Origin of the sequence: Palleronia sediminis, from assembly GCF_004358695.1 — a bacterium.
Taxonomy (GTDB): Bacteria; Pseudomonadota; Alphaproteobacteria; order Rhodobacterales; family Rhodobacteraceae; genus Palleronia; species Palleronia sediminis.
The window spans coordinates 1-54,117 of record NZ_SNAA01000011.1; the positions used below are offsets into that span (position 1 = coordinate 1).

Sequence of the window (54,117 nt, forward strand, 5' to 3'; positions counted from 1 at the left end):
GGTAGGTTGAAAGACTGGCGTCGCATCGCCACCCGCTACGACAGATGCCCGAAGGTCTTCCTCTCCGCCATCGCCCTCGCCGCAACCGTCATGTTCTGGTTATGAATCCTGACCCTAGCGGCGCCGGATTTCCACGGAGTTCAGATTTTCCGCGCCATTCGAGTCGAAAAGCCCGCAATCCGGGGGCTTTTCATCGCCGCCGCGATGCCGTATCCGCCATCGGTCCGCGACACGCGCGGACGGACGCCCGTGCTGGACGACATCCCGGCCGGAGCGGATTTTCGTCAACCGACAGCAAGGAGACCCACGATGTCGATCACTGCCGAAGCCAAACAGCAGATCATCAGCGATTTCTCGCGCGGGACCGGCGACACCGGTTCGCCCGAGGTGCAGGTCGCGATCCTGACGCACCGGATCAGCAACTTGACCGAGCATTTCAAGACCCACGCCAAGGACAACCATTCGCGCCGCGGCCTTCTCAAGCTGGTGGCCCAGCGCCGCAAGCTGCTCGATTACGTCAAGGCCCGCGACGATGCGCGCTATCGCGACCTGATCCAGCGTCTCGGCATCCGTCGCTGAACCGCGACGACATCGCGACGGCAAGGCCGCCCGGCACCGGGCGGCTTTTTGCGTTTCGCGGGCGCGATGATCCGCCGCCGCGCGATTCGCTTCTCTTGGGATGTGTTTTGCTGTAGGCGCGGCGCATCTGAGACGTGGCGCGCCGGTCCCCTCGCGCCGTGAGAGTATGATGAATGGGGTCGGCGGCAATGCGGCCGCCCTGAAACAGGGCCGGCGGAGAGGGCTCCGCGCGGTCCAGATAGGATACGACGATGTTCAACGTTACGACGAAATCAATCGAATGGGGCGAGGAGACGCTCACCCTCGAGACGGGCAAGGTCGCCCGCCAGGCCGACGGATCGGTGATCGCCACGCTCGGCGATACGCGCGTCATGGCCAACGTGACCTATGCGCGCGAACAGAAGCCCGGCCAGGACTTCTTTCCGCTGACGGTCCACTACCAGGAAAAATACTACGCCGCGGGCAAGATTCCGGGCGGTTTCTTCAAGCGCGAGGCGCGCCCGACCGAGAAGGAGACGCTGACCGCGCGCCTGATCGACCGGCCGATCCGTCCGCTTTTCGTGCCGGGCTTCAAGAACGAAGTGCTGGTGATGTGCACCGTGCTGAGCCACGACCTCGTCAACGACCCCGACATGGTGGCGATGATCGCCGCCTCGGCCGCGCTGACGATCTCGGGCGTGCCCTTCATGGGGCCGATCGCGGGTTGCCGCGTGGGCTACGAGGGCGGCGAATACGTGCTGAACCCGACCATCGACGACATGGCCAAGCTGCGGAACAACCCCGACCAGCGGCTCGATCTCGTGGTCGCGGGCACCAAGGACGCCGTGATGATGGTCGAGTCCGAGGCCTACGAGCTGACCGAGGACGAGATGCTGGGCGCCGTGACCTTTGCCCACAAGCACATCCAGCCGGTGATCGACCTGATCGTGGACCTCGCCGAGGAAGCCGCGAAGGAGCCCTTCGATTTCACGCCGCCGGATTACTCGGCGCTGTATGACGCGGTGAAATCGGCCGGCGAGCAGAAGATGCGCGCCGCCTTCGCGATCACCGACAAGCAGGAGCGGACGGCCGCCATCGCCAAGGCGCGCGCCGATATACGCGACGCGCTGAGCGAGGAGCAACTGGCCGACAGCAACCTCGGCTCGGCCTTCAAGAAGCTCGAGTCGTCGATCCTGCGCGGCGACGTGGTCAAGGGCGGCAAGCGGATCGACGGTCGCGCGACCGACGAGGTCCGCGCGATCAGTGCCGAGACCGGGTTCCTGCCCCGCACGCATGGCTCGGCGCTGTTCACGCGCGGCGAAACGCAGAGCCTAGTCGTCACCACGCTGGGCACCGGCGATGACGAGCAGATGATCGACGCGCTCGAGGGCACCTACAAGTCGAACTTCCTGCTCCACTACAACTTCCCGCCCTATTCGGTCGGCGAAGCGGGGCGCGTCGGCCCTCCGGGTCGGCGCGAGATCGGCCACGGCAAGCTGGCGTGGCGCGCGCTTCAGGCGGTTCTGCCGGCGGCGACGGATTTCCCCTATACCATCCGCGTCGTGTCCGAGATCACCGAGTCGAACGGATCGAGCTCGATGGCGTCGGTCTGCGGCGGTTCGCTGTCGATGATGGATGCCGGCGTGCCGCTGAAATCGCCGGTGGCGGGCGTCGCGATGGGCCTCATCCTCGAGGATGACGGCGATTATGCTATCCTGACCGACATTCTCGGCGACGAGGATCACCTCGGCGACATGGATTTCAAGGTCGCTGGCACCGAGAACGGCATCACGTCGCTGCAGATGGATATCAAGGTCGCGGGGATCACCCCCGAGATCATGGAAAAGGCTCTGGCGCAGGCCAAGGCCGGCCGCCTGCACATCCTGGGTGAGATGAACAAGGCCCTGTCCGAGACGTCGGAGTTCAGCGCCTACGCCCCGCGGATCGAGACGATGCAGATCCCCACCGACAAGATCCGCGAAGTGATCGGCACCGGTGGCAAGGTGATCCGCGAGATCGTCGAGGTGTCGGGCGCCAAGGTCGACGTGAACGATGACGGCGTCATCAAGATCGCCTCGGCCAATGGCGACGCCATCAAGAAGGCCTGGGACATGATCCATTCGATCGTGGCCGAGCCCGAGGAAGGCAAGATCTACAAGGGCACCGTCGTCAAGATCGTCGATTTCGGCGCCTTCGTGAACTTCTTCGGCAAGCGCGACGGGCTGGTGCATGTCAGCCAGATCGAGAACCGCCGCCTGAACCATCCTTCTGACGCCCTGAAGGAAGGCCAGGAGGTCTGGGTCAAGCTGCTGGGCTTCGACGATCGCGGCAAGGTCCGCCTGTCGATGAAGATGATCGACCAGCAAACCGGCGAGCTTGCGGCCGAGGAAACCGCCGAAAGCTGATCGTCTTTCCGGGGTCCGCGACATGCGGGCCCCGGCACGGCCCGCAGCGATGCAAGGCTGCCGCCATGTTTCACATATTCGTCAAAAATCGATTCTCGTTGAACAATTCTATGGCGAATCGCGCTAATGCCCTGAGTAACGGATATGATTCGATGTGGGGAGATGCCTAGACAATGAACCGACGTGACTTCATCGCGGCTGGGGCCGCTGCCTTCGGGGCCTCCCTCCTGGGTGGACCGGCTTTCGCGCAATCGCTCCCGCCGCGTCTTCAACCGGCCTTCGTGAGCCTGCGCGCACCGCTGCCCGCAGGTGAGATTCACGTTTTTCCCGACCATTTCCAGCTCTTCTGGACGATGCCCGACAACAAGGCATGGCGCTACGGTATCCGCGTCGGCCGGGCCGGGCTCTACGAGCCGGGCGACTACTACATCGGCGCCAAGAAGGAATGGCCGTCCTGGACGCCGACGCCCGACATGATCCGGCGCGAGCCCGAGAAATACGCCCGTCACAAGAACGGGATGCCGGGTGGCCCGAACAACCCGCTGGGCGCCCGCGCGCTCTACCTCTTCGAAGAAGGGCGCGGCGACACGTTCCTGCGGATTCACGGAACGCCGGACGTGAACACCATCGGTCGCGCCGTGTCGAACGGCTGCGCCGGCCTGACGAACGAGCATATCAAGATGCTCTACGAGCAGGTTCCCATGAACGCGCGCACGGTGCTCTACCCCAAGATGGTCTGACCGGACCTCTCTGCGACGAGACGTGACAACCCGCCAAGGTGGAAACCCTGGCGGGTCGTTATACTTAAGCGGTAGCCCGCTGAACGAGGTTGCCCATGGATACGTTTCTCGGTCTCGATGCGCTGATGCTGGCCCGGATACAGTTCGGGTTCACCATTGCCTTCCACTTCCTGTTTCCCGCCTTCACCATCGGGCTCGCCAGCTACCTGGCCGTCCTGAACGGGATGTTCCTGTGGACCAAGGACGAAGCCTATCTGCGCCTGTTCAAGTACTGGGTTAAGATCTTTGCGATCACCTTTGCCATGGGGGTCGTGTCGGGGCTGGTCATGTCCTACCAGTTCGGCACCAACTGGTCGGTTCTGTCCGACCGCGCGGGGCCGATCATCGGGCCGCTCATGGCCTACGAGGTGCTCACCGCCTTTTTCCTCGAGGCCGGGTTCCTCGGGATCATGCTGTTCGGGCGTGAAAAGGTCGGCCCGACGCTGCACATGACGGCCACGCTCCTCGTCGCGGCGGGCACCGCGATCTCGGCGACGTGGATCATCAGCGTCAACAGCTGGATGCACACCCCCACGGGCTTTGTCATGGGCGAGAACGGGCAGTTCCTGCCGGACGACTGGTGGGCGATCGTGTTCAACCCGTCCTTTCCCTATCGCCTCGCCCATACGCTGACGGCGGCCTACCTGACGACGGCCTTCATCGTCGGCGGCGTCGGGGCCTGGCACCTGCTGCGGCGGCGCGGCGACAATGCCGGCGTGCGCACGATGTTCTCGATGGCGATGTGGATGGCCACCGTGGTGGCCCCGTTGCAGGTCGTGCTGGGACATGAGCAGGGGCTGAACACCTACGAATACCAGCCGACCAAGGTTCTCGCGATGGAGGGCCATTTCGAAAGCTACGACGACGGCATCCCGCTGATCCTGTTCGGCATCCCCGACCAGGAAGCGCAGGAGCTGCGTTATGGCATCTCGATCCCCAGAGTCGGGGGGCCGATCCTCGGCAAGGGGTGGAACGGGTCGATGGACGGGCTCGAGACCGTGCCGCGGGCCGAACAGCCGCCCGTCGCCATGGTGTTCTGGTCCTTCCGCATCATGGTGGGGATCGGCGTGCTGATGGTCGCCGTGGGCGCATGGTCGCTGATCTCGCGTTTCCGCCGAAACCTTTACACGAGCCGCTGGTTACATCGGGCCGTGTTCGTGATGGCGCCGTCGGGGTTGGTCGCGGTCATCGCGGGTTGGATCACGACCGAGGTCGGGCGCCAGCCCTATGTCGTCTACGGAGAGTTGCTGACCGCCGACGCGGTCTCGCCCATCGGGGCCAGCGCGGTGGGCTCGTCGTTGATCGCCTTCATCGTGATCTATTTCGCGGTGTTCGGCGCGGGCATCCTTTACCTGCTCAAGCTGATGGCCAAGCCGCCAGAAAAGGGTCAGCGCGGCGTCGGCGAAGAGCCGGGGCCGATCCGCTCGGCGGGCATCATGCCGGCGCAAAAGCTGCCGCGCAGCGATCCGAACAAGCCGCATCCGGCCGAATGAGGGGGGCGACCCATGGACATCAGCTTTGACTTGACCGTGGCCTGGGCGATCCTGCTGGCCGTCGCCGTCTATATCTATGTCGTGCTCGACGGGTTCGACCTCGGCATCGGGATCCTCTACCCGGTCTTTCCCCACAAACGCGACCGCGACCTGATGATGAACACGGTCGCGCCGGTCTGGGACGGCAACGAGACATGGCTGATCCTCGGCGGCGGTGGGCTCTTCGCGGCGTTTCCCATGGCCTACGCCATCATCATGCCCGCGCTCTATCCGCCGATCATCGCGATGCTGTTGGCGCTGGTCTTTCGCGGCGTCGCGTTCGAGTTCCGCTGGCGGGCCGAAGGTCCGCGCACGCGCCTGTTCTGGGACTGGGCCTTTATCGGAGGCTCGACCGTCGCCGCCTTTTCCCAAGGCATCGTCCTCGGCGCCCTATTGCAGGGGATCGAGGTCGACGGCCGCGCCTATGGCGGCGGGTGGTGGGACTGGTTGACCTCCTTCTCGGTGGTCTGCGGTCTGGCCGTGGTCTGCGGCTACGGGCTGCTCGGGGCCTGCTGGCTCAACTGGCGGCTCGAGGGCGACATACAGGACAAGGCGCGCCGCATCGCGCGCATCCTGGGGTTCGGCACGGTCGCGTTCATCGGGATCGTCTCGATCTGGACCCCCTTTCTGGAGGCAGCCTATTTCGACCGCTGGTTCGGCTGGCCCCAGATCCTGCAGGTCTCGCCCATCCCGCTGCTGGTGCTGGGCTTCATCGCCCTGCTCGGGCGCGAGCTTTATAACGAGCGGAACGACTACATGCCGTTTGTCCTGACGCTCGGGCTGTTCGGGCTGTGCTTTCTCGGGCTCGGGGTCTGCATGTGGCCCTATGTCATCCCCACCAGCGTCACGCTCTGGGATGCGGCAAGCCCCTTCAAGAGTCAGCTCTTCATGTTCGTGGGCGCCATCGTGCTGCTGCCCATGATCCTGGGCTATACCGCCTATGCCTACTGGGTGTTCCGCGGCAAGATCGACCACAGTTCGGGCTATCATTGATGCTGCGAAAGCTGGCGTGGTTCGTCGCGATCTGGGTGCTCAGCGTGGCGGCGCTGGGGGTGGTGGGCTGGATTCTGCGATCGGTGCTTCTCTGACGCGGCGGCGGTGGCGCAGGTAGACGGCCAGCGCCGCCACCACGATGCCGCCCCCCACCAGTTCGGGGCCGGTCATCGCCTCGCCCAGAAACCCCCACACCAGAATCGGCCCCAGCGCCGTCTCGAGCAGCAGCAAGAGGCTTACATTCGCCGAGGGCGTATGCCGCGACGCGACCGACAGCAGCACGAAGGACGCGGGCAGGATCAGCACCCCGCAGACCCATATCGCCGGAAGCACCCCGCCCGTCTGCGTCATCGGCCCGGCGACGGCCCATCCGACCGCGCCAAAGACCGCGGCCCCCGCGCCGACCGTCAGCGGCACCGGCAAGGCGGGCCGCGCGCGGTAGATGGTAAAGCTGCCCGCCATGGCCACGGCGACGGCCAGCCCGCAAAGCGCGCCGATAAGCGGCTGGCTGCCGCCCGCCCCGTGGCCGCCCTCGGCGGAAAAGACGGAAAGGCCGATCCCCGCCAGCACGACCGCCGAGGTGATCGCCGTCGCCCGCCCCACCCTGTCGCCCAGCACCAGCGCGCCCAGGGCCGCCGACCAGATCGGCACAGTGGCCAGCGCGAAAAGCACCACCGACACGGGCGCCACGGCGATGCCATAGGCAAAGGCCATGCCGTTGAAGCCCTGGCAGGCGGCGGCACCCAACCCTGCCGGAGTAATGAGGCACCGTAGATCGCCGCCCCGGTCGCGTGTCGTCGCGGCCCAGAACAGGATCAGCGTCGCGGCCATGAGCGATCCGCGCCAGCCCATCATCTGGGCGGCGTCGAGCCCCGAGAGGCGCATGAACAGGGTGTCGGGCGACAGCACCAGCGCCCCGGTCAGGGCAAGGGCGATGCCGCGAAAGCTATCGGGCCGCATGGATCAGCCCATAGACGAACGCCGCCCCTCGGGTAAGGGGCGGCGCAAGCGGCTGGGCGGTTTCGCGAGGGATCAGCGAGGCTGCCGCGTCGTCCGCAGATAAGGCAGCTTTTTCTCGAAATCGCCGAATTTCTCGCGCGCCTCGTCGTCGCTGACCGACGCGGTGATGATGACGTCGTCGCCATCCTGCCAGTCGGCCGGGGTGGCCACCTTGTGCCTGGCGGTCATCTGGATCGAATCGAGCGCGCGCAGGATCTCGGCAAAGTTGCGGCCCGTGGTCATCGGATAGGTCAGGCTGAGCTTCACCTTCTTGTCCGGCCCGATGATGAAGACCGTCCGCACGGTCGCGTTATCCGCCGGGGTCCGGCCCGAGGCGTCGCCATCGGCCTCGGCCGGCAGCATGTCATAAAGCTTGGCGACCTTCATGTCGGGGTCGCCGATCATGGGATAGCGGACCTCGTTGCCGGTATAGCTGGCGATGTCGGATTTCCACCTGTGGTGATCCTCGACCGGATCGACCGAGATCCCGAGGATCTTGGCGTTCCGCTTGGCGAACTCTTCCTCCATGCCGGCCATGCGGCCGAGCTCGGTCGTGCAGACCGGGGTGAAATCCTTGGGATGCGAGAACAGGATCGCGTAGCCATCCCCGATCCACTCGTGAAACGAGATCGGCCCGTCGGTCGAATCGGCGGTGAAATCGGGGGCGGTATCGTTGATGCGCAGGGCCATCGGGATCTCCTTGGACTGGTCGGTTGCGCTAGATATGGCGCGCGCCGCGCGGAACGCAAAGCGGGATCGGGGCGGAAAGGGCCGCGCGTCCCGTTGAACGCCACGGCGCGCGACACCTGTTCCGCATCATCCATCGGGGGCGGGACCGATATCGCCGGGATCTTGCCGCCCGAGGATCAGGCGTCGCGCGGCTCCTCGACCGCGGGCACGAAACCCGAGGGCGCCCGGAACGCGATCCACGCCCCGCCCAGCGGATGACGCAGCGCGAGCGCCGCGGCATGCAGCATGAGCCGCGGACGCCGGCCGAGCGTTTCGGGCGCATAGATCGGATCGCCGAGGATCGGATGGCCCAGCCATTGCAAATGCACCCGCAACTGGTGGGATCGCCCCGTGCGGGGCGACAGGCGCAGAAAGGCGCTGCTTGTCTTGCGCGCAATGACGGCCCACCCGGTCTGCGCCGCGCGGCCCGCGACCGGATCGACCATCTGTCGCGGCCGGTTCGGCCAATCGGCCCGCAGCGGCTGGTCGATCCAGCCCGATGCATCGCGCGGCACGCCCGCCACTTCGGCGATGTAGGTCTTGCGCGGGATGCGTTTCTCGAATTGCAGCCCCAGATGGCGCTGCGCGGCCGCCGTCATGGCAAATACCGCCACGCCCGAGGTGTCGCGATCCAGCCGATGGACGAGCCGCGCCTGGGGAAAAATCGCCTGCACCTGCGACATGAGACATTCGCCCAAGGCCGCATCCCGGCCCGGCACGCTCAGCAATCCCGGCGGCTTGGACACCGCCAAAAGCGCATCGTCGCAATGCAGAATCTGCAGCGGCCCCGCCGGCGGGGCGTAGTCAGCGGGCGGCGAAAGCGGCATCGAGAATCGGCTGCAGACCCCGCACGTCGGCATCGTCGAACGCGTCGGGGCGGTCGCTGTCGATATCGAGAACGGCGATCACCGCGCCCGACGCGTCGCGCACCGGCATCACCAGTTCGGACCGGGTCGAGCTGGCGCAGGCGATATGGCCGGGAAACGCGTCGACATCGGGCACGATCTGCACCTCGCCGCTGCGGGCCGCCTTGCCGCAGACCCCGCGCGAGAACGGGATCGTCAGGCAACCGTGCCCGCCCTGATAGGGTCCGATCTTGAGCAGTTCGGGCGCGACCACGCGGTAGAACCCCGTCCAGTCGAAACGCGGATCGGAATGGTGGATCTCGCAGGCGAGCGTCGCCATGACGGCAACGGCGTCGTCCTCGCCCTCGACAAGGCTCGCGCAGCGCCGCGCGAGATCGGCATAATCGGGCATTTCCGGAAGCTCCCGTTCACGATTGCTTAGGTTGCGGCGGTATAGGGTGATCCCGCTCGATAAGGGAGGTGCGTTTCATGGAAATGACGGCATGGACCGATGCGGGGCGGCTCGTGCTGCGGCCCGAGGTCTCGCGGATCGACGCGGTCGCGGCCGTCGCCTTCAAGGATGCCGTGCGCGACCGCGCGGCCGGTGCGGCCGGGGCGGTCGTGCTCGATCTCGGGGGGGTCGGGTTCATCGACAGCTCGGGGCTCGGGGCGATCGTCAGGGCGATGAAACAACTGGCGCCGGACCGGCAGCTCGAACTCGCCAATCTTCAGCCGCCGGTCGCCAAGGTGTTCGCGCTGACGCGGCTGGACCGTGTGCTGACCATCCATTCAAGACTCGACCGGGTTCGCGACGGCCCCGATCATGCGGCCTGATCCCCGGCGCATCCTCGTCCACTGTCCGCAGCTTGAAACGGCGCGGGTGCGCGATCTGTTGGCCTGCGCCATGACCGGGGTGCGCGGCGCAGGGGCGGAATGTCGCGCCTCGGTCGAACTGGCGCTGGCCGAGGTGGTGAACAACGTGGTCGAACACGGCTATGCCACCACCCGTTGCGGGCCGGTCTGGCTGGGGGCGCGGCAGATGGGCGGCGATCTGCGCGTCGTGATCGCGGACCGGGGCCGGGCCTTTGCGCCCCCCGATGGCGGCCTGCCGCGGCAGATGCTGCGCGACGCCCCGCTGGCCGAACTGCCCGAGGGCGGGTTCGGCTGGTTCCTGATCCGCACCCTCGCGCGCGAGGTCCGCGTCGCCCGGCGCGGCGGGCTGAACGTGACGTCGCTGCGTTTCGTGCTGCGTGCCGACGGCCCAAAGGGCCGGATCGTGCCGCGCCGGGTCTTGCCTTCGCGGCGGTTACGCCCAACCCTGCGCGAAAGCCGAAAGGAGGCCGTCATGCCCATCACCCCGGTCAGCACGCTCGTCGCCCGCGCCAAGGCCCGGATCGACACCCTGCCGCCCGAACGGGTCCGCGACATGCTCGACCGGGACGAGGCGATGCTGGTCGATATCCGCGACGTGCGCGAGCTGTCGCGCGAGGGGCGCATCGACGGCGCGGTTCACGCGCCCCGCGGGATGCTTGAGTTCTGGATCGACCCCGAAAGCCCCTATCACAAGCCGGTTTTCGCGACCGACAAGACGCTGGTCCTGTTTTGCGCGGCCGCCATGCGCTCGGCTTTGGCGGTGGCGACGCTCAGGGATATGGGCCTGTCGAACGTGGCCGAGATGGAGGGGGGATTCGCCGGCTGGAAAGACGCCGGTTTCCCGGTCGTTCAGGATCAGTTGAGCTGAAACTGCGGCGTGTAGGCGCCATCCTCGAGCTCGCCGAAGAAGTCTTCGAGGTCGGGATGCGCGACAGGCTCGCCCGAATAATCCGCCTCGAGATTCTGTTCGGACACATAGGCCACGTAGTAGCTTTGCGAGTTCTCGGCGAGCAGGTGGTAATAGGGCTGGTCGCGGGCCGGGCGCGCCTCTTCGGGGATCGATTCGTACCATTCCTCGGTGTTGGAAAAGGTTGCGTCCACGTCGAAGATGACGCCGCGAAAGGGATGCTTGCGGTGCCGGACAACCTGGCCGAGATGATACCGGGCGCGTGTTTTCAGCATGAAAGGTCCTCTCGCCAACCCTTTCAGCAATAAGGCCGTCGCGTGGCGTTGTCCATGGATCCGCCCGAAATCGAAGGAAACACTCTGTGAATCTCGTCACGACGGTGCTGAACGTGACCGCGCCCGTCTTTCTGCTCGCATCCATCGGATTCGTCTGGGTGCGCCGCGGCCTGCCCTACGATGTCGGCTTCGTGACGCGTCTGGCGATGACGCTCGGGGTGCCCTGCCTGATCTTCACCGCGCTCATGCGGACCGAGATCGCGCCCGCGGCGCTGACGGCCGTGTCGCTCGCCGCGCTCGCGGCCTATGGCGCGGTCACGCTGCTGATGGCCGGGCTGGTCTGGGCCGCCGGGCTCGAGCTGCGCACCTATCTCGCGCCGCTGATCTTCGGCAATACCGGGAATCTGGGACTGCCGCTCGCGCTTTTCGCCTTCGGCGACGAAGGCTTGGGCTATGCCGTCGTCATCTTTGCGATCATGGCGATCTACAGCTTTACCGCGGGCATCTGGCTGGTCGCGGGCGGCGGGTCCGTGCTGCGCGTGCTGCGCGAGCCGGTGGTCGCCGCCACGCTGCTGGGGGCGCTGTTCCTGTGGCGGGGCTGGCGGACGCCGGATTTCGTGACGAACACGCTCGACCTGATCGGGCAGCTCGCCATTCCGCTGATGCTCGTCACGCTCGGGGTGGCCATCGCGCGGCTGCAGCCCGAAAGCCTCGGGCGGCCCGCGCTGTTCTCGGCGCTCAAGCTGGCGGGATGCACCGCCGCCGCCGTCGCGACGGGGCGGCTTTTCGCGCTCGAGCCGGTCGCCTTCGCGGTCCTCGTGCTGCAGATTTCGACGCCGGTTGCGGTCACGAGCTACCTGATCGCCGCGAAATACGGCGCGGATGCCGACGCCGTGGCGGGGCTCGTCGTCCTGTCAACCTTGATGAGCGTTGTAACCCTGCCGCTCACACTCGCCTTCCTCATCTGATTTGTTTCGCGAATCTGCCCCGGTCTGCTAACCTGTCCGCAAAAGACGTCAAAAAAGACCGAGGCAGACATGAGCAGAATGATTCGCGCACTGGTCCTTTGCGTGTTCGCCGCCAGTTGTGGCGGAACGGACCGGACGCCCCCCCGCGACCTCGACAATGCCTGTTCCATCGTGGACGAACGGCCGCACCTGCTGCGCGCGATGCGCAAGACCGAGAAACGCTGGGGCGTTCCGGTCGCGGTGCAGATGGCGACGCTGTACCAGGAATCCAAGTTCATCGGGAACGCGCGCACGCCGATGAAATTCGCCCTCGGGGTCATCCCGATGGGACGCCAGTCGTCGGCCTATGGCTACAGCCAGGCGCTGGACGGGACATGGGACGAGTACCGCCAGAAGACCGGCAATTGGCGGGCCAAGCGCGACCGCATCCGCGACGCGTCCGATTTCATGGGCTGGTACATGGACGGCACGTCGCGGTCGCTGGGCATCTCGCGACAGGACGCGCGCAACCAGTACCTTGCCTACCACGAGGGGCGCACGGGCTACCGGCGCGGCAGCTATCGCGAAAAGGACTGGCTGGTGCGGGTCTCGGGCAATGTCGCGACCCGCGCCCAGAAATACCACGCGCAGCTTCTGGCCTGTCGCAAGCTCTAGGCGTCAGCTCCGCGACGAGATCTCGTTCGGAATCGAGAAATACCGCGCCGGGAAACTTCCCCCGGCGCGCAGATCGCCGAGGATGACGGTGGTCTGGCTGCCGCCGTTATCGGTGATGACCCATTGGCGCAGCTGAACGGGATTGTCGGTGAACACCATCTCGATCCGGCCGTATTGGGGGTTCGCCGGGTCCTGCGCGGTGACGATGGTCTTGACGCCGTCCTGCCGGTGCCCCGTGACCATGCCGGCCTGCCCGAGATTCACGTTCGCCTCGAGGATGATCTTGAGCGGAGTGCGCGCCAGCGGATACTGCTCGGGCCGCTTGCTGTTCGATCCGCCGTCAAAGATCGCGACCTGCCCGCCACCGGCCATGACCAGCGTTTCGTCCGGCGCGTTGTAGTCGAAGCGGACCCGGCCGGGCCGCTGGATATAGATCTGCCCGGTCGAGATCGTCCCGTCGGCATTGACCTGCGTGAACTCGGCCTGCGCCGTTTTCATCGCGTTGAGGTATTGCGACAGGCGCGACAGGTCGATGGGCGCGGCGATGGCGGGTGCGGCGGCCACCATGGCGGCGGCGCTGATACCTGCAAGGAAAGTCCTGCGGCTGGGCATGTGATGGCCTCGTTCGTTTGCATCGGGGTCGGTCGATCATCCCGTGATGTAGTCACGATGCGCCGGCCCGCCATCGTCAGGCAATAACACGCCCGCGATATCGCCATGGAACCGGTCGCGCCGGCCTGCATTGGCCTGACAAGCACCCCACCGGGGTCGCGACCTGTTTTCACGTCGAAGGAGCTTACCATGCCCGAAGCATTTGTCGCCGGACTGAACGACAACACCCGTCACAAGATCGTCGATCTGCTGAACGCCCGGCTCGCCGATGTCATTTCGCTGACCCTCGCGGTCAAGCAGGCGCACTGGAACCTCAAGGGCCCCGGCTTCATCGGCGTTCACGAGCTGCTGGACGAGGTCGCCGACCGGCTGCGCGAAAGTTCGGACCTGATGGCCGAACGCGCCGTGATCCTGGGCGGTTTCGCCGATGGCACCGCCGAGGTCGTCGCCGAAAAGACCAAGATGAAGCCTTATCCGCTGAACGAATCCGAGCTTCAGTTCCATGTCGAGGCGCTGCGCGAGCGATTCGTCGATGTGGGCAAGCGCGTGCGCGAGGCGCTCGAGGAAGCCGGCGAGATCGGCGACGACGATACCGAGGACCTGTTCACCGAGGTGTCGCGCCAGATCGACAAGGACGCCTGGTTCATCGGCGCGAACATGCCGCCGAAAGGCTGAACCACCCTTTTGCAACGACAAAGGCCCGGACATCGCGTCCGGGCCTTTTCATTTCGCCAATGGCCGGGGCCTACTGGACTTCCGGCACGAGCACCTCGCGCTTGCCGACATGGTTGGCCGGCGACACCACGCCCTGATCCTCCATCTGCTCGACCAGCCGCGCGGCCTTGTTGTAGCCGATGCCGAGCTTGCGCTGGATATACGAGGTCGAGCATTTGCGGTCGCGCGCGACGATGGCCACCGCCTCGTCGTATTGCGCATCCTCGCCCGAGGTGTTGCCCCCCGATCCGCCGAGCCCCAGCACCGCGTCGATATCGCTTTCGCGGTCCTCGTCGGGGCCTTCGACGACGCCCGACTTGTAATCCGGCGGCCCGAAGGACTTGAGGTGGTTCACCACGTCCTCCACCTCTTCGTCCGAGCAGAACGGGCCGTGCACGCGCACGATGCGGCTGCCGCCCGCCATGTAGAGCATGTCGCCCATGCCCAGAAGCTGCTCGGCCCCCTGCTCGCCCAGGATGGTGCGGCTGTCGATCTTGGACGTGACCTGGAAACTGATCCGGGTGGGGAAGTTCGCCTTGATCGTGCCGGTGATGACGTCGACCGACGGGCGCTGCGTCGCCATGATGAGGTGGATGCCCGAGGCCCGCGCCATCTGCGCGAGGCGCTGGATGCAGGCCTCGATTTCCTTGCCGGCCACCATCATCAGATCGGCCATCTCGTCGACGACCACCACGATGAAGGGCAGGATCTCGGGCACCGTCTCTTCGGTCTCGAAGATCGGCTCTCCGGTATCCTCGTCGAACCCGGTCTGGACGGTGCGCTCGAACAGCTCGCCCTTGGACAGGGCGTCGCGCACCCGCGAATTGAACCCCTCGATGTTGCGCACGCCCATGCGCGACATCTTGCGGTAACGCTCCTCCATCTCGCCCACGACCCATTTCAGCGCGACGACGGCTTTTTTCGGGTCCGTCACGACCGGGGACAGCAGATGCGGGATGCCGTCATAGACGCTGAGTTCCAGCATCTTGGGGTCGATCATGATGAGGCGGCATTCCTCGGGGGTCAGCTTGTAGAGCAGCGACAGGATCATCGTGTTGATGGCGACCGACTTGCCCGAACCGGTGGTGCCCGCGATCAACAGATGCGGCATCTTGGCGAGGTTCGCGACGATGGGATCGCCGCCGATATCCTTGCCCAGCGCCAGCGGCAGGTGGTGGTTGCCGTCACCGAACTCGCGGCTCGCCAGGATCTCGCGCAGGACGCACATCTCGCGCTTGTCGTTGGGCAACTCGATCCCGATGACCGAGCGGCCCGGCACGGTCGAGACCCGCGCCGACAGCGCCGACATCGAGCGCGCGATATCGTCGGCAAGCCCGATCACGCGGCTGGCCTTGAGACCCGGCGCGGGCTCGAGCTCGTACATGGTGACAACCGGGCCGGGGCGGACGCTGACGATCTCGCCCTTGACGCCGTAATCGTCGAGCACGGTTTCCAGCATCCGCGCATTTTCCTCGAGTGCCTCTTCGCCCAGCACATGGCGGGTGATCGTGTTGGGATGCGTCAAAAGGCTCAGCGGCGGCATCTCGTAGTCGTTATCCTCGTCGGCAAAGGACAGCGACGGCTGCGCTTCGGCCTTGGCGCGCGACGAGGGCAGGATGCGCTTGCGCGGGGCCGACTGGACCACGGCGCGCGGGGGCTCGGCCACCGGGGCGCGCGGGGCGAATGCGGGCGCCGCCTCGGGCGCGTCGTCGAACATGGCGCCGTCATCCTCGGCCTCGACCACCGCGAAATCCGCAACGTCGTGTTCTGCGGCGGCCTGCATCGCGGGCGGAGCGGTCCGGGCAGAGACCGGCGGCTCCTTGGGCAGGATCATGGGCTTGGGGCCGCGCGGGTGTTTCTTGCGCCGGATCGACGGCACGTCGCGATGCCCCGCGGTCAGGACGGGCTGGCTGCGGGCGCGTTGCTGCACCGCGTCGGCGATACGCGCGCGGATGCGGTCGTCGGGGCCGTCGAACCGCTCTTCGGGGCCGTCGTCATGGGCGTGACGGTTGTCGGGCATCTCGTCTTCGAACACGTCGTCCTCGCGCCGCAACATCCCCCCGATCCGGCCCAGCAGGCCGGGCGTGCGGCGCTGTTCGCCATCGTCCTCGCCGTCGAAGCCGCCGCCCTCGTCATGATCGGTCCAGACCGGCTCGCGCGTGGCCCTCAGAACGGCGCGGGGAAGGCGCGCGGGCTCGGGCTCGGGCGCGTCGTGATACGCCCCCTCCTCGTCCTCGTCCCAGCCATCCGCACGGGCGGCGCGGGCATCGGCGATCCGCGTGGCCGCAGCGCGCGCCCCGCGGCCGAGACTGCGCTGCCCCAGCCCCAGCCCGGCGATCAGCCCGGCATAGGTCAGCACGCTGCCGCGCAGCAGCCAGTTGACGATGCGCTTGGTCTCGATCGTGGTCATCCCCAGCACAAAACCCGAGATCACCACTAGCGACGCCATCACCGCCAGCGCCATGAGCTTGAGCCCGACGACACCCGAGACCCCCACGAGGCCCAGCAGCGTGCCCAGCGCCATGTCACCGAAAAGCCCGCCCAGCCCGAAACTGTGCGGCCAGGCCGCGCCGGGCGCATGGGTCGAGGCGTAGATCGAGAACAGGGCGACCCCGATCGGCACGAAGACGGCGCGCGACCAGACCCGGTCCGCGCCGATATGCAGGATGAACCGCCCGCCCCAGACGACACCGGCCAGCACCAGCCCCCAGCCGCCGATGCCCGTCACCATGACCAGCGCGGCCGCGATCGAGGCGCCGAAGCGGCCAAAGACGTTGGCCGCCGGATCGCTCGTCACGCTCATCCAGCTCGGATCGTCGGGGGTGTAGCTCGTGAGCATCAGGGCCAGCGCGACCCCGGCGGCGATGAGCAGGACACCGACCAGTTCGCGCCCGCGTTTCTCCAGCAGGGCCTGGGTCTCGCTGTCGAACAAGGGATCGCGTCCACGCGTCTGATATGCCATCTGCTTCCGCCCTAACTGTAGAGACAGTCGCGCAAGGCCGTCAGCCCCGCCCGCGTCTCGTCTTCGTCGGCCACGAGGGCCACCCTGATGTATTGCCCGCCCGGAGAGCGTCCGTCGACCTCGCGCGACAGATAGGCCCCCGGAAGAACCCGCACCCCGGTCTCGCGCCACAGCCTGACCGCCGCCGCCTCGCCATCCTCGACCGGCAGCCACAGAAAGAACCCCGCCTCGGGCGCGCCGCAGCCCTCGACCCCGGAAAATACCGCGTCGGCGATGTCGAACTTGGCGGCATAGCGGGCGCGCGACGCTTCGACATGGGCCTCGTCCTGCCAGCACCGGGCCGATACCGCCTGGATGGGCAGGGGCAACGGCGCCCCGGCATAGGCGCGAAGCTGGCGCATCCGCGCCATGCTCTGCGGTCCGGCCACGGCCATGCCCGACCGCAGGCCCGGCAGGTTCGACCGCTTGGACAGCGAATGAAAGGCCACGATCCGCTCGGGGTCGGCGCCGGCCTTTTCGGCAGCGGCTAGGATGCCCGGCGGGGGCGTGTCGCGGTAGATCTCGGAATAGCATTCATCCGCGAAGATGCGGAAATCGTGCCGCTCGGCCAAGGCGAGCAGGTCGCGCCAATACGCCTCGGAGGCGACGGCGCCCTGCGGGTTCGCGGGCGAGCAGACATAGGCGATGGCCGTGCGGTCGAGGATCTCGGGGGCAAGCGCGCCGTAATCGGGCAGGAACCCCGTATCGGCCGTTGCGGGCACGTAGACCGGTTCGGCCGCCATGGCGAGCGCGGCCACGGCATAGACCTGGTAGAACGGGTTGGGCACCAGCACGACCGGCCCGCCCTCGGGGCAGAGCGCGACGGCCGCGTTGAACAGCCCCTCGCGCGTGCCGTTCAGCGCCATGACCCGCGTCTCGGGGTCGAGCGTCACCGCGTAGCGCCGCGCGACCCAGTCGCAAAAGGCCGAGCGCAGTTCGGGCGTGCCCTCGTTCACGGGATAGCGGCGGAAATCGTCGAGATGCTCGGACAGCACGTCGCCGACGAAGGCCGGCGGCGCGTGCCGCGGCTCTCCGATCGTCATGTGCACGACATCGCCACCCGGCTCGTATCGGTCGAGCAGGGCACGCAAACGCGGAAAGGCGTAGTCGGGCAGCGCTGTGAACCGCCGTGGAAACTGCATCATGTGCCTCGAAACACGGGATCTTTGCCCCGCTTGTCCGGCCAGACTAGCCCGAGCGTCGCAATCCGGTCCAGCCGGGGCCGCAATCGGCACCTGCGCGGAAACTTGCCTGTGACTTTTAGGCCAGAACCGATTCGATGGCGGCGCCCAGCCGCAGCAGCTCAGGCTCGGTCCCCGGAGGCGTCTGGATCAACAGCCCGACCGACGGCACGCCCGTCGGAACGCTCAGCCCCGGCAGCCCCATGAGGTTCCCGATGCGCGTGTTGCGCAGCGTCAGCAGGTTGCGGTCGACGTAATAGGCGCCGTCCGTCTCGAGCCGCGCGCGTTCGGGCGGCAGGATCGGACAGGTCGGCAACAGCACGGCGTCGACATGCGCGGTCGCGGCAAGATAATCGCGGCGCAGCGCGTCGAGCTGCCGCCACGCGGCGACGTAGTCGGGGGCGCTCACGTCGCGCCCGCCCCGGAACCGTTCGAGCACGGGGGCGAACATGGCGTCTGGATCGGCCTCGATCGTGTCGCGCCAGACGCCATAGGCCTCGGCCGCGAAAAGCGTGCCCGAAAGCGGCATCGCCTCGGCCACCGCGGCGACGGTGCCGCGCTCGATCCGGGCGCCGGCGCGTTCGAGACGCCGCAGCGCCGCGTCGAACCCCTGCGCCACGGGGGCCTCGAGCCCTTCCATCGCCGAGGTCTCGAGCACCATGAACCGCACCCCCCCGAGCGTGGCCTCGGACAGATCGACCGGAGCCGCGCCGCGCAGGACCGACCAGAGCAGCGCGGCATCCTCGACGTTGCGCGCAAGCGGCCCCAGCGTGTCGAAGGACGGACACAGCGGCACGACGCCCGCCATGGACAGGCTGCCATGCGTGGTCTTCAGCCCGACGAGATCGTTCCACGCCGACGGCACCCGCACCGATCCGCCGGTATCGGACCCCATGGCGGCCGGCACCAGCCCGAAGGCCACCGAGGCCGCCGCCCCCGAGGACGACCCCCCCGACACCGCCGCCGGATCGTTCACGCATGGCGGCGTGCCGGTATTGGGGTTCAGCCCCAGCCCGGAAAACGCCAGCTCGCTCATATGGGTCTTGCCGATGCAGACCGCCCCGGCCGCCGTTGCCGTGCCGAGAACGGCGGCATCCTGCGCCGGCACCCGGCCGCGCAGCAGCGCGCTGCCGGCCTCGGTCGCGGTGCCCGCGCTGTCGAACAGGTCCTTCCAGCTCAGCGGCACGCCATCCAGCGGCGACAGGCGCCGGCCGTCGCGCGCGCGGGTCGCAGCGGCCTCGGCCTCGGCCATCGCCCGCTCGGGGGTGAGGCGTGCGAATATGTCGTCGCGATGGGGATGCGCCCCGATCCGGTCGAGCGTTTCGCCCACGATCTCGCGCGGATCGGCCCGGCCCGCGCCGATCTCGCGCCCCAGCGCCGCGGCGCCCATGTTCATGTGATCTGTCATGGCCCATGGGTAGCGGCAGGCGAGCGCATGGACAACGCCCCGCGGCATCCCATACTCCCCTGACATGGATACCGATGTCATCATCTCGGGCGGCGGTCTCAACGGCCTGACGCTCGCTCTCGCGCTGTCCCACGGTGGATTGCGCGTGTCGCTGGCCGACCCCTCGCCGCTGACCGCGGAGACGGCCGATTTCGACGGGCGCAGCTATGCGCTGGCCGCCGCGTCGTGCAACCTCCTGCGCGCCATCGGCGTCTGGGGCGCATTGGCCGAGCGGGCCCAGCCGATCCTCGGGATCAAGGTCAGCGACGGGCGCGCGGGCGAAGGCCCCTCGCCGCTGCATTTGGCCTTCGACCATGCCGAGCTTGAAGAAGGCCCCATGGGCCATATGGTCGAGGATCGGCATCTGCGCCCGGTTCTGGTCGCGGCCGCGCGGGCGGCGGAGCGGGTCACGCTCCTGCCCGGCCGTTCGGTCGAGGATCACACCCCCGATGCGACGGGCGTCACCGTGCGGCTCGACGACGGCACGACGCTGCGTGCCTCGGTTCTCGTCGCCTGCGACGGGCGCAACTCGCCCACGGGCGCGCGGGCCGGCATCCGCCGCACGGGGTGGAGCTATGGGCAGCACGGCATGGTTGCCGCGATCTCGCATGAACGCGACCATGGCGGCATCGCGCATCAGCTCTTCATGCCCGAAGGGCCGCTCGCCATCCTGCCACTGCGCGGCAACCGGTCCTCCATCGTATGGTCCGAACGGTCCGAGCGCGCCGCCGTCGTCAACGCCCTGCCCGAGGACGCGTACCTCGCCCTCTTGCGGCCGCGGTTCGGTGATTTTCTGGGCGAGATCGCGCTCGAGGGGGCGCGTTATACCTATCCGCTGATGCTGAGCCTGGCCAATTCCATGATCGGGCCGCGGCTGGCGCTGGTCGGCGATGCGGCCCACAGGCTGCACCCCATCGCCGGGCAAGGGCTGAATGCCGGGGTCAAGGACGTGGCCACCCTGACCGAGGTGCTGGTCGAGGCGCATCGCCGGGGCGAGAATATCGGCAATGCCGACGTGCTGGCGCGCTACGAACGCTGGCGGCGGTTCGACGTGGCCGCGCTGGCCGTGGCGACGGACGGGTTCAACCGGCTGTTCTCGAACGACAACCCGCTGCTGCGCCTCGCCCGCGACGTGGGGCTCGCGGCGGTGAACGCCGTGCCGGGGCTGCGCCGCGGTTTCATGCGCGAGGCGGCCGGGCTGACGGGCGACCGCCCGCGCCTGCTGGCGGGACGGCCGCTGTAACGCGAAACGGCCCCCGCGGGGGCCGTTTGCCGGACCGGATCGAAAGCGTGTTCAGGCGGTTTGGAACAGCCGCTGCGTGAAAAGACCCGAGGGTAGGCCCTTGCGGCCTGCCTTGGCGGCGGCCAGCACGGCCAGGTCGACCAGCGGCTCGAGCACGATGACCAGTATGTAGGCCGCGCCGAACGCGCCCACGGCGGCCATGTTCTCGGCGCCGAAACCCTGCCCGTAGAACGCCCAGAAGCCGACCCACAGCACGATACCGCCCTGATAGGTCGTCGACAGCGCAAGCGCCTGCGCATAGGTCAGATCGACATAAGGCGTGCCGGGCGCGATCAAACGCTTCGCCAGCGCGTTCACCGCCAGAAGCGGGACGATCAGGGTCGTCACGTTCATGCCGTATTGCGGCAGGTCGAACGGCGCGAAAAGCAGCCCCTGCGCGAGCAGGCCCAGCGCGAGACCCAGCGCCGCTGGCGCCGCGCCGAACAGCAGGAACAGGGTCGAGCCGAGAATCAGGTGTACCTCGGACACGCCCACGGCGTAATGCGGGAAGACCTGGAAAAAGCAGAATACCGCGGCGGTCGACATAACCGTGCGCACCGCGATCGACGGCAGGCCGCGCTCTTTCAGACCCTCCCACGCGAATTTCAACGCGATGCCGCCCGCACCCGCGGCGGTGGCATAGCTGAGGACGATTTTCGCGCCGTTCACGACGCCCGGTTCGATATGCATGTGTTCCGTCTCCTTTCGCGTCACACCCGACGCTCCGATCCTGGTTTCACTGGCACGGCAGGTCTCCTGGCTGGCGGGTCGACGTGGTCGCCCCCCTTCCCGGCATGGCCAGTGGATCGGGCGATACTCACCGCTTACAGTCGCGGGGGCGGCCGCGGTTTGCCGGAAATCCGGTTCCGCGTTCCCATTTCATCCCCCCCGGCCCCTGCGGACCAAGGGGGAAACCGTCCCATCACAGGGAGCGGAAGCACATTGGAGTGTCAACTTGAAACGACAGATCCCGCGTCAGTCGTCGAGGGGCCGTGCCTCGTCGATCAGCATCACCGGGATGCCGTCACGGATGGGAAAGGCCAGGTGCGCCGCCTTTGAAATCAGCTCTTGCCGGGCGGCGTCGTAGCTCAGCACGGCATGGGTCTGCGGGCAGACCAGCGCCTCGAGCATGCGGCGGTCGAAGCCGGGGCTTTCGGGATCGTCGGTCATTGCAACCTCTCGTCGCTGCCGCCGTGCAGGGCGAATTCGACCAGCGTCACCAAGGTTTCGCGACGCGTCTTGAGGGTCGGCGCCTCGAGCAGCGCCTGCTTGTCCTCAGGCTCGAACGGGCACAGCATCGACAGCGCGTTGATCAGCAGTTCGTCCTCGGCCTCGGTCAGCGAATCCCAGTCGGTCTTGAGTTCCTCGGATTCGAAATAGCGCGCGAGCATCTTGAGGAATCTCGGGCGGTCGAAATCGGGATCCTTCTCGGCCGCGCCGCGGTCCCGCTCGAACCCGTCCCATGACACGTCGCAGGTGATATAGGGGGCGAAGCCTTCGTTTTTCTCGCGGATACGGAACCGGGAGATGCCTTTGAGCGTCACCATGTAGCGACCGTCCTCGGTTTCGGAAAACCCGGTCAGCCGGCCGGCGCAACCGATGGCGTGGAGCCTCGGCTCGGCCCCCGATGGAACCTCGCGGGGTTGTGCCATGCCGATCAGACGCTCGGGCGTCTTCATCGCGTCCTCGATCATGGCGAGGTAGCGCGGCTCGAAGATGTGCAGCGGCAACCGGCCGCGCGGCAGCAGAAGCGCGCCGGGCAGCGGGAAAACCGGGATCGTCTCGGGGAGGTCGGCCTGTGTCACCATGATCAGCTAGCTAGACCGCGTTTCGGTTCAGGCAAATATCATCGACGACAACCGGCGGCGCCCCTTGAGAACGATCGGGTCCTGCGGCGGAAGCGCGTCGAAAATGGTGAAAAGCTGTGTCCGCGCGGCACCCTCGTTCCACTCCCTGTCGCGGCGGAACAGCTCGAGCAATTCGTCGACGGCGGCCTCGGTCTTTCCGTGCGCATAAAGCGCCTGGGCAAGGTCGAACCGGGCCTGATGGTCGGCACCGTCCGCCTCGACCCGCGCACGAAGCTCGTCGACCGGCCCGGCATTCTGCGCCTGGCGGGCAAGCTCGAGCTGGGCGCGCACGGCCTCGATCTCGGGCGAGGTGGCGATGGCGACATCTGCGCCATTGAGCACCGCCTCGGCCTGGTCGAGATCGCCCACGGCGATGCGCACCTTGACGAGCCCGGCATAGGCTGCGGCGTGGTTGGGCTCCTCGCCCAGGACGCCGGCGTAGATCTCGGCTGCATCGGCGGCGGCGCCCTGTGCCAGCATCTCGTCGGCGGCGGCCACGGCCTCGTCGAGCCCCCCGCCCGGCGCCTCGCCCCCGGCCTGCGCGACGAGCCGGTCGACAAAGGCGCGGATCTCGGATTGGGGAACGGCCCCCTGGAACCCGTCGATCGGCTGGCCCTGCCAGAAAGCATAGACCGTCGGGATCGACTGGATGCGCAACTGCTGCGCGATGCCCTGCGCCCGGTCCACGTCGAGCTTGACCATGCGGACCGCGCCCTTGGCCGCGCGCACGGCATCCTCGAGCATCGGCCCGAGCGTCTTGCAGGGACCGCACCACGGCGCCCAGAAATCGACGATCACCGGCACCTCGCGGCTGGCCTCGATCACGTCGGCCATGAAACTCGCCTCGGTGGTGTCCTTGATGAGGTCCTGCGCGGCAGGTTGGGGGGTCGCTCCGCCAAGCTCGATCATCGTCGCTCTCCTTCGATCCATCGCGCGTTAGATGTAGGCGTGGCGCCCGCAACGCAAGGCCACCGCGCTAGAGGTCGAAGGTTGCGAAGACCGGAACGTGGTCGCTGGGCTTTTCCCAGCCGCGGGCGTCGCGCAGGATCCGGCTGGAATGGGCGGCGTTCGCGATGTCGGGCGTGGCCCAGAGGTGATCGAGCCTGCGCCCCTTGTCGGCCGCATCCCAGTCGCGCGCGCGATAGGACCACCACGAATAGAGCTGCCCCTCGGGGATATCCTGGCGGGTGATATCGACCCAGCCGCCCGCATCCTGCGCCTGCGCCAGATGCTCGACCTCGATGGGCGTATGGCTGACGACCTTGAGAAGCTGCTTGTGGCTCCAGACATCGTCCTCGCGGGGCGCGATGTTCAGATCGCCGACGAGGATCGACCGCTCGGGCCGCCCGGCATGGAAATCGTCGCGCATCGCGGTCAGGTAGTCGAGCTTTTGACCGAACTTCTCGTTCACCTCGCGGTCGGCCACGTCGCCGCCGGCGGGAACGTAATAGTTGTGGATCGTCACGCCGTTGGGGAGGCGCGCGGCGACATGGCGAGCATGGCCCAGCGCGGCGTGATCGTGGGCGGCCACTTCCTGCAGCGGCAGGCGCGACAGGATGGCCACACCGTTATACCCCTTCTGGCCGCGCGCGACGACATGCGGATATCCCAGCGCCTCGAAGGACGGGATCTTGTCGACCGGCGATTTGCATTCCTGCAGGCAGAGCACGTCGGGCGCTTCGGTCGACATGAGATGCCCAACCAGCCCCTCGCGCAGCCTGACCGAGTTGATGTTCCATGTGGCGACGGTGAACGGCATGAGACCCCCTTGGGCGATTGTCGCGCCCTCTTAGACGGCACGCGGCACGGTGTCACCGGAACGCGGGGCGGCCGGCCGATGTTGCCCCCCTGACGATCCACGCAACAGGAGACCCCCATGCGCCGTAGCGCCCCCCTTTTCGCCGCCCTGATCCTTGCCGGACCCGCCCTCGCGCAGGAAACCGTCGGATCGCTCAGCGGCACCATAGACGGCGTTCAGACCGCCTTTACCGTGCTGGATGGCGACGGCTACGAGACCGGCTGGAACCGGGTCGAGGACGGGATCGAGGTCACGCTCGAAGCCTACCCCTCGGACACGCCCGCCGCCGAAGAAAACCGCCTGCTGATCCGGTTCACCGGCGATACCGCCAGCCGGACCCCCGAGATGATCCGCGGCGATGTGACGCTGAACTGGAACGACCGGACCCTGACGGGGACGGGCGATGCCATCCGGCTCGAACTCGACAGTTTCGAGATTCAGGACCGCAGCCTCTTCATGGTCGGCAACATGGCCGTGAACCTCGGCGAAGGCGAGGAAAACGTGGGCCTGTTCACCGAGGACGCCGTCACCTTGTCGATCGACGTGCAGGCCACGGTGATCTCGGAAGATGCGCCGCAATCCCAATGATCCGCGGCGCGGGGCCGCGACCGGCGCGGCCCCGTCCCCTCAGACGGCGAGTCGGTAGCCGCCGCTTTCCGTGACGAGGATGCGCGCGTTCGACGGATCGGGCTCGATCTTCTGGCGCAGCCGGTAGATATGCGTCTCGAGCGTATGGGTCGTGACGCCCGCATTATATCCCCAGACCTCGTGCAGCAGCACGTCGCGCGCCACCACCTTGTCGGAGGCGCGGTAAAGGAACTTGAGGATGTTCGTCTCTTTCTCGGTCAGGCGGATCTTTTTCTCGTTCTCGTCCACCAGCACCTTTTGCGCGGGGCGGAACGAATACGGCCCAAAGCTGAACACCGCGTCCTCGGACTGCTCGTGCTGGCGCAACTGCCCGCGGATGCGGGCCAGCAGAACCGGGAACTTGAATGGCTTGGTGACATAATCGTTGGCGCCCGAATCGAGCCCATAGATCATGTCGGCATCCGAATCCTGACCCGTCAGCATGATGATGGGGCATTTGACGCCCTGCTTGCGCATGAGCTTGCACAGCTCGCGCCCATCGCTGTCGGGCAGGCCCACATCGAGGATCACGAGGTCGAAAAGCCCGGCCTTGACCCGTTCCATCGCATGCGCGGCCGATTCGGCCTCGAACACGTCGAAATCCTCGGTGGTCACGAGCTGTTCGCTCAGCGCCTCGCGCAGATCGTCGTCATCGTCGACCAGAAGTATTTTCTTCAATCCGTTCATGGCTCAATCTCCTCGCGTCCCAAACGCGCAGATGTGAACACGGTTCAATCCGATCAATGGCGGTGAAACAGGGATCACCCGTAAGTGTCCCGGCGCCATGTTTTGTTTCACATCGCTACCGCCGCCGCCTATCTGGGGGCATGATCTTTCCCGATGCCCTGCTGCCCTCCGACGCCGAGCTTTCCGTTCGCGCGCAATCCGATCTCAAGGCCGGCCTGCCTGTCGTGCTGCACGGGGCCGACGGCCCCGTCCTCGCCCTCGCGGCCGAGACCGCCCCGGCCGAGAGGTTGGCCGCGTTGACCGCGCCGGGCCGCGCCGTGCTGGCCATCAGCGCGTGGCGGGCCGGGACGCTCAAGATCCGGGTCTATGACGGGGATCTGGCCCGCATCGCCCTGTCCGCAGACACGACGCGTGCCGAGATTCGTGCGCTGAGCGATCCCTCGAACGACCTGTCCACCCCGCTCAAGGGGCCGTTCGCCGCGATCCGCGACGGGGCCGCGGATATCGCCCGCACCGCATTGGCGCTGGCGCGCGCGGCGCGGCTGATGCCCGCGATGGTGCTGGCGCCCGTCGATACGGTCCCGCCCGCCCTGACCCGGATCGCGCCCGGCGCGGGGTTGCCTCGGGCGGCCCCGCTGGACCGCGTCGCCTCGGCGCGGCTGCCGATCCGCGAGGATACGCAGACACGGCTGCACCTGTACCGCAGCGCCACGGGTGAGGTCGAACATTACGCCGTGCAGATCGGCCCGGTGCGCGCCGACAGTGCGGGCCCGGTGCTGACCCGCGTCCACTCCGCCTGTTTCACGGGCGACGTGCTGGGATCGCTGAAATGCGATTGCGGCCCGCAGCTTCATGCCGCGCTGGCGCGCATGGCCGAGGCCGGGGGCGGGCTGCTGCTCTACCTCAACCAGGAAGGGCGCGGGATCGGGCTGGCCAACAAGCTGCGCGCCTATGCGCTTCAGGATCAGGGGTTCGACACGGTCGAGGCGAACCACCGGCTCGGATTCGACGACGACCTGCGCGATTTCGCCGCGGCAGCCGCTATCCTGCGCGATCGGGGCGTCGCGCGCGTGCGGCTGATGACGAACAACCCGCGCAAGGTCGATATCCTGACCCGCCACGGCATCGAGGTGGTCGAGCGTGTGCCGCTCTGGGTCGGGCGCACCGAGTTCAACGCCGACTATCTGAGGGTCAAGGCCGAACGCTCGGGGCATATCCCCGAATGAGGCTGACGACGCGCGGGCTGTTCGCCCATGGCCGCAACCTGCCCTGCACCATCGGGCGCGGCGGGATCACCGCCGACAAGCGCGAGGGCGATGGCGCGACACCGGCCGGGCATCATCGCATCGCGGGGATGTTTCACCGCGCCGACCGCCTGCGCGCCCCTGCCCCGTGGTCCCGCCCGATCGGGCCGCGCGACCTCTGGTCCGACGATCCCCGCGCCACCGATTACAACAGCGCGGTGCGCGCGCCCTATGGCTTTTCGGCCGAAAGGCTATGGCGGGCCGATCCGGTCTATGACGTGGTGATCGTGCTCGATTGGAACCTCGCCGCCCCGGTGGCGGGGCGTGGATCGGCGATCTTTCTGCACGCATGGCGGCGGCGCGGAGCGGCCACCGAGGGCTGCATCGCCCTGTCGCGTGGCGATCTGCTGTGGCTCGCCACGCGCGTGCAGCCCGGCGACGTTCTGCGTGTCGATCAGTTGGCCGGGCGCTCTCCGAAAATGGCCGAGCCGACCCGGACATGAGTCGCGCCAAAGGCGATGGCCGTCTCGAAATCGGCGCTCATCCCCATGGACAGGCCGGATAGCCCGTTGCGTTCGGCCAGCTTGGCCAGCAGCGCGAAATGCAGCGATGGCGTTTCGTCGACGGGCGGGATGCACATCAGCCCTGCAACCGGCAGGTCAGCCGCGCGGCAGCGCACGATGAAACCGTCCGTATCGGCCGGGGCGATCCCGGCTTTCTGCGGCTCTTCGCCGGTGTTGATCTGGACGAAAAGCTGCGGACACCGCCCCATATCCTGCGCAAGTCGGGCAAAGGTGTCGATCAGCTTGGGTCGATCGAGCGAATGGATCGCGTCGAACAGCTCCATCGCCTGACGGGCCTTGTTGGATTGCAACTGCCCGACGAGGTGAAGCTCCACCCCCGGATGATCGGCGCGGAAATCGGGCCATTTGCCGGCCGCCTCCTGCACCCGGTTCTCGCCGAACACGCGGTGGCCGGCTTGCAACACAGCCTCGACCCGGTCGAGCGGCTGCTGCTTGCTGACCGCGATCAGGGCGATATCGGCGGGGTCGCGACCGGCGGTTTCGGCGGCGACGGCAAGGCGGGTCTGGATCTCGGACAGGGACATTGGGGGCGCCTCGGCTGGTGATTTCGGCCTATGGGCCACAGCCTTGCGCAAAAGAAAAGGGCGGGTCCGAAGACCCGCCCGATCCGTAACCGATCCTGAAAGGATCAGAACGACATCGCGATACCGAAGGAGTAGGTATCCTGGTCGCCCACGTTGTCGAAGTTCGAGCGGCCATAGCCGGCCTGGAGCTCGGCACCGCCGCCCAGGTCGTAGTTGCCGATCAGGCCGTAGCCATCAACATCGCCGCCACCGTCGAGGTCGAACTTACCGTAGTTGGCAGCGACCAGGAAGGCGCCGAACTCGTAGCCGACGGCAATGCCCCAGTGGTTGTCGATGCCGGCGGCACCGATCGGGAAGCCGTTGGCGGCTTCGAACACCTTGGCGACGTTGTCGTAGTCGGTGTAGTTCAGGATGGCCTGGAGACCCATATCCATCTGGACGCCGAGCGACACACCGAGAGCTTCGGAGTCGTCACCGCGGTCGTTGTCGGTCACCTGGTAGCCGAGGCCGACGCCGAACGACGTGGCGCCGAAGGTGCCTTCGTAACGGCCACCGATGCCGTAGGTCGGGCCCTGGTTGCCGTTGAACGGGCCGGTGAGCAGCTCGTTGGCGCGATCGTCGTCGTCGAGTTCAGCCGACAGGGCAACGGTGAAGTCGCCGAAGGTGTACTCGTAACGGGCGATCTGGCCGTCGAGACCATTGAAGCCGTCGAGCAGGCTGTTGCCGTTGTAGCCGGCATGCTCGTGGTCGTCGCGGATCGCGCCGCCGATGATGGCTTCCTGCATGACGAAGTCGAGCGCACCGTCGGTGTCGCCCATGGTCAGGGTGCCGAAGCCGCCCGACACGAACACGACCGCGCCGCCGTCATCGCTCTCGTCGTCGGTGGCCTGGCCGCCGGCGATGTCGTCCTCGAACGCAACTTCGGCGCCGAAGGTCAGACCGGCATCGGTCTGGCCGGACATCGAGAAGATCACGTCGATGTCGGTGGCGAACTGGCCCTGCTGGTCCAGAACTTCGTCGATCACGCCGCCGACGCCGTCAAAGTCGAAATCCGACCCGAAGACGCCCATTTCGGCCGAACCTGAAAGATCGACGTCAGCCATGGCGAAGGTCGTCGAGGCGACCAGAGCCGTGGAAGCAATAAGAAGCTTTTTCATGCTTTCCCTCATTATTTGAACCGGCCCCAAGAGGTATATCGCCCCGTGGGTACGCTGTCGGAGTGCGCTTTTCGCCCCGGTCTTTCAAGCGCGACCGGACCCCCCCGTTTCAGGCCGGGGGTGATTGGTGCAGCGATGTCACAGTTATGGCGGCCGAGGGGGCCGGACCGGCCAAGCGACTCGTTTATATGGGGGAAAACGAAAAGGGCCGCCCTTGCGGACGGCCCTCGGTCGGAAGCCGATTCAGCTTCGTCGGGAAGATTACTCGGAACCGCGGGCGATGGCCTCGATCCGCTGACACTTGTCGGCTTCGTCGGCCGAGCCGGCGGTGATCACGATGCCCGAGACCTGCGCCATGGTCAGGGTGTCGATCGCGTTGGCGTCGATGTCGCAGTCGCGAAGGGCGTTGAAGACCTTGCCGGTCAGCATGTCCATCTCGGCGATCTGGGCAAGGGCGGGTGCGGACGCGCCGGCAAGCGAAGCGGCGGCAGCGGCGGCGGCAACAAACATTTTCATAGGTTCAGTCCTTCTCAGTGGCGCCTCTTTCGACAGAGGCAAGATGCTGCACCAACACGATGGCCGGGGCGCGGTTCCACGGGGGTGAAACTTTTTTTCCCGTCCGACGGGCCGGCGTTCCGCGCGGCCCGCATCTTGTCCGGCTCAATCGCGTGGGCTAGGGATGGCCCATATGCCGCAAGGGGAGCCGACCATGACCGCCACGCCGACCCGCATCGGGTTCTGTCTTGCCGCGGCCGCCGCCCTTGCCGCCTGCTCGAACCGCGGTCCCGCGACGAACACCGCCGGCGTCAGCGACAACGTGCTGCTGCAACGCCAGAACACCCCCATCGAACAACGTCGCGGGCGCGAGACGATCTTTGACCTGTTCCTGAACGCCGACGATCCCAACGTCACGGTCGAGGTGAACCGCTACATCTGGAACGCCTCGCTCCAGGTGCTGGATTTCCTGCCGCTCGAGACCGCCGATCCGTTCACGGGCGTGCTCGTCTTCGGCTTCGGCCGGCCGCCCGGCGGCGGGCAGGCCTATCGCGCGACGGTCTATGTGCAGGATCCCGCGCTCGACGCGCGGTCGCTGAACGTCGCGGTGGCCTCGACCTCGGGGCCGGTGTCGGTCGATACGGCGCGCGCCATCGAGGACGCGATCCTGACGCGCGCCCGGCAGTTGCGCGTGGCCGACGCCGCGCTCTAGCCGCGGGCCAGTCGCGCGATCCAGTCGAACTGGGCCGGCAGGCATACATCCCTCAGGTCGTAATCGCGCACTACCCGTTCGCGCGCGGCGGTGCCCAGCCGCGCGCGCAACGCGCGATCCTCGCACAGCTCGACCACCCGCGCGACAAGGGCGCCGGGGTCGAAAAAATCGAACAGCAATCCCGTCCGATCGTGGTCGATGACCTCGCGCACGGGGGCCGTGTCGCTGGCCGCGATGGCGCAGCCCGCGCTCATCGCCTCCATCAGGCTCCAGCTCAGCACGAAGGGGTAGGTCATGTAGAGATGCACCCGGCTGACCTGCAAAAGCCGGGTGAACTGCGCGCGGTCGATCCGCCCGGTGAAATGGACGCGGGCGAAATCGGCGTCCGGGATCCGGCCACGCACCTCGTCCAGCATCGTGTCCTTCCAGCTTCGTCCGTCCTCGGGCGGGGTGCCGTAGCTGGTCCCGTTCTCGCCCACGACGAGAATGCGCGCCGCCGGCCGCGCCCTCAGCAGATCCGGCAGCGCCCGCATGAAGATGTGAAACCCGCGATAGGGCTCGAGATTGCGGTTCACGAAGGTGATGACCTCGTCCTCGCGGGTCAGACGCCCCGCGCCGGCGATCTCGAGCGCGGCGGCGGGATCGGGGGCGATCGCGTCGGTGTCGATCCCGTCGAAGACGACGCTTATCTTGTCGCGCAGATCGGCGGGATGGCTGTCGGCCTGCCAGCGCGTCGGGCTGATCCCGGCATCCGCGGACTCGAGCTGCAACCGGATCGCGAGGTTGCGCATCTCGACCCGCGCGGCGCGGCCCAGCTCGCCCTGCCCCTCGAACTCGGGGTCGAACCCGATATCGGCGCCCGACGCGCGATAGAAATACTCGCAAAAGAGACCGATTCGCGCCTCGGGCCAGACGTGGCGCAGGAACATCGCCTCGCCCCAGCCGCCATGGGCCACGATCACATCCGGCATGAAGCCGCGCGCCTCGAGCGCGCGACAGGCGCGAAACACCGTCTCGCCGCGATGGGTGGCCGCGTTCAGCGTCTTGAGCCAGGGGTGCAGCACCTGCCCCTCGGGCGCGGCATGGCGGTAGGCCACGATATCGACGCCGCGCCAGGTCCGGTTCCGCTCCACCCGCGAGGTCAGCGCGACGACCCGGTGCCCCGCGCGCGCCAGCGCGGGGGCGAGGTGCAGGAACTGCCCCGGAAAGTTCTGGTGCAGGAACATGAAATTCATGGTGCGCGCTCTGCGATCCGGGGCCTGGGGCGAACCTCGCCCAAAAGCGGGGCCGATTTAAGGCCGCCCCGCCCCGCCCGACACGGATCGTTGCGCCAAAGCCGCTGGACCGTGCGCGGCGCCGTGCCTATCAAGGCGCGCACGAGATCACGAGGAAGGCCCGGCTGCTGATGTCCCGATACGATGCGCGCGAGATCGAACCGAAATGGCAGAAGGCCTGGGCCGCGGCGGGCTGCTTTACCGCGCGGCGCGACCCGTCCAAGCCGAAATACTACGTGCTCGAGATGTTTCCCTATCCGTCGGGCAACCTGCATATCGGCCATGTCCGCAACTACACGATGGGCGACGTGGTCGCGCGCTACAAGCTTGCGACGGGCCACGCGGTGCTGCATCCCATGGGCTGGGACGCCTTCGGCCTGCCCGCCGAGAACGCCGCGATGGAGCGGCGCATCCATCCCGGCGACTGGACCTATTCCAACATCGCCAACATGAAGGACCAGTTCGCCCGGCTCGGCCTGACGCTGGACTGGTCGCGCGAGTTCGCGACCTGCGATCCGGAATATTACGGCCAGCAGCAGTCCATGTTTCTCGATTTCCTGGAAAAGGGCATCGCCTATCGCAAGAACGCCGTGGTCAACTGGGACCCGGTGGACATGACCGTGCTGGCGAACGAGCAGGTCGAGGACGGGCGCGGCTGGCGCTCGGGCGCGCTGGTCGAGCGGCGCGAGCTGACGCAATGGTTTTTTCGCATCTCGGACTATTCCGAGGATCTGCTCTCCGCGCTGGACGGGCTCGATAACTGGCCTGAAAAGGTCAAGACGATGCAGCGCAACTGGATCGGCCGGTCGCGGGGGCTGCAATTCTCGTTCTCGACCGTCGACGCGCCCGAGGGGTTCGACCGGATCGAGGTCTATACCACGCGGCCCGACACGATGCTCGGAGCGAGCTTCGTCGGCATATCGCCCGATCACCCGCTCGCCCGCCAGCTCGAGCGCGAAGCCCCCGAGATCGCGGCCTTCAACGCCGAATGCCGGCGCATGGGCACCGCCGAAGAGGATCTGGAAAAGGCCGAAAAGCGCGGTTTCGACACCGGCCTGCGCGTGCGCCATCCCTTCGACACCGCGTGGGAGCTTCCGGTCTATATCGCGAATTTCATCCTCATGGATTACGGCACCGGCGCCATCTTCGGCTGTCCGGCCCATGACCCGCGCGACCTCGAGTTCGCGCGCAAATACGATCTGCCGGTGATCTCGACCTTTGCCCCCGAAAGCGGCGATCACACCCTGCCCGAAGAGGGCGGGCCGGCCTACGTGCCCCCCAAGCCCGAGACGGTCCATTATATCCGCGGCTTCGCCGGGGACGAACACCAGACCGGCGAAGCCGCGATCGAGGCCGCCATCACCTTTTGCGAGACGAACGGCGTGGGGCAGGGCGTGACGCGCTATCGCCTGCGCGACTGGGGCATCTCGCGGCAGCGCTACTGGGGCTGCCCGATCCCGGTCGTGCATTGCGACGCCTGCGGCGTGGTGCCCGAAAAGAAAGAGAACCTGCCGGTCGAGCTTCCGCGCGACATAGATTTCGACACGCCCGGCAACCCGCTGGCGCGGCATCCGACCTGGTCCTCGGTGCCCTGCCCGGCCTGCGGCGCGCCCGCCCGCCGCGAGACCGACACGATGGATACCTTTGTGGATTCGTCGTGGTATTACGCCCGCTTCGCCTCGCCGGGGGCCAAGACGCCGACCGACCCCGAGGGGGTCGAGTACTGGATGAATGTCGACCAGTATATCGGTGGCGTCGAACACGCGATCCTGCACCTGCTCTATGCCCGGTTCTTTGCCCGCGCGATGCAGGCCTGCGGCCATCTACCCCAGGGCACGTCCGAGCCGTTCGACGCGCTGTTCACGCAGGGGATGCTGACCCACGAGATCTATCTCACCCGCGATGCCGAAGGCCGCCCGGTCTATCATTACCCGCACGAGGTGACGGACGGCAAACTGGCCGACGGGCGCCCGGTCGAGATCGTGCCCTCGGCCAAGATGTCGAAATCCAAGCGCAACGTCGTCGATCCCGTCGATATCATCGACCGGTTCGGCGCGGATACCGCGCGCTGGTTCGTCCTGTCCGACAGCCCGCCCGAGCGCGACGTCGAATGGACCGAGGCCGGCGCCGAGGCCGCGTCGCGCCACCTGGCCCGCGTCTGGCGTCTCGCCCAGGCCGCCCGCGACGCCGACGAGACCGGCAGCGGCGACGAGGATCTCGAGCGCGAGCGGCACCGCGCGATCCACGACGCGACGATGGGTGTCGAGAGTTTCGGCTTCAACGCGGCCATCGCGCGGCTCTATGCCTTTACTAACGTGCTGTCGAAATCCAAAGCCGGCCGCGCCGCGCAGGTGCGGGCGGTCCGCACGCTGGCGCAGCTCATGTCGCCGATGACGCCGCATCTGTCCGAGGAAATCTGGCAGATGCTGGGCGGCGAGGGGCTGATCGCGCGCGCGCCCTGGCCGCAGGCCGACCCCGCGATGCTGGTCGAGGACGAGATCACGCTGCCGATCCAGATCAACGGCAAGCGGCGCGGCGAGATGCGCGTCGCCCGCGACCTGCCCAAGGACGTGGTTGAGGCGCAGGCGCTGGCCACGGACGCGGTGCAACGCGCGCTGTCCGGCGGCACGCCGAAAAAGGTCATCGTGGTGCCGGGCAAGATCGTCAATGTGGTGGTCTAGGGGCGCGATCCTCAGCGCGGCGGCGATGCTGGCCGCCTGCGGCTTTACCCCCGTCTATGGGCCGGGCGGCGCGGCGAGCGGCCTTTCGGGCCAGATCCTCGCCGACGCCCCCGAGGATGCGGCCGGCTATGCCTATGTGCGGCAGGTCGAGGATCGGCTGGGGCTGCCCACGACGCCGCTTTATCGGCTCGCCGCCGAGATCGTGCTGGACGAGGACGGGTTCGGGATCACCCCGGCCCGCGACACCACCCGGTTCCAGATCACCGGCACCGTCGTCTACAGCCTCAGCGATATCGCCAGCGGTGCGCCGCTGACCTCCGGCACGCTGTCCAGCTTTACCAGCTACTCGGCCCCCGTGGTCCGCCCCGGCGCCGGCAGCGTCGCGGGCAACAGCGTCACGGTCCGCGCCGCGCGGCAGGACGCGGTCGAGCGGCTGATGACGATCCTCGCGAACCAGACGGCCGCGCGCCTGCTGGCCACCGCGCCCGACTGGCGGCCATGAAGCTCAACGCACGCGACGCGACGGCCTGGATCGCCCGCCCGCCCGCCGACCGGCCCGGAACGCTGCTTTATGGCGAGGACGGGATGCGTGTCGCGCTCAAACGGCAGGAGCTGCTCGCCAACCTTCTGGGCAAGGATGCCGAAGAGGAGATGCGCCTGACGCGCCTCCAGGCGGCCGAGATCCGCCGCGACCGCGCGCTGGTATCGGACGCGATCAAGGCGCAGGGGTTCTTTCCCGGTGCGCGTGCCGTCCTGATCGAGGATGCCACCCCGCAACATGCCGACGCCATCCTCGGCGCCCTGTCGGACTGGCAGCCGGGCGATGCCCATGTCGTCGTGGTGGCCGGGCTGCAAAAGCCGTCCTCGGCGCTGCGCAAGGGGTTCGAGAAACACCCCGCCGCCGCCTGCATCGCCATCTATGGCACGCCCCCCACGCGGGCCGAGATCGAGGCCGAACTGACCGCCGCGGGGCTCGACCGGGTATCTGCCGACCGGGTGGCCGAACTGTCGGTTCTGGCGCAGGCGATGGGGCCCGGCGATTTCCGGCGGCTCGTCGAAAAGATCGCACTCTACAAGGCGAGCGATCCGGCCCCGCTCTCGTCCGAGGATATCGCCGCCTGCGCGCCGGCATCGACCGAGGCCGCGCTCGACGATGTGCTGAACGCCGTGGCCGACGCCCGCACCGCCGATATCGGGCCGATCCTGCGGCGTCTCGAGGCGCAGGGCGTCACGCCGGTGGCACTCGCCATCGGGGCCGGGCGCCATTTCCGCACGCTCCATGCCGCGGCCTCGGATCCCGGCGGCGCGGGGGCGGGCATAGGCAAGCTGCGCCCGCCGGTCTTCGGTCCGCGCCGCGATGCGATCCTGCGGCAGGCGCAGGGCTGGGGGGCCGCGCGGCTCGACGAGGCGCTCAAGGTGCTGACCGATACCGATCTCGCGCTGCGCTCGACCAGCCGCGCACCGCAGATGCCGCTGGTCGAACGCGCCTTCATCCGGCTGTCGATGATGGGCCGGGGCTAGGATCAGCCGCAGGCCGATCCGTTATCCACCTCGTCCGGGGGCACCCGCCAGATCGCCGCGCCCCATTCCCGCAGCGCGGTGCCGGTCCACCCGCTGCCGAGCTCGGGGGTTTCATGGTGACGGCCTGGAACGGGGAGCAGGTCGCCCGAGAAGTTGAACACGGCCAGCCAGCTTTTCCCGCCCCGCGAGACCCGCAGCGCGAGAACCGAATCGGACGCGTCGACCGAACACCCGTCCGGGTCCGTCGCCCCGGTCTCGCGACGCCACGCCATCGCGGCGCGGTAGTGGTTCAGCACGCTGTCGGGGTCGTCCTCCTGCGCCTCGACCGACAGACCGTCCTCCCACCGCATCGGCAACCATGGCGTGCCGTCGGTAAAGCCATAGCCCGCCTTGTCCTCGGTCCAGGGGATCGGAACGCGCGGCCCCTGCCGCCCCGGCGTGTCTGGCCAATAGAGCAGGTCGAACGGGTCGCTCGTCTCGGCCTTGCTCAGCTCGGGCTGCGGCAGCCCAAGCTCTTCGCCCTGGAACAGGATGGCCGCGCCCGGCAGGACGGCCAGAAGCGTCGCGTAGAACTTGGCGCTTTCGGGCGTTCCGTCGCCGAGGGTCGAGTTGTGCCGGGGCTGGTCGTGCGAGGTGAACCACCAGGGCGCCTTCCAGTTGCCGCCCAGCGCCTCGAGCAGACCCTTGAACACAAGCGGCCCGTTGCCGCGCTCGGCCGGGTCGGTCGTGTAACAGAAGTCGAGCCGCCCCTCCTGAGAAAACGCCAGCGCCTGCTCGATCGACTGGTTGCCCGTATTGCTCTCGCCGATCAGCAGCGCATCGGGGCCGGCCCATTCGCGGATATTCTCGGTATAGGCCGCGCCGTCGCCGGGCAGCAGGTCGTGAACGTGATCCTGATAGGAATAGGGATTGTAGGTCGGGCCCGTCACCTTGCTCAGCACGACGGGGCGGGCGGGCGGATTGTCCCGCATCTCGGGGTCGAACAGGTAGGCCGTCACCACGTCGAAGCGGAAACCGTCCACACCGCGGTCGAGCCAGAATTGCAGCGTGTCGCGATACATCTCCTGCACCTTGGGATGGCGCAGGTTCAGGTTCGGCTGACAGGACAGGAACTGGTGGTGGTAATACTGGTGTCGCCGGTGGTTCCATGTCCAGGCCGGCGGGCCGAACTGGCTCAGCCAGTTGTTCGGGGCCGTGCCGTCCGGCTTGGGGTCGCGCCAGACATAGCATTCGGCCTTTTCGTCGTCGCCGTCGATGGATGCCTGGAACCACGGGTGTTCGATGCTGGTATGGTTGAACACCTGGTCGACCAGCACCTTGAGGCGCAATTCGTGCGCCCGCGCGACCAGCCGGTCGAAATCTTCGATCGTGCCATAGCGGGGATCGACACCGCGGTGATCGGCGATGTCGTATCCCCCGTCCGCCATCGGCGAGACGTAGAACGGGCACAGCCATATCGCATCGACGCCGAGCGACTGGACGTAATCCAGCCGCTCGATGATGCCGTTCAGATCGCCCTCTCCGCTGCCGGTGGTGTCGTTGAACGACCGCGGGTAGATCGCGTAGATCGACGGGGCGCGCCGCCAGTCCCTATGCTCCAACGATCTTGCCGCCATTGGGATGCAGGGTCTGGCCGGTGTAGTAATTGCCATCGGACGAGGCGAGGAACAGGAATGCCGTCGCCACTTCCCATGGCTGGCCGGGGCGGCCCATGGGCGTGCTCGACCCGAAATCCTCGACGCCCTCGGCCGGCATCGTGCCGGGGATGAAGGGCGTCCAGATCGGGCCGGGGGCGACGCCGTTCACGCGGATGCCCCGCGGCGCCAGCGCCGAGGCGATGGAGCGGGTGAAGGCGAGGCTCGCGCCGCGCGTGGTCGAATAGGCCACGAGGCTGTCATTGCCCTTGAAGGCGTTGACCGAGTTCGTGTTGATGATGACCGCGCCCTCCTTGAGGTGCTTGAGCGCGGCCTGCACCGTGAAGAAATAGCTCATCACGTTGGTGTCCATCACCTCGCGCAGCCGTTCCTCGCTCAGTTCCTCGTCGATGGGCCAGTCGAGATACTGAACGGCGGCGTTGTTGATGAGGATATCGAGCTTTCCGAACCGCTCGACCGTCTTTTCGACCGCGGCCGTGCAGTTCTCTTTCGAACGCAGGTCACCCGGCAGCAGCAGCGCCTCGCTGCCTTCGGCCTCGACAAGGCGCTGCGTCTCCTTGGCGTCCTCGTCCTCTTCCTTGTAGGCGATGGCCACCCTGGCGCCTTCGCGGGCGAACAGGACCGAGACGGCGCGGCCGATGCCGCTGTCGCCGCCGGTGATCAACGCGACTTTGTCCTTGAGCTTGCCGGTGCCGGGATGGCGCGGGCGGTAATCGGGCTTGGGATCCATCTCGTGCTCGTTGGCGGGCATCGAGTCCTGCGCCTGCGCGGGGATATCGGGGTTGTTGGTGTCGGCCTTGGTCATGTCGGGTCTCCTCAGGTATTGATCGCGCCCACCGCGCCGCCATCGACGCGATAAGCCGATCCGGTGGTGAACGTGGCGCGGTTCGAGCACAGAAGCGCGATGACCGGCGCCACCTCGTCGGCCCGTCCGCGACGATGCATCTTGAGGAACGGGCGCTCTTCGTCGAGAAAGCTTTCGATGGCCTCGTCGACGCTGGTGCCCATCTGCTCGGCACGCTTTTCCATCATGCCGTCGGTCATGGGCGTCTCGATAAAGGCGGGGCTGACCGAATTGACCAGAACCCCCCTGGCCGAAACGGACTGGCTGAGCCCCTTGACGAAGTTCAGCAGCGCCGCCTTGGCGGTGTTGTAGACGGCTTCCTCGACATAGGGCTGAACCGCGTTCTCGGAGGTCACGCAGACCATGCGGCCCCAGCCCCGCTCGGCCATCGTAGGCACGAACCGCTTGGCCAGACGCACCGCCGACATGAAGTTCGTTTCCCAGACAAAGCGGTACTCGTCATCCTCCATCTCGAGCGGATCGCCCTTGGCACCCGTGACGCCCGCGGTATGCACGAGAATGTCACAGCCGCCGCGGTCGCTCATGTGCTGCGCAAGGCGGTCGATATCGTCGGTCTCGGTCAGATCGGCGGTGAGCCAGTCGACCCCCTCGCCCAGATCGCCCGCGGCCCGGCGAAGCTCGTCCTCGTCGAGATCGGTGAGCGTCAGCTTCACCCCTTCGTCGCGCAGGACACGCGCGGCCGCCGTCGCCAGCCCGCCGCTTCCGCCGGTGATGAGCGCCGTGCGCCCCTTGATGTCGAGATCCATTCCAGCTCCGTTCAGTGGCCTGCATTGCGGCTTGAACGTGAAAAGACGGATCGCGTTCCGGGGCGCGACAAATGGGAACCGGTCTGCGGCGTGCGGTCAGAACAGGTCGAGGATATGGCGCGCCGTCATGAGGTCGAGATGCGCGCCGCCGCCGTTCTTGAACAGCGTGATCTCGTCGGCATCGCGGCGGGCAAATCCACCCTGCCCCAGGTCGTAGTAATCGGCGACGACATCGCCGGCCTTCACCACCCCGCGCTCGAGCGGGATCTTGAGCTCGCCGATATGGGCCAGCACCGTGTCGCGGCTGTCGACAAAGATCCGCGACCGGGTCAGCGCCGCATCGTCGGCCTCGCGCATGTCGGGGCGATAGGCGCCGATCAGGTCGACATGCTGCCCCGCCCGCAGCCACGCGCCCCGCAGGACCGGATCGCGGGCCATGGTGGCACAGGTCACGATATCGGCCTCTGACACAGCGCGTTCCAGATCCTCGGCCGGATCGACGCGGTCGTCGCCCGCCGCAAAGTCATGCGCCTTGGCCGGATCGCGCGCCCAGACGGCGAAACGCGCGTCGGGAAACCCCGCGCCATAGGCCTGCCTGAGCGCACGCGCCACGCTGCCTGCGCCGACGATCAGGATGCGACTGCTATCGGGCCGGGCGAGCCTGCGCGCCGCCAGAAGGGAATCGCCCGCCGTTTTCCACTTTGTCACGAGGTGAAAGTCGATCACCGCGTCGAGCTGCCCGTCGCGGTCGGAATAGAGACAGACACCGCCATTGACGCTGGGCAGGTCGCGCGCGCCGTTGCCGGGAAAGATGGTGGCCGATTTCACCGCAAGCCCCAGCCCGTCGATCCAGGCGGCACGGTTGAGCAGCGTATCCTCGCCCCGGTAGAGGAAGCCGTCGGCGATCTCGGCGCGGGGCAGGTCGTGCCCGGCCGCCAGCGCGTCGGTCAGCGCCAGCCAGTCGAGCCGTGCCTCGCCCTCGTCGAACCCGATCACCCTCATGGCAGGTCGGCGGGCTGCAAGAGCCCCTCGGCGACGAGACGCCCGCCCAGCCCCTCGGGGCTTTCGAAAAGATGGGTGCGCCATCCCCGCGCCGCCGCCGCGTCGATATTCTCGGGGCGGTCGTCGGTGAACAGCAGCTCGGCGCCCGAAAGGCCGGTCTCGCGTTCGAGCGTCTCGTAGATCTCGGCGTCGGGCTTTACCTGCCGCAGCCGCCCCGAGACAAAGGCCCGGTCGAACTCGGTCAGCACCGGATACATGCCCTGCGCGATCCCGAAGGTATCGACCCCGAAATTGGTCAGCGCGAATACCGGAACGCCGCGCGCCCTGAGCGCGCGCAGCAGATGCGCGCTGGCGGGAATGTCGGGCGTCACCATCTCGGCCCAGCGGTCGCACCACATGCGGATCGGCCCCGCCCAGTCGGGATATTCGGCGGCCAATGCCTCGACGCTGGCCGAAAGGTCGGCGCCGCGATCGACCTCGAGGTTCATCGCCTCGATGGGCACCTCGGCAAAAAACCGTTCACGACGCTCGCGGCCGATGGCGGCGTCATAGACGGCTTCGGGGCGCCATTCGATCAGAACGCGGCCGATATCAAAGACGACGGCCGCGGGCGCGGTGGCGGGGGCGGCGCTCATGCCGCCCTCTCGGCACGGCGCAGCGCCGCGTCGAGCGCATCGCGGAACCGCGCGCGATCGGCCTTGCCAAAGGCGCGCCCGCCCCCCTGCCGGAACGGATCGGCAGCGCGCAGGTCGGTCATCAGGTCGCGCGTGGCCAGTGCCTGTCCCACATTGGCGGGGGTGAACCGCTCGCCATCGGGCTTGAGCGTCTCGGCCCCGCCCTCGACCGTGCGCGCGGCCAGCGGCACATCCGAGGTCACGACCACGTCGCCGGGCCCGGCCCGTTCGGCGATCCACATGTCGGCGGCATCCGGTCCCTCGGGGACAAAGACGACCTCGATCAGCGGGTTGGCCGAGGGGCGCAAACCGCCGTTGCAAACCATCGCGACCGGGGTTTTCCAGCGCGTCGCGATGGCCTCGATCTCGGCCTTTACCGGGCAGGCGTCGGCGTCGACATAGATCACGCCCAAAGCGCCTGTGCATGGAACTCGACGTGATCCTCCATGAAGGAGGAGACGAAGAAATAGGAATGGTCATAGCCCGGCTGCATGCGGAACGTGGCCTCCTGCCGGCGCTCGGCGATGGCGCGGGCCAGCGCCTCGGGGCGAAGCTTGTCGAGGAACTGGTCGGCCGTGCCCTGGTCGATCAGAACCGGCCCGTCGAACCCGTCGCGCGCCATCAGCAGGCTGGCGTCATGCGCCTCCCAGGCCGTGCGATCCTCGCCCAGGTATTGCGAAAGCTGCGGCACGCCCCAATCGCTCTGGGTGGTGTTGGACATCGGCGCGAAAGCCGAGATCGACCGGAACCGCCCCTTGAGCCCCATGCCGAGCGTCAAGGCCCCGTGGCCGCCCATCGAATGGCCGGTGATCGCCTGCCGCCCCATGTCGAGCGGCACCTCGGCGGCCAGGAGGTCGGGCAGCTCCTGCGCGAGGTAATCCCACATGCGATACTGTTTCGACCAGGGCGCCTGGGTCGCGTTGACGTAAAAGGATGCGCCCTGCCCCATGGCAAAATCGTCGGCATCCGCCACCTCGGCCCCGCGGGGCGAGGTATCGGGAAAGACCAGCGCGATGCCTTCGGCCGCGGCATGGGCCTGCGCCCCCGCCTTGGTCATCGCGTTCTCGTGGGTGCAGGTCAGCCCCGACAGGAACCACAGCACGGGGACCGGGCCGTCGCGCGCCTCGTCGGGCAGGAACAGCCCGAACGTCATGTCGCAGTCGCAGGTCTGGGAGCCGTGGCGATAGACGCCCTGCACGCCCCCGAAACAGGCCTGTTCCGAAATCGTCTCCATCGCCGCGCCCCTTTTCGATCCATCGGTTCCGCCCATGGCTACCCCGCATGCCGCAGGGCGGCAACCGTCGCGGCGGCCCCGCCCCCGTCCGGCCTTGTGCCGGCCGCACGCGACCCCAATCTAGAGTGAACAGGTTGGTTCAATCGCAGCGGGAGAGACCGACATGGCCGATGGCGGATCGCAGATCAGGCGCGGGCGGAAATACGACCAGGTCCTTGCGGGCGCCTGCGACGTGTTCCTGCGCGACGGGTTCGAAGGCGCAAGCGTCGACGAGATCGCGAAATGCGCGGGCGTGTCCAAGGCCACGCTCTACAGCTATTTTCCCGACAAGAGATTGCTGTTTCTCGAGGTCGGCCAGTGCGAATGCCGCCGCCAGGCGGCCGAGGGGATCGACCCCGCCGGGCTCGAGTCCCCTCCGGCGGTGACGCTGCGGCTGGCCGGCGAACAGATCCTGAGGCTGCTGACCTCGAAACTGGGCCAGCAGGTCTTTCGGCTCTGCGTAGCGGAATCCCATCGCTTTCCCGAGCTGGGGCGGCGGTTCTGGGAATGCGGCCCCGGCCTGATCGAGCGCAGCCTCGGCACCTATCTCGAAGCGGCCTGCCGGCGCGGCGAGCTGGTCATCGACGACATCTCGCTGGCCGCCCATCAATTCGCCGAGCTGTGCAAGGCCGAACTGGTGCCGCGCATGATCTTCGGGCTGCAATCCGAGTTCACCGAGGCCGAGCGGACCCGCGTCATCGACGGCGCGGTCGAGACCTTTCTCGCGCGCTACGCACCCGCGACGTGACGGGCGGCGCCCGTCAGTCCATGCGGCGCAGGTGAAGCTGGTTGCCGATCTTCTTGGTCTCGAAGCGCTTTAGCTCGGCCACGAGGTCGCTGAGCTTGCGTTTGCCATAGGTCCGGGTGTCGAAATCGGGATGCTCGGCGGTGATGTACTGTCCGATCTGACCCAGCGCATACCAGTCGTCATCCTGCTCGATCCGGTCCATGGCCTGCAGGATCAGCGGCACCGCCTCGATGGGCGCGGTCTTGCCCGACGGCGCGCGGGCCGGGTCGCTGGATTTGGGCTGCACCGGCTCGTCGACGATGTTCTCGATCAGGATGAAGCGGTTGCAGACATTGCGCAGCGCCTCGGGGGCCTTGCCCTCGCCGATGCCGATCACGTCGAGCCCGTTCTCGCGCACGCGATTGGCCAGCGCGGTGAAATCGCTGTCGGAGCTGACCAGGACGAAACCGTCGAAGCGGCCGGTATGCAGGATGTCCATCGCGTCGATCACCAGCCCGATATCGCTGGCGTTCTTGCCCACGGTATTGGCGGTTTCCTGATGCGCGACGAGCCCGAGATCGCGCACGACCTTGGACCAGTTCGACAACCGCCCCGAGGACCAGTCTCCGTAGACGCGGCGCAAGGCCGGCTCGCCAAAGCTGGTGATCTCTTTCAGGATCGGCGCGGCGAACTTGGCCGGGATGTTGTCGGCGTCGATCAGGACGGCATAGAGCGGACGGTCGCGCTGGGGCATGGAGGGGCTTTCGCGTTTGCCGAAGGCCGGGGGCTTCGCGCCCCCGGACCCCCGCGGGGTATTTGGCAAGAGGTGATCTAGTAGAGCACCACGCTGCGGATGGATTCGCCCGAATGCATCAGGTCGAACCCGCGATTGATGTCGTCGAGCGGCATGGTGTGGGTGATCATCGGGTCGATCTCGATCTTGCCGTCCATGTACCAGTCCACGATCCTGGGCACGTCGGTGCGGCCGCGCGCGCCGCCGAAGGCCGACCCGCGCCAGACCCGCCCGGTGACGAGCTGGAACGGTCGGGTCGAGATTTCCTCGCCCGCGCCGGCGACGCCGATGATGATGCTCTCGCCCCAGCCCTTGTGGGCGCATTCGAGCGCCTGCCGCATCAGGGTGGTCTTGCCGATGCATTCGAAGGAATAATCGGCCCCGCCCCGAGTGAGGTTGACGAGATAGGGAACCAGATCGCCCTCGACCTCGGCGGGGTTGACGAAATGGGTCATGCCGAAACGCTCGGCAATGGCTTTCTTGTCGGGGTTGATGTCGACGCCCACGATCATGTTCGCCCCCACGAGCCGCAGCCCCTGGATGACGTTCAGCCCGATCCCGCCCAGCCCGAAGACCACGCAGTTCGAGCCGGGCTCGACCTTGGCGGTGTTGATGACCGCGCCGATCCCGGTGGTGACGCCGCAGCCAATATAGCAGATCTTGTCGAAGGGCGCGTCGGGATTGACCTTGGCCAGCGCGATCTCGGGCAGGACCGTGTAGTTCGAGAAGGTCGAGCAGCCCATGTAATGCAGGATCGGCGTGCCGTCTTCCATGCTGAAGCGCGAGGTGCCGTCGGGCATCACGCCCTTGCCCTGCGTTTCGCGGATGGCCTGGCAGAGATTGGTCTTGGGGTTCAGGCAATATTCGCATTCGCGGCATTCGGGCGTGTAGAGCGGGATGACGTGATCGCCCGCCCTGACGCTGGTCACGCCCGCGCCCACCTCGACCACGACGCCCGCGCCCTCGTGGCCGAGGATCGCCGGAAACGCGCCCTCGGGATCGGCGCCCGAGCGGGTGAACTCGTCGGTATGACAGATGCCTGTGGCCTTGAGCTCGACCAGCACTTCGCCCGCCTTGGGCCCCTCGAGATTCACGTCCATGACTTCGAGTGGCTTGCCCGCCTCGAGCGCGACTGCAGCGCGTGTCTTCATGCCTCGTTCCTTTCGATCCGCAGGTGGTCCCTTCGTCGGCGACCCTGACCGCAAAGCCCGAGGCTTTGCAACCATCCCCCGCGCCGGGGCGTTCTCGGCCAAGCGACCCGACAAGGAGACCCGCCATGCGTTTCATGCCCATCCTGCCCGCCACCATGGCGCTTGCCGCCTGCCAGACCGCCGGTCCGGCGGTCGACGGCCCCGTGGTCGGGACCGGCGACACCTGCGGGGCCGCGGCCTATTCGGACGATATCGGGCGCCCGGTCGCCACGCTGGAGGTTCCGCAGGACCGCATGGTGCGCCGCATCGGGCCGAACGACGCGGTCACGATGGATTATCTCGAGGGGCGGCTGAACCTCGTCTCGGATGACGAGGGGCGGCTGGTGCGGGCGTGGTGCGGCTGATTTTCCTGTTCGCCCGGCCCGCGTGGCGCTAGACCGGCCACGCCGCGACCCTTGGGGAGCCTGCCCGATGCCCGCCCGTTCGATCCTCGCCCTGCTTGCGCTGCTCTGGCCCGCCGCGGCCCTGGCCGAGAGCTTTTCCGTGCAGCTCGGCGGCCGCGTCATCGGCCGGCTCGAGCTCGAGCCCGCGTCGCTGATCAGCATTCTGGACAACACGCCGCTGGGGGCGGCCGACGGCACGTTCCGCGCGGCGTTCGCCGATGGCGCCGAGGGGCGACGCTATGAGGCGGTGAACAGCGACGGGCGGCGGATCACGGTGCTGTTCGACGGCACCGACGTGGCCGCGACCGAGGTCGTGCCCGCATCCGAGCGCACGCCGCTATCGGACCCCGCGGCGGTGCCCGAGGGGGTGCTCGACCCGATCACCGGGCTACGGCGCCTGGTCGAGGCGCGCGATTGCCCGCCGACGTTCCGCATGTATGACGGCCGCCGCGCCATCGAGGTGTCGCCGGTCGAGCGCCGGATCGAGGGCGCGTCTCTGGTCTGCCGGCTGGATTACCGCGTGATCGCGGGGCCGGGCCATGTATCGCCCTTTCGCCTGACCAACCTGCGGCTCGAGGCGCGCTATGGCCTGTCCGGCGGGGCGGTTTCGGGGCTGAGCGGGATGTCGGTCAGCGCCGGCCCCTTTTCGGTCGTGCTGGCACGCTGATCCCCGGCGGGACGGACTCGACTCCGAAACCCGACTCGGCTTAGGAACGGATCAGGAACATCCTGCTGCCACGGGACCCCCATGCCGAACCGACGCATCCTGTCGCTGTGGTTTCCACGGCTCGGGGCCGAAAGGCTTCTGCGCCGCTTGGGCGACCCCGAGGGCGCGCCCTTTGCCGTGGTGGGCGACAGGGGCGGGGCCCAGGTGCTGACCAGCCTCTCGGCCAGCGCCGAGGCCGCGGGCCTTGCCACCGGCCAGGGCCTGCGCGACGCGCTGGCGATGTGCCCGACCCTCGCGACCAGATGGCAGAACCCCCAGGCCGAGGCCGCGTTCCTGTCGGCGCTGCGACGCTGGGCGGGGCAGTTCTCGCCCTGGGTCTCCGAAGAGCCGCCCGCCGCGCTGATCGTCGACCTGACCGGCAGCGCCCACCTTTTCGGGGGCGAGGCCGCGCTGCTCGACCGCGTAACCGAGGAATGCGCGGGGCTCGGCCTGACGGTGCGCATGGGCATCGCGGACACCGTCGGCGCGGCCTGGGGGCTGGCGCGGTTCGCGGGGGCGGACGCGGCGCCCGCGCGCTCGGGCGATGCCATCGACCAGGAAGCCCCCGCGACCCGGTCGCGTGCCGTGCGCCGGCGCAACTGGGAACGCGGCGGACCCGCGCCGGCCGGGCCGCAGGGCGGGCCGGGCCGGGCCGCCCGAGTCGCGCCGCCCGGCCGGACCGGCGACGCCATCGCGGGGCTGCCGCTGGCCGCGCTGCGCCTGCCCGCCGGTCTCGTGGCCGAGCTGTCGCGACTGGGCCTGCGCCGGATCGGGGATTTGGCCGCCCAGCCCCGCGCGGCGCTGTCGCGGCGGTTCGGGTTGATCCTTGTGCAGCGGCTGGACCAGGCGACGGGCGCCGCCCCCGAGCCGGTCTCGCCCGCCCTGCCCGAGACGCGTTTCGCGGTGCGCCTGACCCTGCCCGACCCGATCGGGCTGAGCGACGATGTCGAGGCCGCGATCGAGCGGATGCTGCCATCGCTTTGCGACAAGCTTGCCGCCAAGGGGCGGGGCGCGCGGCGGGTGCGGCTGGAATGCCACCGCGCCGATCACACGATGGGCTGGGCCGAGGTGGGGCTGGCCCGCCCCGCGCAGGATCCCGACCGCATCCGCCCGCTGTTGCGCATGAAGGTCGCCGAGATCGAGGCCGGGTTCGGCATCGACATGATCCGCCTGATCGCCACCGTGACCGAGCCGGTATCGCCCCGCCAGCATCGCGGCCATGCCGAAGCGGCCGACGATGCGCGCGCGCGGCTGACGCAGGCCGAGCCGCTCGACGATCTGATCGGGCGTCTGGGCGCGCGGATCGGGCTCGAGGCGATCACGCGCCATCATCCCGCCGACAGCCATATCCCCGAAAAGGGTGCGCAGGTTCTGGCCGCAGCCTGGTCGGCGCCCGCGACGGACTGGCCGGCGCAGACCGCGCCCCGCCCCCCGGTGCTCTGGCCGTCCGAGCCGGTGCAGGCCCCGGCCGTACCCACCCCGCCCGCGCATTTCCGCTGGCGGCGCCGGACGCTGGCGGCGGTCGGGCTGCGCGGCCCCGAGCGGATCGCGCCGGAATGGTGGCTCGACGATCCGAACTGGCGCAGCGGTGTGCGCGATTACTGGTGCGTGACCTGCGACAGTGGCGAAAGGCTGTGGATCTATTTCGCCCATGGCGCAGGCCTGTCGGCGGGCTGGTTCTGCCAGGGGGCCTTTGCCTGAGCCTGCGGGACCGAAGGACCGCCGCGACCGGATGCCGGCGGGCCGGGACGCGCGACGCTGGACAGGGGGTCGTGCGCTGGACGAACGAGCGGCCGCCCACGCGAACCGGGACCCCGAAGGGCCCCGGCAACGCCGTGAACTCGTTCACACGATACCTCGGCTGCCCGGCGATGGCGGCGAGTGGGGGCTCTGAATACCGCACCGCCGGGCGTTGCCTCGATGCTGCGAACATGCCCCCGTGTCATGGCGATTTCACGGCAGCGGCATGGCGATCTGCGGGCACATGCTCGAAAACCCGCCGCCACTTGCCAAAGCGCGAAAGCTCACCCACCTTGGGCGCATGACCATCGTGACGCCCGCGGCCTTTCCCGGCCGCCCCGACCCGAACGAGCGCATCGCGTTCGACCGCCGCGAGCTTGGCACGATCCTCGGGCTCTACGGGCGGATGGTCGCCGCCGGGGAGTGGCGCGACTACGGCATGTCCTTTCTTCGCGACGTCGCCGTCTTTTCCGTCTTTCGGCGGACGGCCGAATACCCGATCTATCGCATCGAGAAACGGCCCCGCCTGCGCATGCGGCAGGGACAATACGCGGTGATCGGCATGGATGGGCAGATCCTCAAGCGTGGGCACGACCTGCCGACCGTGCTGCGCGTGCTCGACCGCAAGCTCATCCGCGCGGTGGACTGACCCGCCGCCGCGTCGTCACCTCGCCGCCGCCCTGGTCCGCGATCCGGGCGATGGTGGAAGGCACAGGCTCGACCGTCACGGCCATGTGGTGTGCGTTGGCGTGGATCAGGTCCGTGGCGTCCAGCGCCATCGCGACATGGCCCGCCCAAAAGAACAGGTCCCCCCGCAAAACCGGCGCATCCAGTACCACCCGGCTTCCGACCGCGGTCTCTTGCAGGTCGCTGTCGCCGGGACAGGCGATGCCGCAGGCCACAAGCGCGGCCTGAACCAGCCCCGAGCAATCGATCCCGTCGCTCGAATTGCCGCCCCAGAGATACGGGACACCCAGAAACAGGCGCGCCACCCCGGCCGGATCGCAAAGGGGGCGGTCGACGGGGCGCAGATGGGCGCGGGGCACGAACAGCCCGTCCTCCGCTTCGGCAAAGCGCGCATCGGGGGTCGCGACCACGCGCAACCGCGCGCCAAAGCTCAGCCGCGCGACGGCGGGCCGCTTGAAATCCGGCGCGGGGTAAAGATGCGTCGCCGGAGCGGCGACGGCATGGGTCGGCCGGACCGGATCGCCCAGCGCCGCCTCGTCCACATAGCCGACATAGCCGTCCTTTTCCGCCTCGACAAAGGCCATCCCGGCGCGTCTTTCATACACGACGACCCCCTCGCCGCGCAAAAGCTGGCGGTCGCGGGTGGCGCGATCCGGCGACGACCACAGATCGGCCACCGGGCGCATGATCGAGGCGCCGGAGCCGTCGCGGAACGTCTCGGCCTCGACCAGCCCGCGCAGGCGGCTGGCCGCGACGCGCCCGTTGGCCGGGGTCAGGCGGCGGTCGGTCATGACGGGGTGCCGGCGAGATGCGGCAAGGCGGCGAAAAGCGCGCGCGCGCCCTGCCCCGCCCCGCCCTTGGGACGGGCCGGCGCATCCGACGGCTGCCAGCCGTAGATGTCGAAATGCACATAGGCCCCGGCCCCGGCGGCAAAGCGGCGCAGGAACAGCGCCGCGGTGATCGAGCCCGCGAAACCGCCCTTGGGCGCGTTGTCGAGATCGGCGATCCCCGGTTCGATCAAGGGCTTGTAGGGCGCGTGAAAGGGCATCCGCCAGACCGGATCGCGCACCGCGCGCCCGGCCGCGGCGATGGCCTCGGCCCTGGCGTCGTCGTCGCAGTAGAAGGGCGCGAGATCGGGCCCCACCGCGACGCGCGCGGCCCCCGTCAGCGTCGCCATGGACACCATCAGATCGGGCGTGCCCTCGGCCCCCAGCGCCAGCGCATCGGCCAGCACCAGCCGTCCCTCGGCGTCAGTGTTGTTGATCTCGATCGTCTTGCCGTTGCGCGCCCTGAGGATGTCGCCCGGTCGGAACGCCGCGCCCGAGACCGCGTTTTCGACCGCCGGGATCAGGACGCGCAGCCGCAGTTTCGCGCCGGTGGCCATCAGCATCCGGGCCAGCCCAAGCACCGCCGCCGCACCGCCCATGTCCTTTTTCATCAAGCCCATCGACGACCCCGGCTTGAGGTTCAGCCCGCCGGTGTCGAAACACACCCCCTTGCCGACCAGCGTGACCGAAGGCCCTGCCTCGCCCCATTGCAGGTCGATCAGGCGCGGCGCGCGCGCCGCCGTGGCGGCGCGGCCGACCGCGTGGATCAGCGGCAGGTTGGCGGCCTGCAGATCGTCGGCATGCGTCACCTCGACCCGCGCGCCAAAGGCGTCGGCCAGATCGCGCGCGGCATGTTCGAGCTCGGCCGGGCCCATGTCGTTGGCGGGCGTGTCGATCAGTCTGCGCGTCAGCGCCTCGCCCGCGGCCACCGCCTCGAGCGTGGCGGCATCGACCCCCTCGGGCGCGACCAACCGGGCCATCGCGGCCGGTTTCGCGCCAGCGGCATAGCGGTCGAACCGATAGCCCGCAAGGAGAAAGCCCAGCGCGGCCTCGTCCAGATCCTCGCCCGCAAGGGCACCCTCAAGCCGCCAGACCCCAACGGGCAGACCCGCGCGCGCACCGGCAAGCATGAACCGCTTGCGCGCCCGGTCCTCGGCACCGCCGAGGCCGAACACGGCCGCCTCGACGCCGCCATCCGCATCCGGCAGCACCAGCAGGCGCCCCGCCTGGCCCGTGAACCCGTTGGCCGCGGCCCAGGCGGCATGGCGCGCGGGTGCGGTCCCGGCCCAGTCCTCGAACGCCGCGGCGGTCAGCACGGTCAGCGGGCGGACCGGTCCGGCCGCCTCGTCGGCGGTGGCAAAGGTCAGGGGGCTCTGGTCCATGGGCGCAATCCTTTCGGTTCCGGGCGGGACCGGATTACGCCAACCGTTCGCACCTTCAACCGGAATTGGGCGGACGGCCCGCCAGCATGGTGTCGAGCTCGGTCAGGATCTCGTCGCCCAACCGGATCAGCCGCGCGACATTCGCCGCCAGCGCGGCCCGGTCGCGGCCATGGGCCAGCACGCCGATGGTGCGCGCGACCCGCGCCACGCGATATAGCCCCAGCGCCTGTGCCCGATCGCCCACCGCCGCTGCCGCGGGGGCCAGCAGATGGGCGGGTGCGTCGCGGGCGCGGACCAGCTCCCCGATCCTCAGGATCAGCTCGTCAACGGCGCCCGCCCTGACGGCGTCGCCCCTGTCGCGCAGCACCATTGCGACGATTTCCGCGCCCGCCGCCTCTTGCGGCCTGAAGTCTATGACCGGCATTCCACACCTCCTTTCGTACCCCGGCGCCAGACTGACGCATCACACTGAACGAAAGGTGGAAATCCACGCGATGCGGGACTCGAAAATGCGCGCAATTCGACCTACAGGTGCAACCGTCCGCTAACCAGGAGCCAGCGATGACACCGGCCAAGCCCCTCCCGCAGTACCTGGTTCAGCGCTATCACGGCTGGAAGGCGACGACCTTCAACGAGAACCACGCCTGGTATCGGCGCCTCGCCCAGGAGGGGCAGCGGCCGCGTGCGATGGTGATCTCGTGCTGCGACAGCCGGGTTCACGTCACGTCGATCTTCGGGGCGGAACAGGGTGAATTCTTCATTCACCGCAACATCGCGAATCTCGTGCCGCCCTATCAGCCCGACGGCGAACAGCACGGCACCTCGGCGGCGGTCGAATATGCGGTCACGTCGCTCAAGGTGGCCCATATCATCGTCATGGGCCATTCGATGTGCGGCGGGGTGTCGGGGTGCTACGACATGTGCACGGGGCAGGCGCCCGCGCTCGAGAAAACGACAAGCTTCGTGGGGCGGTGGATGGACCTGCTCAGGCCCGGTTTCGCCCGCCTGCCCGAAGGCGACGAAGAGATGCGCCGCGCCGAGCTCGAGTTCGAGTCGGTGCGCATCTCACTCGACAACCTGATGACCTTTCCCTTCGTGGCCAACGCCGTCGAGTCCGAGGATCTCAGCCTGCACGGGCTGCATACCGATATCGCCGAGGGCGGGCTTACCATGCTCGACCCGCGCAGCGGCCGGTTCGTTCCGGTCTGACGGGGCGGGCCCCGCCGCGGGGTCGCGGCGAAGCCCGTACCCCCTCAGCCCTTTTTCAGAACCTCACGCCCCAGAAGCTCGGCGATCTGCACCGCGTTCAGCGCCGCCCCCTTGCGGAGGTTGTCGGACACGCACCACAGGTTCAGCCCGTTCTCGATGGTCGAATCCTGCCGGATGCGGCTGACGAAAGTGGCGAAATCGCCCACGCATTCGATCGGGGTGACGTAGCCGCCATCCTCGCGCTTGTCGACGACCATGACGCCGGGGGCCTCGCGCAGGATGTCGCGGGCCTCGTCCTCGTCGAGGAAATCCTCGAACTCGATGTTGATCGCCTCGGAATGGCCGACGAAGACCGGTACGCGCACGCAGGTCGCCGTGACCTTGATCGCCGGGTCGACGATCTTTTTCGTCTCGGCGACCATCTTCCATTCTTCCTTGGTCTCGCCCGAATCCATGAACACGTCGATATGCGGGATCACGTTGAAGGCGATCTGCTTGGTGAACTTTTTCGCCGGCTTGTCGTCGGTGGGGTTGTAGATCGACTTGGTCTGATCCCAGAGCTCGTCGATCCCCTCTTTCCCGGCGCCCGATACGGATTGATAGGTGCTGACCACGACCCGCTTGATGCGCGCGCGGTCGTGCAGCGGCTTGAGCGCCACGACCATCTGCGCGGTCGAACAGTTCGGGTTCGCGATGATGTTCTTCTTGGCATAGTCGTGGATGGCCTGCGGATTGACCTCGGGCACGATCAACGGCACCTCGGAATCGTAGCGATAGAGCGACGAGTTGTCGATCACCACGCATCCCGCGCGCGCCGCCTTGGGCGCGTAATCCTTGGTCGCGGCCGACCCGACGGCGAACAGCGCCATGTCCCAGCCGGTGAAATCGAAGGTGTCCAGGTCCTTGGTCTTGAGAGTGCGATCGCCAAAGCTGACCTCGGTGCCCAGCGATTTGCGCGAGGCAAGCACCGCGATCTCGTCCACGGGAAACTGGCGCTCGGCCAGGATGTTCAGCATCTCGCGGCCCACGTTGCCCGTGGCGCCGACGACCGCAATCCGGTAGCCCATAGTCCTGCTGTCCTTCAATTCGATATCAGGCCCCCTTATCCCATGGAAGGATAGGGTGAAAGGCCCTCGGAATGTGCTATGTCAGCCAAAGCGACAAGCGCAACGAAAGGAATCCGGCATGTACTTCATCGTTCTTCTCATCCTGATCGCCCTGTTGGCTTTCAGCGTGTTCAACTTCATGCAATCGCGATGATGGCGCGCCGGGGCCGGCGTCAGCCGGTCTCGGGCCGAAGCGGCGCGCGCCCCTGCTCGGTCAGGGTGAACACCTCGCCGTTCTCGAACACCGCGGGCACCAGCGGACGGCCATAGCCGGCGCCGCCGTCCATGTTGACGCGGTTGCCGTGATGCGCCGGATGCTCGAGCGCGGTATGCCCGTGCACGACGAGCCGCCCGTGGTCGCGGGTATCGTCCAGCCAGCCTTGCCGGATCCAGATCAGATCGTCCTCGACCTGCTGTTCCAGCGGTATGCCGGGGCGCAGGCCCGCATGGACGAAGAGCAGGTCGTCATGCTCGACCCAAAGCTCCAGGTCGGACAGGAAACGGATATGCGCATCCGGAATCGCCTCGGCGGCGGCGCCGATCAGCTCCTGCCCCGACATGACGCGGTCGGGATCGACCTCATAGGAGGCGAGCGTCTCCCAGCCGCCATTCGCCGACAGCAGGAACATGGGCTCTCCGCCCAGACCGTAGGAGCCGAGCGTCGCCGGCCCGCCCAGCGCGGCGTTGAGCCATGATTTCCGCGATTCGATATTGGCGTCATGCTGTTCGCCGGTGGTGACGAAATTCAGGAACATCCGGTCGTGATTACCCTGCACGAACCGCCAGGGCCGCCCCGCCTCGCGCCCCTCGATCAAGCGGTCGAGCACGCCGCGGCTGTCGGGGCCGCGGTCGGTATAGTCGCCAAGGAAAACGACGGGCGCATCCGCGCCGCCATCCGCCTCGACCAGACGCAACGCCCGGTCGAGCTGGCCCGAGAACCCGTGGATATCGCCGATCGCATAAACCGCCATTCAACCGTCCTTCATCCTTACATAGCCACGTCGCCCCAGTCGAGCGCCGGGCGCCCGGAGGCGATACAGTCCACCGCAGTGGCAAGATAGGTCATGAGCGCTCGAGATCGCGCCCGATGCTGCGCCACGGCGAACCGATGCAGCGCAAGCCGGTCGAAATGCAGCGACACCTGTGCGGCCAGATCCGGGGAGCCGCCATAAGCTTTGAGTAGGATGCGCGCATCCTAGGCAAGCCGGGCATCGCGTGCCCCGACG

General features: G+C 67.8%; 58 protein-coding genes, 2 pseudogenes and 1 riboswitch (1 of these 61 only partly in view). Of the genes and pseudogenes, 26 read left to right on the top strand and 34 right to left on the bottom strand.

From position 1 onward, the window contains the following. The 7 genes and pseudogenes from E2L08_RS10480 to E2L08_RS17265 all read left to right on the top strand — a co-directional run. Window positions 1-105, top strand: a pseudogene (locus E2L08_RS10480) (IS5/IS1182 family transposase); the annotation flags it as partial. A gap of 204 nt (window positions 106-309) precedes the next feature. Continuing rightward, window positions 310-579 carry a 30S ribosomal protein S15 gene (gene rpsO / locus E2L08_RS10485; protein WP_133397034.1) on the top strand — a complete coding sequence of 90 codons (270 nt, stop codon included), beginning with the start codon at window positions 310-312 and terminating at the stop codon, window positions 577-579. A 251-nt stretch (window positions 580-830) separates the two neighbouring features. Beyond that, on the top strand, window positions 831-2,963 hold the full coding sequence (gene pnp / locus E2L08_RS10490; protein WP_133397035.1) for a polyribonucleotide nucleotidyltransferase: 2,133 nt from the start codon (window positions 831-833) through the stop codon (window positions 2,961-2,963). Window positions 2,964-3,136: 173 nt separating this feature from the next. After that, window positions 3,137-3,703: a L,D-transpeptidase gene (locus tag E2L08_RS10495; protein WP_133397036.1), complete on the top strand. Its 567-nt coding sequence runs from the start codon at window positions 3,137-3,139 to the stop codon at window positions 3,701-3,703. Between the two features lie 95 nt (window positions 3,704-3,798). Then, on the top strand, window positions 3,799-5,235 hold the full coding sequence (locus tag E2L08_RS10500) for a cytochrome ubiquinol oxidase subunit I (RefSeq protein ID WP_133397037.1): 1,437 nt from the start codon (window positions 3,799-3,801) through the stop codon (window positions 5,233-5,235). 12 nt (window positions 5,236-5,247) lie between these two features. Beyond that, window positions 5,248-6,267, top strand: coding sequence for a cytochrome d ubiquinol oxidase subunit II (gene cydB, locus E2L08_RS10505; protein ID WP_133397038.1), 1,020 nt, complete (start codon window positions 5,248-5,250; stop codon window positions 6,265-6,267). Further along, window positions 6,267-6,311, top strand: a pseudogene (locus E2L08_RS17265) (hypothetical protein); the annotation flags it as partial. The gene cydB and the pseudogene E2L08_RS17265, both read left to right, overlap by 1 nt. On the opposite strand, the gene E2L08_RS10515 reads toward E2L08_RS17265, so the two are convergent. The 4 genes from E2L08_RS10515 to msrC form a co-directional block, all read right to left on the bottom strand. Next, entirely contained in the window at window positions 6,307-7,227 is a 921-nt protein-coding gene (locus E2L08_RS10515; RefSeq protein WP_133397040.1) for a DMT family transporter, read from the bottom strand. The pseudogene E2L08_RS17265 and the gene E2L08_RS10515 overlap by 5 nt on opposite strands. Window positions 7,228-7,299: 72 nt before the next feature. Then, on the bottom strand, window positions 7,300-7,956 hold the full coding sequence (locus tag E2L08_RS10520) for a peroxiredoxin (RefSeq protein ID WP_133397041.1): 657 nt from the start codon (window positions 7,954-7,956) through the stop codon (window positions 7,300-7,302). 176 nt (window positions 7,957-8,132) lie between these two features. Then, a complete protein-coding gene (locus E2L08_RS10525; RefSeq protein WP_133397042.1) occupies window positions 8,133-8,822 on the bottom strand; it encodes a pseudouridine synthase in 690 nt (229 codons plus the stop codon). Then, window positions 8,800-9,252, bottom strand: a complete 453-nt coding sequence (gene msrC / locus E2L08_RS10530) for a free L-methionine (R)-S-oxide reductase MsrC (protein WP_133397043.1) — start codon at window positions 9,250-9,252, stop codon at window positions 8,800-8,802. Before msrC ends, E2L08_RS10525 begins: the two co-directional genes overlap by 23 nt. Before the next feature lie 77 nt (window positions 9,253-9,329). Between msrC and E2L08_RS10535 the strand changes: the two genes are divergently transcribed. Further along, window positions 9,330-9,674, top strand: a complete 345-nt coding sequence (locus E2L08_RS10535) for an STAS domain-containing protein (protein ID WP_133397044.1) — start codon at window positions 9,330-9,332, stop codon at window positions 9,672-9,674. Then, window positions 9,664-10,581 (top strand): ATP-binding protein, encoded by a 918-nt coding sequence (locus E2L08_RS17435; RefSeq protein ID WP_133397045.1) that lies wholly within the window; start codon window positions 9,664-9,666, stop codon window positions 10,579-10,581. Before E2L08_RS10535 ends, E2L08_RS17435 begins: the two co-directional genes overlap by 11 nt. On the opposite strand, the gene hspQ is transcribed toward E2L08_RS17435, so the two are convergent. Beyond that, window positions 10,569-10,895, bottom strand: coding sequence for a heat shock protein HspQ (hspQ, locus tag E2L08_RS10545; protein WP_133397046.1), 327 nt, complete (start codon window positions 10,893-10,895; stop codon window positions 10,569-10,571). The genes E2L08_RS17435 and hspQ overlap by 13 nt on opposite strands. 86 nt (window positions 10,896-10,981) lie before the next feature. Here hspQ and E2L08_RS10550 point away from each other — a divergent pair, with 86 nt between their 5' ends. Together E2L08_RS10550 and E2L08_RS10555 are read left to right on the top strand one after the other, a co-directional pair. Continuing rightward, window positions 10,982-11,863, top strand: a complete 882-nt coding sequence (locus E2L08_RS10550; protein WP_133397047.1) for an AEC family transporter — start codon at window positions 10,982-10,984, stop codon at window positions 11,861-11,863. A 69-nt stretch (window positions 11,864-11,932) separates the two neighbouring features. Further along, window positions 11,933-12,517 carry a transglycosylase SLT domain-containing protein gene (locus E2L08_RS10555; protein WP_133397048.1) on the top strand — a complete coding sequence of 195 codons (585 nt, stop codon included), beginning with the start codon at window positions 11,933-11,935 and terminating at the stop codon, window positions 12,515-12,517. A 3-nt stretch (window positions 12,518-12,520) separates the two neighbouring features. Here the strand turns inward: E2L08_RS10555 and E2L08_RS10560 are convergent, their stop codons facing one another. Continuing rightward, window positions 12,521-13,129, bottom strand: coding sequence for a LolA family protein (locus tag E2L08_RS10560; protein WP_133397049.1), 609 nt, complete (start codon window positions 13,127-13,129; stop codon window positions 12,521-12,523). A 189-nt stretch (window positions 13,130-13,318) separates the two neighbouring features. Between E2L08_RS10560 and dps the strand changes: the two genes are divergently transcribed. After that, window positions 13,319-13,804 carry a DNA starvation/stationary phase protection protein Dps gene (gene dps, locus E2L08_RS10565; protein WP_133397050.1) on the top strand — a complete coding sequence of 162 codons (486 nt, stop codon included), beginning with the start codon at window positions 13,319-13,321 and terminating at the stop codon, window positions 13,802-13,804. A gap of 70 nt (window positions 13,805-13,874) precedes the next feature. Here the strand turns inward: dps and E2L08_RS10570 are convergent, their stop codons facing one another. The 3 genes from E2L08_RS10570 to E2L08_RS10580 form a co-directional block, all read right to left on the bottom strand. Continuing rightward, window positions 13,875-16,805, bottom strand: coding sequence for a DNA translocase FtsK (locus E2L08_RS10570; RefSeq protein WP_133397051.1), 2,931 nt, complete (start codon window positions 16,803-16,805; stop codon window positions 13,875-13,877). Between the two features lie 11 nt (window positions 16,806-16,816). Further along, on the bottom strand, window positions 16,817-17,986 hold the full coding sequence (locus tag E2L08_RS10575; RefSeq protein WP_133397148.1) for an aminotransferase class I/II-fold pyridoxal phosphate-dependent enzyme: 1,170 nt from the start codon (window positions 17,984-17,986) through the stop codon (window positions 16,817-16,819). 118 nt (window positions 17,987-18,104) lie between these two features. Continuing rightward, complete coding sequence (locus E2L08_RS10580; protein WP_133397149.1) at window positions 18,105-19,433, bottom strand: amidase; 1,329 nt, start codon at window positions 19,431-19,433, stop codon at window positions 18,105-18,107. A 64-nt stretch (window positions 19,434-19,497) separates the two neighbouring features. Between E2L08_RS10580 and E2L08_RS10585 the strand changes: the two genes are divergently transcribed. After that, window positions 19,498-20,715: an FAD-dependent monooxygenase gene (locus tag E2L08_RS10585; RefSeq protein ID WP_133397052.1), complete on the top strand. Its 1,218-nt coding sequence runs from the start codon at window positions 19,498-19,500 to the stop codon at window positions 20,713-20,715. Between the two features lie 51 nt (window positions 20,716-20,766). Here the strand turns inward: E2L08_RS10585 and E2L08_RS10590 are convergent, their stop codons facing one another. From E2L08_RS10590 to E2L08_RS10610, 5 genes are all read right to left on the bottom strand, one after another. After that, a complete protein-coding gene (locus tag E2L08_RS10590) occupies window positions 20,767-21,444 on the bottom strand; it encodes an energy-coupling factor ABC transporter permease (RefSeq protein WP_133397053.1) in 678 nt (225 codons plus the stop codon). Window positions 21,445-21,483: 39 nt separating this feature from the next. After that, a riboswitch (cobalamin riboswitch) is annotated at window positions 21,484-21,688 on the bottom strand. A 41-nt stretch (window positions 21,689-21,729) separates the two neighbouring features. Next, window positions 21,730-21,924 (bottom strand): Trm112 family protein, encoded by a 195-nt coding sequence (locus E2L08_RS10595; RefSeq protein ID WP_133397054.1) that lies wholly within the window; start codon window positions 21,922-21,924, stop codon window positions 21,730-21,732. Continuing rightward, the gene (locus E2L08_RS10600; protein WP_133397055.1) at window positions 21,921-22,562 is read right to left on the bottom strand and encodes an LON peptidase substrate-binding domain-containing protein; all 642 of its coding nucleotides are present in this window, start codon (window positions 22,560-22,562) and stop codon (window positions 21,921-21,923) included. Before E2L08_RS10600 ends, E2L08_RS10595 begins: the two co-directional genes overlap by 4 nt. A gap of 27 nt (window positions 22,563-22,589) precedes the next feature. Next, on the bottom strand, window positions 22,590-23,510 hold the full coding sequence (locus tag E2L08_RS10605; protein WP_133397056.1) for a thioredoxin family protein: 921 nt from the start codon (window positions 23,508-23,510) through the stop codon (window positions 22,590-22,592). 67 nt (window positions 23,511-23,577) lie between these two features. Then, window positions 23,578-24,360, bottom strand: a complete 783-nt coding sequence (locus E2L08_RS10610; protein ID WP_133397057.1) for an exodeoxyribonuclease III — start codon at window positions 24,358-24,360, stop codon at window positions 23,578-23,580. Window positions 24,361-24,477: 117 nt separating this feature from the next. Here E2L08_RS10610 and E2L08_RS10615 point away from each other — a divergent pair, with 117 nt between their 5' ends. Continuing rightward, window positions 24,478-24,987 carry a hypothetical protein gene (locus E2L08_RS10615; RefSeq protein ID WP_133397058.1) on the top strand — a complete coding sequence of 170 codons (510 nt, stop codon included), beginning with the start codon at window positions 24,478-24,480 and terminating at the stop codon, window positions 24,985-24,987. A gap of 39 nt (window positions 24,988-25,026) precedes the next feature. Here E2L08_RS10615 and E2L08_RS10620 read toward each other — a convergent pair whose 3' ends face one another. Next, a complete protein-coding gene (locus tag E2L08_RS10620; RefSeq protein WP_133397059.1) occupies window positions 25,027-25,713 on the bottom strand; it encodes a response regulator transcription factor in 687 nt (228 codons plus the stop codon). 140 nt (window positions 25,714-25,853) lie between these two features. Here E2L08_RS10620 and ribA point away from each other — a divergent pair, with 140 nt between their 5' ends. Continuing rightward, window positions 25,854-26,939: a GTP cyclohydrolase II gene (gene ribA, locus E2L08_RS10625; protein WP_133397060.1), complete on the top strand. Its 1,086-nt coding sequence runs from the start codon at window positions 25,854-25,856 to the stop codon at window positions 26,937-26,939. Further along, window positions 26,936-27,460, top strand: a complete 525-nt coding sequence (locus tag E2L08_RS10630; protein ID WP_133397061.1) for a L,D-transpeptidase family protein — start codon at window positions 26,936-26,938, stop codon at window positions 27,458-27,460. Before ribA ends, E2L08_RS10630 begins: the two co-directional genes overlap by 4 nt. On the opposite strand, the gene E2L08_RS10635 is transcribed toward E2L08_RS10630, so the two are convergent. The 3 genes from E2L08_RS10635 to E2L08_RS10645 form a co-directional block, all read right to left on the bottom strand. Beyond that, a complete protein-coding gene (locus E2L08_RS10635; protein WP_133397062.1) occupies window positions 27,412-28,065 on the bottom strand; it encodes a YggS family pyridoxal phosphate-dependent enzyme in 654 nt (217 codons plus the stop codon). The genes E2L08_RS10630 and E2L08_RS10635 overlap by 49 nt on opposite strands. 104 nt (window positions 28,066-28,169) lie before the next feature. Next, window positions 28,170-29,222 (bottom strand): porin, encoded by a 1,053-nt coding sequence (locus tag E2L08_RS10640; RefSeq protein ID WP_168771117.1) that lies wholly within the window; start codon window positions 29,220-29,222, stop codon window positions 28,170-28,172. Between the two features lie 261 nt (window positions 29,223-29,483). After that, window positions 29,484-29,738 (bottom strand): hypothetical protein, encoded by a 255-nt coding sequence (locus E2L08_RS10645; RefSeq protein ID WP_133397064.1) that lies wholly within the window; start codon window positions 29,736-29,738, stop codon window positions 29,484-29,486. A gap of 193 nt (window positions 29,739-29,931) precedes the next feature. Here E2L08_RS10645 and E2L08_RS10650 point away from each other — a divergent pair, with 193 nt between their 5' ends. Then, window positions 29,932-30,429 (top strand): DUF3576 domain-containing protein, encoded by a 498-nt coding sequence (locus tag E2L08_RS10650; RefSeq protein WP_133397065.1) that lies wholly within the window; start codon window positions 29,932-29,934, stop codon window positions 30,427-30,429. Here E2L08_RS10650 and E2L08_RS10655 read toward each other — a convergent pair. Further along, a complete protein-coding gene (locus tag E2L08_RS10655; RefSeq protein WP_133397066.1) occupies window positions 30,426-31,664 on the bottom strand; it encodes a glycosyltransferase in 1,239 nt (412 codons plus the stop codon). The genes E2L08_RS10650 and E2L08_RS10655 overlap by 4 nt on opposite strands. A 170-nt stretch (window positions 31,665-31,834) precedes the next feature. On the opposite strand from E2L08_RS10655, the gene leuS reads away from it, so the two are divergent. Genes leuS through E2L08_RS10670 form a run of 3 tightly spaced genes read left to right on the top strand, consistent with a single transcriptional unit; the run spans window position 31,835 to window position 35,905 of the window. Continuing rightward, entirely contained in the window at window positions 31,835-34,384 is a 2,550-nt protein-coding gene (gene leuS, locus E2L08_RS10660) for a leucine--tRNA ligase (protein WP_133397067.1), read from the top strand. Beyond that, entirely contained in the window at window positions 34,371-34,886 is a 516-nt protein-coding gene (lptE, locus tag E2L08_RS10665; protein ID WP_133397068.1) for an LPS assembly lipoprotein LptE, read from the top strand. Before leuS ends, lptE begins: the two co-directional genes overlap by 14 nt. Then, on the top strand, window positions 34,883-35,905 hold the full coding sequence (locus E2L08_RS10670) for a DNA polymerase III subunit delta (RefSeq protein ID WP_133397069.1): 1,023 nt from the start codon (window positions 34,883-34,885) through the stop codon (window positions 35,903-35,905). The genes lptE and E2L08_RS10670 overlap by 4 nt, the downstream gene beginning before the upstream one ends. A 2-nt stretch (window positions 35,906-35,907) precedes the next feature. On the opposite strand, the gene E2L08_RS10675 is transcribed toward E2L08_RS10670, so the two are convergent. The 7 genes from E2L08_RS10675 to fghA all read right to left on the bottom strand — a co-directional run bounded on the left by E2L08_RS10675 (window position 35,908) and on the right by fghA (window position 42,081). Continuing rightward, window positions 35,908-37,506: an alpha-amylase family glycosyl hydrolase gene (locus tag E2L08_RS10675; RefSeq protein WP_168771118.1), complete on the bottom strand. Its 1,599-nt coding sequence runs from the start codon at window positions 37,504-37,506 to the stop codon at window positions 35,908-35,910. Then, window positions 37,496-38,365 carry an SDR family oxidoreductase gene (locus tag E2L08_RS10680; RefSeq protein WP_133397071.1) on the bottom strand — a complete coding sequence of 290 codons (870 nt, stop codon included), beginning with the start codon at window positions 38,363-38,365 and terminating at the stop codon, window positions 37,496-37,498. Before E2L08_RS10680 ends, E2L08_RS10675 begins: the two co-directional genes overlap by 11 nt. Window positions 38,366-38,376: 11 nt before the next feature. Continuing rightward, window positions 38,377-39,171, bottom strand: a complete 795-nt coding sequence (locus E2L08_RS10685; protein ID WP_133397072.1) for an SDR family NAD(P)-dependent oxidoreductase — start codon at window positions 39,169-39,171, stop codon at window positions 38,377-38,379. 96 nt (window positions 39,172-39,267) lie between these two features. Further along, window positions 39,268-40,173: an ornithine cyclodeaminase family protein gene (locus E2L08_RS10690; protein ID WP_133397073.1), complete on the bottom strand. Its 906-nt coding sequence runs from the start codon at window positions 40,171-40,173 to the stop codon at window positions 39,268-39,270. Beyond that, complete coding sequence (locus tag E2L08_RS10695; RefSeq protein ID WP_133397074.1) at window positions 40,170-40,808, bottom strand: HAD family hydrolase; 639 nt, start codon at window positions 40,806-40,808, stop codon at window positions 40,170-40,172. The genes E2L08_RS10690 and E2L08_RS10695 overlap by 4 nt, the downstream gene beginning before the upstream one ends. Further along, window positions 40,805-41,260, bottom strand: coding sequence for a YaiI/YqxD family protein (locus E2L08_RS10700; RefSeq protein ID WP_133397075.1), 456 nt, complete (start codon window positions 41,258-41,260; stop codon window positions 40,805-40,807). Before E2L08_RS10700 ends, E2L08_RS10695 begins: the two co-directional genes overlap by 4 nt. After that, window positions 41,251-42,081: an S-formylglutathione hydrolase gene (gene fghA / locus E2L08_RS10705; RefSeq protein ID WP_133397076.1), complete on the bottom strand. Its 831-nt coding sequence runs from the start codon at window positions 42,079-42,081 to the stop codon at window positions 41,251-41,253. Before fghA ends, E2L08_RS10700 begins: the two co-directional genes overlap by 10 nt. Before the next feature lie 163 nt (window positions 42,082-42,244). On the opposite strand from fghA, the gene E2L08_RS10710 reads away from it, so the two are divergent. Beyond that, the gene (locus E2L08_RS10710) at window positions 42,245-42,868 is read left to right on the top strand and encodes a TetR/AcrR family transcriptional regulator (protein WP_133397077.1); all 624 of its coding nucleotides are present in this window, start codon (window positions 42,245-42,247) and stop codon (window positions 42,866-42,868) included. Between the two features lie 13 nt (window positions 42,869-42,881). Here E2L08_RS10710 and E2L08_RS10715 read toward each other — a convergent pair whose 3' ends face one another. Together E2L08_RS10715 and E2L08_RS10720 are read right to left on the bottom strand one after the other, a co-directional pair. Next, the gene (locus tag E2L08_RS10715) at window positions 42,882-43,601 is read right to left on the bottom strand and encodes an NYN domain-containing protein (protein WP_133397078.1); all 720 of its coding nucleotides are present in this window, start codon (window positions 43,599-43,601) and stop codon (window positions 42,882-42,884) included. Window positions 43,602-43,678: 77 nt separating this feature from the next. Beyond that, window positions 43,679-44,791 carry an S-(hydroxymethyl)glutathione dehydrogenase/class III alcohol dehydrogenase gene (locus E2L08_RS10720; protein ID WP_133397079.1) on the bottom strand — a complete coding sequence of 371 codons (1,113 nt, stop codon included), beginning with the start codon at window positions 44,789-44,791 and terminating at the stop codon, window positions 43,679-43,681. Between the two features lie 125 nt (window positions 44,792-44,916). Here E2L08_RS10720 and E2L08_RS10725 point away from each other — a divergent pair, with 125 nt between their 5' ends. The 4 genes from E2L08_RS10725 to E2L08_RS10740 all read left to right on the top strand — a co-directional run bounded on the left by E2L08_RS10725 (window position 44,917) and on the right by E2L08_RS10740 (window position 48,329). Beyond that, entirely contained in the window at window positions 44,917-45,195 is a 279-nt protein-coding gene (locus E2L08_RS10725; protein ID WP_133397080.1) for an I78 family peptidase inhibitor, read from the top strand. Window positions 45,196-45,262: 67 nt separating this feature from the next. Then, window positions 45,263-45,901: a hypothetical protein gene (locus E2L08_RS10730; protein WP_133397081.1), complete on the top strand. Its 639-nt coding sequence runs from the start codon at window positions 45,263-45,265 to the stop codon at window positions 45,899-45,901. An 81-nt stretch (window positions 45,902-45,982) separates the two neighbouring features. Continuing rightward, complete coding sequence (locus tag E2L08_RS10735; RefSeq protein WP_133397082.1) at window positions 45,983-47,641, top strand: Y-family DNA polymerase; 1,659 nt, start codon at window positions 45,983-45,985, stop codon at window positions 47,639-47,641. Between the two features lie 340 nt (window positions 47,642-47,981). Beyond that, window positions 47,982-48,329 carry a DUF2794 domain-containing protein gene (locus tag E2L08_RS10740; RefSeq protein WP_133397083.1) on the top strand — a complete coding sequence of 116 codons (348 nt, stop codon included), beginning with the start codon at window positions 47,982-47,984 and terminating at the stop codon, window positions 48,327-48,329. Here the strand turns inward: E2L08_RS10740 and E2L08_RS10745 are convergent. Genes E2L08_RS10745 through E2L08_RS10755 form a run of 3 tightly spaced genes read right to left on the bottom strand, consistent with a single transcriptional unit; the run spans window position 48,310 to window position 51,000 of the window. After that, window positions 48,310-49,158, bottom strand: a complete 849-nt coding sequence (locus E2L08_RS10745) for a C40 family peptidase (RefSeq protein WP_133397084.1) — start codon at window positions 49,156-49,158, stop codon at window positions 48,310-48,312. The two genes, E2L08_RS10740 and E2L08_RS10745, sit on opposite strands and share 20 nt — an antisense overlap. Continuing rightward, a complete protein-coding gene (locus E2L08_RS10750) occupies window positions 49,155-50,576 on the bottom strand; it encodes a leucyl aminopeptidase family protein (protein ID WP_133397085.1) in 1,422 nt (473 codons plus the stop codon). The genes E2L08_RS10745 and E2L08_RS10750 overlap by 4 nt, the downstream gene beginning before the upstream one ends. 55 nt (window positions 50,577-50,631) lie before the next feature. Then, on the bottom strand, window positions 50,632-51,000 hold the full coding sequence (locus E2L08_RS10755) for a hypothetical protein (protein WP_133397086.1): 369 nt from the start codon (window positions 50,998-51,000) through the stop codon (window positions 50,632-50,634). Between the two features lie 137 nt (window positions 51,001-51,137). Here E2L08_RS10755 and E2L08_RS10760 point away from each other — a divergent pair, with 137 nt between their 5' ends. Beyond that, window positions 51,138-51,785, top strand: coding sequence for a carbonic anhydrase (locus E2L08_RS10760; RefSeq protein ID WP_133397087.1), 648 nt, complete (start codon window positions 51,138-51,140; stop codon window positions 51,783-51,785). Between the two features lie 44 nt (window positions 51,786-51,829). Here the strand turns inward: E2L08_RS10760 and E2L08_RS10765 are convergent, their stop codons facing one another. From E2L08_RS10765 to E2L08_RS10775, 3 genes are all read right to left on the bottom strand, one after another. Further along, window positions 51,830-52,852, bottom strand: a complete 1,023-nt coding sequence (locus E2L08_RS10765; protein ID WP_133397088.1) for an aspartate-semialdehyde dehydrogenase — start codon at window positions 52,850-52,852, stop codon at window positions 51,830-51,832. A 212-nt stretch (window positions 52,853-53,064) separates the two neighbouring features. Continuing rightward, window positions 53,065-53,862, bottom strand: a complete 798-nt coding sequence (locus tag E2L08_RS10770; protein WP_133397089.1) for a metallophosphoesterase — start codon at window positions 53,860-53,862, stop codon at window positions 53,065-53,067. 224 nt (window positions 53,863-54,086) lie between these two features. Further along, a protein-coding gene (locus tag E2L08_RS10775) for a hypothetical protein (RefSeq protein ID WP_168771119.1) crosses the window boundary here: on the bottom strand, window positions 54,087-54,117 show its end. Its footprint extends 521 nt past the window's final position; only the last 31 of its 552 coding nucleotides appear in the window; the start codon falls outside the window, past its right edge; it ends in the stop codon at window positions 54,087-54,089.

Coding starts and splice junctions, on each gene's coding strand:
- E2L08_RS10515 (WP_133397040.1), bottom strand. CDS start 7,227: ATGCGGCCCGATAGCTTTCGCGGCATCGCCCTTGCCCTGACCGGGGCG.
- E2L08_RS10605 (WP_133397056.1), bottom strand. CDS start 23,510: ATGATCGAGCTTGGCGGAGCGACCCCCCAACCTGCCGCGCAGGACCTC.
- E2L08_RS10695 (WP_133397074.1), bottom strand. CDS start 40,808: ATGAGCGCCGCCCCCGCCACCGCGCCCGCGGCCGTCGTCTTTGATATC.
- E2L08_RS17435 (WP_133397045.1), top strand. CDS start 9,664: ATGCGGCCTGATCCCCGGCGCATCCTCGTCCACTGTCCGCAGCTTGAA.
- E2L08_RS10670 (WP_133397069.1), top strand. CDS start 34,883: ATGAAGCTCAACGCACGCGACGCGACGGCCTGGATCGCCCGCCCGCCC.
- fghA (WP_133397076.1), bottom strand. CDS start 42,081: ATGGAGACGATTTCGGAACAGGCCTGTTTCGGGGGCGTGCAGGGCGTC.
- E2L08_RS10585 (WP_133397052.1), top strand. CDS start 19,498: ATGGATACCGATGTCATCATCTCGGGCGGCGGTCTCAACGGCCTGACG.
- E2L08_RS10595 (WP_133397054.1), bottom strand. CDS start 21,924: ATGACCGACGATCCCGAAAGCCCCGGCTTCGACCGCCGCATGCTCGAG.
- E2L08_RS10690 (WP_133397073.1), bottom strand. CDS start 40,173: ATGAGGGTGATCGGGTTCGACGAGGGCGAGGCACGGCTCGACTGGCTG.
- dps (WP_133397050.1), top strand. CDS start 13,319: ATGCCCGAAGCATTTGTCGCCGGACTGAACGACAACACCCGTCACAAG.
- E2L08_RS10620 (WP_133397059.1), bottom strand. CDS start 25,713: ATGAACGGATTGAAGAAAATACTTCTGGTCGACGATGACGACGATCTG.
- E2L08_RS10495 (WP_133397036.1), top strand. CDS start 3,137: ATGAACCGACGTGACTTCATCGCGGCTGGGGCCGCTGCCTTCGGGGCC.
- E2L08_RS10635 (WP_133397062.1), bottom strand. CDS start 28,065: ATGTCCCTGTCCGAGATCCAGACCCGCCTTGCCGTCGCCGCCGAAACC.
- E2L08_RS10755 (WP_133397086.1), bottom strand. CDS start 51,000: ATGCCGGTCATAGACTTCAGGCCGCAAGAGGCGGCGGGCGCGGAAATC.
- E2L08_RS10570 (WP_133397051.1), bottom strand. CDS start 16,805: ATGGCATATCAGACGCGTGGACGCGATCCCTTGTTCGACAGCGAGACC.
- E2L08_RS10680 (WP_133397071.1), bottom strand. CDS start 38,365: ATGACCAAGGCCGACACCAACAACCCCGATATCCCCGCGCAGGCGCAG.
- lptE (WP_133397068.1), top strand. CDS start 34,371: ATGTGGTGGTCTAGGGGCGCGATCCTCAGCGCGGCGGCGATGCTGGCC.
- E2L08_RS10600 (WP_133397055.1), bottom strand. CDS start 22,562: ATGGTGACACAGGCCGACCTCCCCGAGACGATCCCGGTTTTCCCGCTG.
- E2L08_RS10610 (WP_133397057.1), bottom strand. CDS start 24,360: ATGCCGTTCACCGTCGCCACATGGAACATCAACTCGGTCAGGCTGCGC.
- hspQ (WP_133397046.1), bottom strand. CDS start 10,895: ATGCTGAAAACACGCGCCCGGTATCATCTCGGCCAGGTTGTCCGGCAC.
- E2L08_RS10760 (WP_133397087.1), top strand. CDS start 51,138: ATGACACCGGCCAAGCCCCTCCCGCAGTACCTGGTTCAGCGCTATCAC.
- E2L08_RS10650 (WP_133397065.1), top strand. CDS start 29,932: ATGACCGCCACGCCGACCCGCATCGGGTTCTGTCTTGCCGCGGCCGCC.
- E2L08_RS10715 (WP_133397078.1), bottom strand. CDS start 43,601: ATGCCCCAGCGCGACCGTCCGCTCTATGCCGTCCTGATCGACGCCGAC.
- E2L08_RS10630 (WP_133397061.1), top strand. CDS start 26,936: ATGAGGCTGACGACGCGCGGGCTGTTCGCCCATGGCCGCAACCTGCCC.
- E2L08_RS10560 (WP_133397049.1), bottom strand. CDS start 13,129: ATGCCCAGCCGCAGGACTTTCCTTGCAGGTATCAGCGCCGCCGCCATG.
- E2L08_RS10500 (WP_133397037.1), top strand. CDS start 3,799: ATGGATACGTTTCTCGGTCTCGATGCGCTGATGCTGGCCCGGATACAG.
- E2L08_RS10710 (WP_133397077.1), top strand. CDS start 42,245: ATGGCCGATGGCGGATCGCAGATCAGGCGCGGGCGGAAATACGACCAG.
- E2L08_RS10525 (WP_133397042.1), bottom strand. CDS start 8,822: ATGCCGCTTTCGCCGCCCGCTGACTACGCCCCGCCGGCGGGGCCGCTG.
- E2L08_RS10770 (WP_133397089.1), bottom strand. CDS start 53,862: ATGGCGGTTTATGCGATCGGCGATATCCACGGGTTCTCGGGCCAGCTC.
- rpsO (WP_133397034.1), top strand. CDS start 310: ATGTCGATCACTGCCGAAGCCAAACAGCAGATCATCAGCGATTTCTCG.
- E2L08_RS10520 (WP_133397041.1), bottom strand. CDS start 7,956: ATGGCCCTGCGCATCAACGATACCGCCCCCGATTTCACCGCCGATTCG.
- E2L08_RS10640 (WP_168771117.1), bottom strand. CDS start 29,222: ATGAAAAAGCTTCTTATTGCTTCCACGGCTCTGGTCGCCTCGACGACC.
- E2L08_RS10655 (WP_133397066.1), bottom strand. CDS start 31,664: ATGAATTTCATGTTCCTGCACCAGAACTTTCCGGGGCAGTTCCTGCAC.
- ribA (WP_133397060.1), top strand. CDS start 25,854: ATGATCTTTCCCGATGCCCTGCTGCCCTCCGACGCCGAGCTTTCCGTT.
- E2L08_RS10745 (WP_133397084.1), bottom strand. CDS start 49,158: ATGACCGACCGCCGCCTGACCCCGGCCAACGGGCGCGTCGCGGCCAGC.
- E2L08_RS10740 (WP_133397083.1), top strand. CDS start 47,982: ATGACCATCGTGACGCCCGCGGCCTTTCCCGGCCGCCCCGACCCGAAC.
- E2L08_RS10645 (WP_133397064.1), bottom strand. CDS start 29,738: ATGAAAATGTTTGTTGCCGCCGCCGCTGCCGCCGCTTCGCTTGCCGGC.
- E2L08_RS10765 (WP_133397088.1), bottom strand. CDS start 52,852: ATGGGCTACCGGATTGCGGTCGTCGGCGCCACGGGCAACGTGGGCCGC.
- cydB (WP_133397038.1), top strand. CDS start 5,248: ATGGACATCAGCTTTGACTTGACCGTGGCCTGGGCGATCCTGCTGGCC.
- pnp (WP_133397035.1), top strand. CDS start 831: ATGTTCAACGTTACGACGAAATCAATCGAATGGGGCGAGGAGACGCTC.
- E2L08_RS10685 (WP_133397072.1), bottom strand. CDS start 39,171: ATGGATCTCGACATCAAGGGGCGCACGGCGCTCATCACCGGCGGAAGC.
- E2L08_RS10615 (WP_133397058.1), top strand. CDS start 24,478: ATGCGCCGTAGCGCCCCCCTTTTCGCCGCCCTGATCCTTGCCGGACCC.
- E2L08_RS10590 (WP_133397053.1), bottom strand. CDS start 21,444: ATGCATATCGAACCGGGCGTCGTGAACGGCGCGAAAATCGTCCTCAGC.
- E2L08_RS10555 (WP_133397048.1), top strand. CDS start 11,933: ATGAGCAGAATGATTCGCGCACTGGTCCTTTGCGTGTTCGCCGCCAGT.
- E2L08_RS10720 (WP_133397079.1), bottom strand. CDS start 44,791: ATGAAGACACGCGCTGCAGTCGCGCTCGAGGCGGGCAAGCCACTCGAA.
- leuS (WP_133397067.1), top strand. CDS start 31,835: ATGTCCCGATACGATGCGCGCGAGATCGAACCGAAATGGCAGAAGGCC.
- E2L08_RS10735 (WP_133397082.1), top strand. CDS start 45,983: ATGCCGAACCGACGCATCCTGTCGCTGTGGTTTCCACGGCTCGGGGCC.
- E2L08_RS10750 (WP_133397085.1), bottom strand. CDS start 50,576: ATGGACCAGAGCCCCCTGACCTTTGCCACCGCCGACGAGGCGGCCGGA.
- E2L08_RS10725 (WP_133397080.1), top strand. CDS start 44,917: ATGCGTTTCATGCCCATCCTGCCCGCCACCATGGCGCTTGCCGCCTGC.
- E2L08_RS10730 (WP_133397081.1), top strand. CDS start 45,263: ATGCCCGCCCGTTCGATCCTCGCCCTGCTTGCGCTGCTCTGGCCCGCC.
- E2L08_RS10535 (WP_133397044.1), top strand. CDS start 9,330: ATGGAAATGACGGCATGGACCGATGCGGGGCGGCTCGTGCTGCGGCCC.
- E2L08_RS10575 (WP_133397148.1), bottom strand. CDS start 17,986: ATGCAGTTTCCACGGCGGTTCACAGCGCTGCCCGACTACGCCTTTCCG.
- E2L08_RS10580 (WP_133397149.1), bottom strand. CDS start 19,433: ATGACAGATCACATGAACATGGGCGCCGCGGCGCTGGGGCGCGAGATC.
- msrC (WP_133397043.1), bottom strand. CDS start 9,252: ATGCCCGATTATGCCGATCTCGCGCGGCGCTGCGCGAGCCTTGTCGAG.